This window comes from Microbacterium sp. SL75 (assembly GCF_026625865.1).
Lineage (GTDB): Bacteria > Actinomycetota > Actinomycetes > Actinomycetales > Microbacteriaceae > Microbacterium.
Genome location: NZ_CP113067.1, coordinates 228401 through 285546, shown reverse-complemented (window position 1 = coordinate 285546; position 57146 = coordinate 228401). Strand labels below are relative to the sequence as shown.

Genomic DNA, 57146 nt, shown 5'->3' with positions numbered 1-57146 from the left:
CAGCGCCAGGATGCCGACCACGGGGTGCCCGCCGATCCCGGTGAGCGTCTCGCGAGACATCGCGACCTGAATGATCCCCGCGATCGCCGCGCCGAAGAAGAGCGCCGGCAGCATCGCCGAGACCTCGTCGCGGAACATCCCGGCCGCTCGCGCAAGAGAGGCCCGTCGGCGGGCGGAGGGCGTGGCGGCGCAGGTCGCCGCCCACGCGGGGGCGAGAAGGCGCTCCGGTTCCGGGTGCAGGCTCACCACCCACCCGACGAGGTTCGCAATGATGAACCCGCCCAGCAGCCGCGACACCAGGATGCCGTCGTCCCATCCGAACGCCTGATAGGTCGTGATGAGGGTCACCGGGTTCACGATCGGAGCGGCCAGCAGGAACGTCACCGAGTCGGCGACCGAGAACCCCCGCAGCATCAGCCCGCGCGCCAGGGGCACGTTGCCGCACTCGCAGACGGGGAGCACCAGTCCCAGCAGCGACAGCACGGCGCGGCGGGCTACACCCCGGCGGGGGATCACGGCATCCATGATTCTCGTCGGCACCCACAGCTGCACCGCGATCGAGATCACCACGCCCAGGAAGACGAACGGCAGGGACTCGATCACGACGCTCGCGGCGAGGGTGATTCCATCCGACAGCGCGCTGGGCAGGGGAGTGTCGGCGCCGATGGTGACGAGTCGCACGGCCGCGGCGGCGACCACCACCGCCGCGATGACGAGCAGGGGGCGTCCGAAGGGCCTCCGCCCCGGCTCGGCCGGGGCGGAGACAGCCGGGGACGTGCGGTTGCTCAGCTGCCCCGAGGGGGCTCTGCTCATGACAGCCGTCGGCGGCGCAGCGCCCGCACCGCGACCCCGGCCAGAAGTGCTCCCGCGCCCAGCAGACCCGCCGCGAGCGCCACGTCGGCGCCGGTCTTCGCAAGCGACCCGGCGGCGACGACCTCGACGCCGAGGCGACTGAAGACGCCTCCGTCGGCGCGTGCGATCTCGAGGGTGTGTGCGCCCGTGGCGAAGTCGGCGGGGACGACGACGCGGAAGGCCACGCGACCGGAGGCATCGGCCACCGGAATGCCGGCGATCGGCAGCGGAGTGCTGCGCAGGACGGCGGAGATCTGCTCGCCGGGGTTCAGCCCCGTCACGGTCACGTCGAACGACTGGCCCTGCGCGACGCGCGTCGCGCTCGCGGTGGCGACCGGGCCGGAAGCGCCGGGGGAGGGCTGTGCGGTGGGCTCCGGGGAGGGCGAGGGGCCGCCCGCGGGCACGACCGTGACGGTCATCGTCACCGTGCGCAGGGCCGGCAGCACCTGCTCGTCCTTGCTCATGTCGAGCACGGGTCGATCACCGGCGGCCCAGTGGACGCGTCCGATGCGGGTGTCGCGGCCGTTGCCGGCCACGCCGTCACCCCAGGTGTGGAAGACGTAGAGCTCGTTCCCGTCGTCGTCGGTGGTGACCGCTCCGTGGCCGGGGCCCTGGGGGTAGGTGAGGTAGTCCCACACCCCCTCGGGCATCGGCACGCTCTTCATCAACGGGGTGTTGTACTTGTGCCAGCTGTCGATGTCCATGAGATCGCTGTCGAGATCGGCCCAGACGCCGCCGACGACGTAGCGAGGGCTCACGCCGTCGCTGGAGTAGATCAGGTAGATCCTGCCGTCGCGTTCCATCGCGAACGACCCCTCGGCCAGGCGCAGCTCCCACGAGAGCGACGGCGAGATCACGGGCTTCGCCTCGCCGACGATCCGGGTGGGGTCGGCGGGGTCGACCTTCGCGATCCACGTGAGCGGGTCGCCGAAGCCGGGGGAGGTGAAACGCTGCGACCACGTGTAGTACGCCTGCCCGTTCGCCTCGAAGTAGGTCATGTCGAGGCTGATGTTGCTGTAACCCTCGCGGCCCAGGGCCGTCCCGTCGGCTTCCAGGACCGCGGCAGGCTTCGACCAGTCCGCGGGGTCGGCGGGGTCGCCGCCGTCGCGGAGCTGCATGATGTGCGACTGCACGGTGCGCCAGTCGGCGCCATCGTTGGCCTGCGCGTCGCCCGAGTTGAAGCACGGCGAGAACAGGATCGACAGCTTCCCGCCGATCTCGTGGATCTCGGGTGCCCAGTAGCACCCGGCGATCGTTCGACCGTCGGTGGTGGTGTCGCGCCGTGTCCAACGGTTCAACAGGTCGACCTCGCGCTGGGCTCCGCCGGCGGCATCGGAGAGTCCGTCGAAGGTGTCGGAGACGCGGATGGGCAGGTGGGCCGAGGCGATGTTGTTGTTGTTCGTGTCGTCGGTCGCGATGAACAGATACTGCGTCTTGCCCGCGCGCTCGTAACGGTAGATGGTCGGGTCGGCGCGGTTGGCCGCGAAGGGAACGCTGTAGTCCTTCTGCCGGACGGTGCCCGTGACGGTGACGGTGCCCGAGGTGGCCGCCCGGGCCGCCGCGACCTCGTCCGTGTTCCAGTCGACGGGGAGGGTCGCGGTCGACCCGTCGCTGTACGAGAGGTCGGCGCGCGTGCGGTCGAGGTCTTCGCCGGCGCCCGCCGCGATCGTGGCGGGGGCGACCGTCACCGCCGTGTTGACGACGCGGTCGTAGCGTTCGGCGAGAGCGGTCGCGATCGTCCCGCTGACGGGCAGGATGCCGCCGGGCTCCGCGTTGGCGACGCGTTCGGCGAACGAGCCCCAGCCGGGGTCCGCGACGCCGATGGGGGAGCCGACGACGACGTCGCCGCGGTTTCCGGCGGAGACGACGCGGCTGCGTGTGCCGTCGTCCTCGGGGTTGAAGGGGTCGGCAACCTGCTCAGTCCGGGCGAGGTCGGTCACGGTCGTGTATCGGGCGGTGCCCGAGGCGTCGGTCCACGACACGAGGTAGCGCTGCTGGGCCGAGTCCCACACGGCGCGCGGAGAGACGACCCCGTCGGTCGTTCCGAGGTCGATGGTGCCGAGCTCGGCGAACTGCGAACCCCGATCATCCTCGGCGCGGAACACGAGCGCTCCGCTCTGGGCCGTGGCATCCCGTGCTCCCGACATCTCGACGCGGGTGGCGAGGAAGCCGAGTCGGCCGTCGGCGAAGAAGAATGGCGAGGGGGAGCCGATGCCGCGTTGCTCGACGTTGTCGAGACCGACGTGCTCGCCGCGCGCGAAGACCACACCGTAGTTGTTCTGCAGGGGCTGCGCGGTGTCGGCCGACGTGCCGACCGCGAGGTGGATGCTTCGCGCGACGGTGTCCTGATTCGCGTCGTGGTCATTGGTGGGTGTGCGCGTGTACGCGACGAGGCTCTGCGCCGTGGCGGGATCGAGCACGGTCACCGTGAAGGTCTTCGAGAAGGTGGTCGTGCCCCAGGTCGCGGCCGCGGTGACTTGCGAGGTTCGGTCGCCGGAGCCCGGGTTCACGAGCGCCCCGTTCGAGACGGCCGCGCCGCTCCAGCGCAGGTCCACGCCCGCGACGCTCGGGAGGGAGGTCCCGGATGCCACGACCGGCGGCACGACGAGCGAGGCGCTCAACCGCGCCGAGAGGTCGGCTGCGGAATCCGCTCGCACGGTCGCCTGCACGGGTGCGCCGATCGCTGTCGCCCCGGCGAAGGCGGCGGTCGGCGTCAGCGTGACGGTAGCGTCCGGCAAACCCGGCGCGGGCCGCGTCACCCGGCCGTCGGGTGAGACGACGTCGGGGTCGCTCGACGCCCAGGACAGGGTCGAACCACCGCTGCCGACGCGGGGAAGCGCGAGATCCGAGACGACGTCGGAGGTGTCGCCGAGCTCGACGGCGGTTGCGTCGGCTCGCGCGATCGCTTCTGCCGCGGGGGCCGCGATCTCGCGGATCTGTTCGGTGCCGAGCGCTCGGCGATCCACGCGGACGTCGTCGATCGCCCCCGCGAAGAAAGGGTCTCCGGGGTAGAGCGACTTGCCGATTAGCCCCGAGAACAGCGACGATCCCACGGTCGCGGCACCGGTCGCCGTCGTCGCGGTGGAGGCCACGGCTTCGCCGTCGACGTAGGTGGTGACGCGCTGTCCCGACTGCAGGGAGACCGCGATGTGGCTCCACCGGCTCGATGCGGCGGGGCCGTTACCGGTCGCCCGCTGCTCGGTGCCGGACTTGACGGCTCCGATCAGGTTTCCTCCGCAGCGCGGGGTGGCGAACAGGTATCGCTCGTTCGAGCTGCCGAGGCTGTAGGCCCACGAGCACTCCTGCCCGCCCGACCACCGCATCCACGCTGAGATCGTGACGTCGCCCGTCGTCGTATCCGTCAGGCCTGGAGCGATCTCCACGAAAGCCGCCCCGGACGTCGACGAACCGCCCGGCAGCGCCAGCGCACGGTCGGAGCCGCCACGCGGGCCGGTGACGATGTTCGCGCCGGCACCGCGCACCGTTCCGGCGTGGGCACCCGCGGCATCCGGGATCTGCGCTCCCGCGGCGATGGGCCCGGTGGGAAGGGCGTCGAAGTCGTAGGCGAGCGCGGCGGCGGGAGCCTCCGCCTGGGCCGGAGCGATGCCGGTGACCAGTCCGGTCCCGACCAGGGCGACGGCGAGGGCGAGGGCGGCAGGACGACGTGAACGCATGCGGGGGAGCCTTTCGGGCGTACGGCGAAGCGTCTCGTCCGGGTCGCCGGCGAGGCGACCGGACCGCACGTCGTCGTGGCGGTCCCGGGCCGGTAATGCGGTTTCCGGCCTGGGTCGCGACCGACATTAAACAATGAGCGCGGGCTAGCGCAAGGCACATGTGAACCTTCACGTCGTGACCGCATCGATGCTTGACCGCCGCACGAGCGCCTTGTACGGTGCTTCTGAGTGTGAGCGCTAACACAGCGCCGACTCGAAAAGTCAGCAGAGCTGCTGTCCTTTCGTATTCGGTGAACGGCGCCGCATCGCCAGCCCGTCCCCGCATCCGAACGGAGCGTCCTGCCCATGCGCGTCCCCCGTCTCCTCGCCGCCACCGCCGTCGCCGCAGTCGCCGCGTCGACGTTCGTCACGGTCCCCGCTGCTTCGGCCGCGGCCGTGCCCGAGCCCGGCCTGCACTACACCTTCGACACCCTGAGCGGCACCCTCGGTGCCGGGGCGGCGATCCCCGACACCGGCACGCGGTCGCCACGAGCCGACGGCGTGGTTCAGAACGGCGGCATCACGATCGTTCCGGGCGTCACGGGCGCTGCGAACGACAAGGCCATCCGCCTCTCGGGCGGTCGCAACGACGCCGATGCGGTCGCCCCGTACGTGACGCTGCCGAACGACGTCGTCGCCTCCACCGATACGGCCCTGACCGTGAGCCTCTGGACGAAGTGGGAGGGCGCGGGCAACGGCTCGTGCCAGCTCGCTTTCGGTCTCGGCCGTTCGACGACGAAGAACGTCCTGGCCTCGACGAGCTGCAACGGTACCTACGGGGCGGTGTCGGACGGTTCCGGCGAGCGTCGCGTCGGCAACGGCGGATCGGCCCTGCCGGTGGGGCAGTGGGCGAACGTCACCCTCGTCTTCCAGCCCGGGCAGCGGCTCACCTACTACGTCAACGGGCAGCTCGACGGCGCGGATGCCGACCTCACCGGCATCACGCAGACGATCGACGCCGCACTCGGTCAGAACGGCGTGGGCGGTTATCTCGGGCGCTCGTTCTGGGACGACCCCTACTACGTCGGGGCGATCGACGACGTCCGCATCTGGAACAGCGCGCTGTCGGCCGACGATATCCGCTCCGTCGGAGCAGACGGATACCGCGCCGTGCTGGCATCCGACTCCGTGTCGCTCGGCGACACCTCGAGCGTCGATCGGAATCTGCAGCTGCCGGCCAGCACCGAGGCTGGCTCTTCGGTCTCGTGGGCGACGAGCGACGCGGCCGTGGTGGCCGCCGACGGCACCGTCACGCGTCCTTCCGCGAGCGTCGGCGACACGACCGTGCAGCTCACCCCCACCCTCACCCTCGGCGGTCAGACGCGCGTCGCCTCCCCCATCGCGGTGACGGTGCGCGCGCTGTCGGCTACGGAGCAGGACGAGGCCGTCCGTCAGGTCGCCGACGCCCTGCCCTCGCAGGCGGGGCTCTCCGGTGACGTGCGCGGATCGATCACCCTCCCCGACACGGGCACAGATCTGAAGCGCACGTTCTCGTCGGCGCAGGCCGGCGAGGTGGAGATCTCGTGGTCGTCCTCGAACACCGCGGTCGTCACCGACACCGACTCGGGCGTCTCGCCTGACGTCGTGGAGAAGGGCCGCGTCACTCGTGGTGACAGCGACACGGCGGTGACACTCACCGCGACTCTGCGCCTGGGTGAGGCGACCAGGACCGTGCAGCTCCCGATCACCGTTCTCGCCGCGTCCGAGCACACACGCGAAGACGACGAGGCGTACATGTTCGTGTACTTCCGCGACAACACGATCGACGGTGAGAAGATCCGCTTCGCCGTCTCCGAGGGCAACGACGCGCTCAACTGGCGCACCCTCAACAACGCGAACCCGGTGCTCGAGTCCACCAAGGGCGACATGGGTCTGCGTGACCCGTTCGTGCTGCGCTCGAAGGAGGGCGACCGCTTCTTCCTCATCGCGACCGACCTCTCGGCCGCGCGGAAGGGCTTCCCGACCGACAACGGCAGCCGCTACCTGGAGATCTGGGAGTCGACTGACCTCGTCAACTGGGGCGAGCAGCGTCACATCGAGGTCTCACCGCCGAGCGCCGGCATGACGTGGGCGCCCGAGGCCCACTACGACCCGACCATCGACGCCTACGTCGTGTACTGGTCGTCGCGCCTGTTCCTCGACGACGCGCACACGCAGGAAGACGGCAACGGTCCGCAGATCCTCATGGCCACCACGCGCGACTTCGTCACGTTCACCCCCGCTGTGCCCTACATCAAGTCGGGCGACATCGAGGGCCTGCGCAAGACCAACGCGGGTCTGATCGACACCACGATCCTCGAACGCGACGGCACGTACTACCGCTTCACCAAGGGCACCGAGCAGACCGCGTGCCGCCCCGACATCGTGGCGGAGAAGGGCACCGATCTGCGCGCTCCATCGACCTCGGGGGAGTGGACGAAGTTCGACACCTGCCTCTCGGCGAACGCCGGCCTGCCCGAGACCGAGGGCCCCTCGGCCTTCCGCTCGAACCCCGGTGACATCAACGGCGACCGCAACTACGTGCTCGTCGACTGGTACGGCGGCGGCGGATACATCCCGCTCTACACCGAGTCGCTCGAAGAGGGGAAGGTCGACTGGAAGGTTCCCGCGAAGTACTCGCTGCCGCCCTCCCCGCGCCACGGCGTCGCCTTCGGTATCACCCGTGAAGAGCGCGACCGCCTCATCGCGACCTACAACCCCGAGCAGCTCGTGACCTCGGTCGAGCCGCTGTCGTACGACGTGGCTCCGGGCACCGCCTCGGTAGCCCTGCCCGCAACGGTGAAGGCCGCACGGGGCGCCGGTGCGATCGACGTCGGTGTCACCTGGGAGCAGCAGGATCTCTCCGCGCTGAAGGCCCCGGGCGACAGCGTGCAGATCCGCGGGGCGCTCGACGACGGTTCGGTGACTCCCGCGATCGCCACCGTGACCGCGGTGGGCGGCTCCGTGGCATCCACCTCTCTGTCGATCGGCTACGACTCGCGCGCTCTCGCCGTCGGGGCGACCACCTCGCTGTCGGCGTCGGTGGCGCCCGCGAACGCCGACCAGAAGGTGACCTGGACCTCCAGCACCCCCTCGGTGGCGACGGTCGACGGCTCGGGTCAGGTGGCCGCAGTCTCGGCGGGCACCTCGACGATCACCGCCACGACGACCGACGGTCGCACGGCGACGCTGACGATCACGGTGGTGAAGGCCGAGGCCGATCTGCTGCTGCGCTACAGCTTCGACGGAATGGATGCCACGACAGAAGGCTCCCGCGTCACCGACGTCTCCGGGCACGGGCACGACGCGACGATCCGCGGCACGGGTGCGACCATCGCGACCGGCGCGCGGGCGGTGGACGGCGACTCCGCTCTGTCGTTCCCGGGCGGTCGGGCCGGCTCGAGCGCGGCCTTCGCGACGATCGCGGGAGACGTGGTGCCCGACGGCACGCGTGACCTCACCGTGTCGACGTGGATGAAGTGGGACGGCGCCGCCCCCTGCGAGTGGCCCCTGTCGCTCGGTTCGAGCACGTCGAACTACCTGTTCACCAGTGCCGACTGCGGAGGCGTCGCCGCCGCGATCAAGTCGGGCTTCACCGAGAACAAGTCGGGCGCGGCGGCCCTCCCCGCCGGCACCTGGGCGCAGGTCACCCTCGTCCTCACCGGTCAGAAGACGCTGGTCACCTACGTCAACGGGGCGAAGGTCGCCGAGATCGCCACGATCTTCGACGCCTCCGACCTCGAGGCCTCGGGCGGCATCGGAGGCATGCTGGCCAAGTCGCAGTACGGACCCGACAGTCTCTACGGCGGCGACCTCGACGAGGTGCGGGTGTACGACAGGGCGCTGGATGCCGAGGAGGTCGGCACCCTGTTCGCGAAGGGGACTCTGGTGACCGAGGTCACGCCCTCGCCCGAGCCGTCCCCTGAGCCGTCGGCTTCTCCCGATCCGACGGTCTCTCCCTCGCCGAGCGCGCCCGTTCCAGGTCAGCCTTCCGCGTCGCAGAGCCCGTCCGCGGGCACGACGGCCACGGCGAGGCTCGTCACGGGTCGAACAGGGCGGGTCGTTCACCGTCTCGGTGACGGGTGTGGCGGCGGGTGAGCAGATCAGCGCCGTGCTGAACAGTCAGCCGCTCACGATCACGGGCATCCCCGCGGCCGATGCCCGCGGTGCGGTCACGTTCCGCGTGACGGTTCCCGCCGATTTCGCCACCGGTGCGCACACCCTCGTGATCACTCGTGCCGACGGGTCGACTCTCGCGCGCCTGGGCGTGCAGGTGGTGCCGGCCGGAAGTCTCGCGCGCACCGGTGCGGAAATGTCCTGGGCCCTGGGCCTCGGCGCCTTCGGGCTGATCGCCGCGGGCGCGGGCCTGGTGGCGCTGCGGCGTCGCTCGCGCTCGGTCTGACGTAGGCGCTGTGGGCCCCGTCCTGTCGGGCGGGGCCCACAGCATGCATGAGGCAGCTGTTCTCGTCTCGACGGCTGCACATCTTCACCGCTGGCGTCGTCTCTGTTTTCGGATTTCGCGAACTCCACGGGTGTTATCGACAGCGCAACGCAGAATGACAGGGGTGTCACCCCGGGTGGAAAGTGGGTTTTCGCCTCAGGCGCAGTGATCCTCGATTTCGCTCACTCGATCACATTGCGCCGCTTCGCGCAATAGCTCTTCGGACGGCGTGGTCATTCGAGTCCGCTCGAAGAGCGCGAGGCGAGAGTTTTCGGCTTTCCAGGAATGTAAAGCTCGCGGACGACTGCCCTCGCTCAGCGTTCACTGAGCAAAATGTCCATGATTGACTTTCTTTGCAGCGCCTGAATAGTCTGACGCCGACTGGTCACATTGACCTGTCGATCTGAATAGGGGGGCAAAAATGAAGAAGAAGATTGGCATGCTGGGGGCAGTGGCTTTCGTCGCGGGAGCACTCGTTCTGGGGTCTTCGGCGGCGGCTACGGCCGACGCCAGCGCCTCGTACTCCAACGGTGGATACCAGCGCGCGACGGCGTATTGGAACGCGGGAGCCGACCGGCTCTCGGCCTCCGACGTCCGGAACGACGGGTGGGGAGCACGCACGAAGTGGGAGACGAAGGCCGGCGGCATCGGGACCTTCGACAACACCGACGGCGCCGGCACGACGAAGAACAAGACCATCACCGGTGTCGGTCAGATCCGTATCCGCGCCTGCTCCATCAACAACGGCAACGACATCGGCTGCTCCGGTTTCTCGGCGTACTCAGCCGGCTAAGCCCTCCGATCGGGGCCGGTCCCGCACGCCGGGGCCGGCCCCTTCCTTTCCGCGAACGGTCAATCGGAATGAGCTCACACCGGTGAAATCGAGGTATCTCCTGGCGGCGTCAGCCGCTGTCTGCCTGGTGCTGTCAGGGTGCGCATCGAGCTCCGGGGATGCGTGGGAGACTCCTCGCGTCCCTGATCCCGTGCCGAGCTTCGCTGAGACACAGGCGCTGCCGTTCGATGCGTATGCGCTGAGCCCAGCGATTCGAGAGCAACTCCAGCTCGAGCATGCGCGGCTGCTGTCGGGCTGTCTCGCCGAATACGGCATGACCGCCGTTTTCGCCGGCGACTACATCCAACAGGTGAGCGATGACCCGGAGAATCCCTACTGGTTCCAGTGGGGCGGCAGGCCGGGTTTCCGGCCGATGGACCAGGTGCAGACGTACGCGTACGCACAGGCGCCCGGAACTCCGTGGGTGAACGGGAGCGGCTTCTACATCTCCTCGCCCGTGAACATCTTCCCCGTGCAGACGGGCGACCCCATCAGCGATGCAAAGATCGCCGGAGTCCTCTTCGGCCCGGAAAACGCATCGATACCCGGTTCTACCGGGCCCGCAGAACGACTTCCCGCCGATGAGGTTCCCCGGGATTCCCGAGGCGCGCTCCCCGACGAGGGCGGTTGCTATGCGGCCATCGAGAAGAAGATCGATATTCCCTATATCGATCTACGGCCCCTGGAATCCGAGGTTCTGGGCCTCGCTTTGCACCACGACGCGGTGTCGGCGGTCAACGCGCAGTGGGTCGCGTGCATGGAGTCGAAGGGGTATCAGTACGCGCGATTCGACGAGCCCATGAACGACGCTCAGGGAATGCCGACGCGAGAGAAGATCGACGCTGCGACGGCTGATGCGAAATGCACAGAAGAAAGTGGATGGCCCGACGTTTTCTACGACGTTCTCGGCGCCTACCAGCGGCAGGCGATCGACAGACAACCAGACCTCTTCCCCTCAGCCCTGTCCGCCGAGACCGAGCGGCTTGAAAGAATGCAAGAACTGATCGACGCGGGCTGAACGGCCCCCTCTCCCACGCGACGGCGCAGGCGTAGGCGTCGCCGTGAGAGAGGGCCACGAACCGTCCGACGCTCACACGATGACCGCATCCCGTTCCGTGTTCCGCGAACAGCCGCGGTCCGAAGATCCTCCGGTAGCTCGGTGTTCTCGCCCTCGTCTTCCGTGAGTCCAAGGACCACGACGTCGCCGATGAGACGTGTGTCGCGGGCGTGCGGGACGTGGAATCGCCGAAGAATGTGGCGCGCCGGTCGAACGGCAAGTCGCGGATGAGCCCTTCCTCGTTGACGTACATCGTGACGCCGAGGTCGGGGATGTCGACCGCTTCGATACGGCCGCCGACGGTCCGCCGGTAGTCCTCGAGCGAATCCAACGTGCTGGTCCTGAGGGTTGTGGTGTTGTCTGCCGGGATGGTGATGCTCTGCACCATGGGGGTGTTCCTCCTTCCTGCGTGCGACCGGGAACCGGGATGGTTTTCGTGAAATCGCAGAGCACAAACGAGCTGGCGGACTTGAAGTGGGCGAGTGGTCGGGGCGGCCGGCGAGCTGCGTCCGTGGATGGGCGTGCTCAAGCCGGCCGCCCGGGGTGAGGTGGAGCCGTCAGGTTGCCCGGGGCTTCGACGGCGTGCGCGGGGTCTTCGGTGCCGGTGCGGCGTGGAAAATGGCGGCGGTGGCGTGGCGTTTGCCCACTGCCTCGCGTTCGATCTCGTGGCGGACATCTTTCGTGCGGCGTTGAGTAGCTGGGTCGGCTTTGGTTTTGTCGATCCAGGCGTCGATGGCGAGGCGGACTTCGTCGGTGACGGTCCGGTCGTTGAGCTGGGCGATGATGTCCAGCTAGGGCGTGTCTCCTAAATGGCGGGTCCAGGCGATGACGGCGTTGAGGGCGGCTGCTGAGCGGTAGACGGTGGCGAGTTTGTCGTAGCGGGTGGCGAGGCCTCGCCATTGTTTGAGGGTGGCGAAGCGGCGTTCGATGACGTTGCGGTTTCGGTAGTCGTCGCGGTCGTAAGTGATGGGTCGTCCGCCGTGTGAGCCGCGTCGGACGCGGTGGCCGATCTGATCCGATGGCTGCGGGATGACGGCCTGGATGCTGCGGTCACGCAGGTGCTGTCGGATTGCCCGGGGCGAGTACGCCTTGTCGCCTCGGAGCCGGTCGGGTCGGGTGCGGGGGCGACCGATCGGGCGGGCGACGCGCAACTGCTGCAGCAACGGGATCAGCATGGGCGAGTCCCCGGACTGGCCCGGCGTGACCGCGATCACCAGTGGCAGGCCGCGACCGTCGACCAGGTGGTGGAGCTTGGTGGAGAGTCCGCCTCGGGAGCGGCCGAACCCGTGATCAGGCGGCTCGATCAGCGGATTGTTGTAGTTCGACGAAGCCCCCCGTGACCCGGGTGATGTTCGTCGCGTGCTGATGGGCGCGAGCGATCGTGGAGTCCACCGACACGGACCAATCGAGCTTGCCGGTCGCGTCGGCGCGAGCCAGCAGCGCCGCGTGGACACGATCCCAGGTTCCATCGCCGGCCATCCGACGGTGCCACTTCCACACCGTCTGCCACGGGCCGAACACCTCCGGCAGATCCCGCCACGCGATCCCTGTCCGATAGCGATACGCGATCGCCTCGACCATCGTTCGCGCGTCCGAGAAGGGGCGGCCCTTACGGCCGGTCGGACCGGGCAAGAACCCGCTGATCAGATCCCATTGAGTATCCGAAAGCAACTGGAACCGCGACACGTCTCTAGCATCACCGACTCACCCCACCCATTTGGGAGACACGCCCTAGGTGTGGGAGGCAGGTCACGCCTGGTCTGGCGCCGCCGGTCTCGGCCCGCCACGTGTGTGAGGTGGTGCGTTTCACCGGGATAGCCGGCGAGACGCACAAGGCGGCCTCTTCTGGTCAGGGGTTCCGTCCACGGGCGTACGGCGCCTCGATCGCTGGCGGGTACGGGTGCTGACCTCCCATACGCCGAAGGAACTAAGGACCAAAATGATCCGCTAAGTAGCGTTGAGGGTGCGTAATGTGCATAATGATCACAAACACCTCGTTCGTACCGTAGCAATCCGCTTCATACCCTTTTGACCCGAGGAGCCTCAATTGGCGTGCACCGCTCCGGTCGCCCCGTCAGCGAACATCACGCCGACTACAGGCCTCAACCTCGGCGTGCTTGCGTTCGCCGGGCCAGCCCCGCCCACGCGGCACATGAGGCGACGTTCCAGTCTTCGGAGGTTCGGGATGTAATCATCGACGCGAATAGAAGTGCGTCGGATGATCTGCTGATTTTGCCGGGGACTGCCCCGGTCAGCTTCAGCGCTCGCGTAAAAAGCGGCTCCGGTTCGAATGTCCGTCTGTTCGCCAGGGGTAGCTGCGGACTTGTCTCAGCCAGTGGCGCAAGAGGTGCGCTGGCAGATTGACTTCTGCGATCAGACAGCCCCGGTGCATGCAGACCCCTGACCGCTTCTCTTCACCACGCTGGCGCCTCGCGAAGACGCGGTTTCTGTCTCTCAGCTGTCGCTTCCGGCGTCGCTCGATAACGAATTCCGAGGGCAGCGAGTAACCACAGGTGCTCTTCCTGCAGCCGGTCCAAGGGGTCTGGGTGCAACGAGCCGCCTGCCCCCTTTGCGGGTAGCGGAGGGGCATCTCGCGGCGCCGTCATCAATTCGGGATCGTGACGAACCAAATTCTCCCCCCCTACAGACCCCGGCTACGTACTTAGTTGCAACAGCGGCCGGCCCTGGCGTCAAGATCCTTCGCGCCCGCGCTGATTCTGACGCTGCCCTGCAATCCCTCTCAATGGAAAGAAAGTCGACAACCATGAACCTCAAGCCCTCCACCTGGAACAAGAAAAAGACGCTGATCGCGTCGATGGTGTTGCTCAGTGTCGGCCTCGGCGGCACGGTAGCCACCGGCGCGTACTTCACGGATACCAAGCAGATCGCGGCCAACTCGATTACCGCAGGCACTGTCATCCTCGGCAACCCGTCGGATGGTGGAACCGCGGCCGCGCCGCAGGCGGTGACGTTCGCAAACGTCCTGCCGATCGCAGACGCAGATGTGGCCACGAAGGCGCAGACCTTCAACCTGAACGTGCGTAACAACGGCACAGCTGCGATCAACTGGAAGGCGTTCATTAACCGAACGTCGCCCTCGACCGCCCAGGAGAACGCTCTCGCGAAGCAGCTCATGCTGCAGTACTCCACGGACGGCGGGTTCAGCTGGTCGACGCCTGGCGCGCTGGACAACCAGGCAGGCAAAGCGATCAGCAGCTCCTCGGTGCTGGCATCCAACGCGACCCAGGTCATCAAGTTCCGCGCCTGGCTGCCCGCCACCACCGACAACACGTTCCAGGGCCTCAGCCTGCCCTTCGAACTGATGATCAGCGCCATCCAGGCCGGCGGCGTGTAATCCGCCAGGGCTCCCGCTGGCAAAACACCAGCGGGAGCCCTCCTCGGTGACAGCACACCGCAGGCCTGACTTGTCATAGGCCCCGAAATCACCAGCCATGACGTGGGGCGTGAAGAACGAACTGGTGACAGGTTCGGTTTAGGCCGCGAGTGTGAGCGGCTCGGTTAGCTTCGCTTCGAACTCGATCGGCGTCAAGCCGCCGAGGGTGTCCTGGGTTCGTTGGCGGTGGTACTTCCGCTCGATCCAGACCACGATGGCCAGTCGCAGCTCCTGACGCGTCGTCCACCGCTGCTGGTTGAGCACGTTCGTTCGAAGAAGCGACCAGAACGACTCCATGGCCGCGTTGTCCCCGGCCGCGCCGACTCGGCCCATGGATCCGACCATGTCGTGACGGCGCAGCTCGCGGGCCATGGCTCGGCTGCGAAATTGGCTACCCCTGTCGGCGTGCAGGATGCACCCGGCGACCTCACCGCGGCGGGCGACGGCGTTACGGAGCGCGTCGACGGCGAGCTTCGCGGTCATCCGATCCGAGATCGAGTACCCGACGATCCGGTTGGAGAACACGTCCTTGATCGCGCAGCAGTACAGCTTGCCCTCGGTGGTGGTGCGGTGCTCGGTGATGTCGGTCAGCCAGACCCGGTTCGGTGCGTCGGCGCGGAACACGCGCTGCACGTGATCATCGAACACCGGCGGACCGGCCTTCTTGCCCTTCCCGCGCCGGCGGCGTTGCGCCGACGAGAGGATCCCGGCCTGCGAACACAGCTTCCACGCCGTCCGGCGGCTCATCCGCCAACCCGCTCGGCGGGCCTCGTCGGCGAGGTATCGGTAGCCGAACGTCGGGTCGTCGTGGTGAGCGTTGTGCAGGGCGTTGATCCGATACGCGCGGACGATGTCGGCGTCACGGATCGGGTCGCCTTTCCACCGGTAGTAGGGCTGGCGGGCGAGCTTGAGAACCCGGCACGACACCGTCACGGGGATCCCCGCATCGGCGAGCTCAGCAACGAGCGGGTACGTCATTTTGGGGAGCCACCGAGGCGCAGGTTCGCCTGCGACAGATACGCCGCCGCACGGCGGAGGACCTCGTTCTCCTGCTCGAGGAGCCGGATCCGCTTCTTCAGCTCCCGCGCCTCAGCGGCATCGGCGGCGGTTTGTCCGGGCCGGTTGCCCTCTTCGACATCGGCCTGGCGGAGCCAGTTCTGCAGCGTTGCTTCGCTGATCCCGAAGCCCGTCGCAACCTGCTTGATAGTGACGCCGCTCTCGCGGCTACGAGCGACCGCGACAACGTCCTCGCGGAACTCTCTGGGATAAGGACCGGGCATGATGACATCCTCCCCGCCAGCGCCTCCCGGCACTAACGATCAGTTGTCACCGATCCGTTCCTCACGCCCCTGTTCACGTGTTGGCTTGGCTCGTGCCGAGTCGACAAGACGATGGACGTCCGTGTTATCTCCAACAACACCCGACTTAGCGACGGCGCACCCCGCGGCATCATCACCGCATACTGCGTCGGCCCTACCGTTTGCCCCGCATGGGTGCGCCAGGTAGCCGGATGAGCAAAATCGATTTCCTCGGTCCGCTTCACGACGAGTTCGAAAGCGGGTACCTCAAGGAACTCACCCTGCGATACCTGCGCCCGCTCGAGCGCGGCGTAGAGATCGAGTTCTCCAGCTCTTCACCCTTTCCGGGTGTCTTTCGCATTCTCGTTCCTCTGCCCGAACTAGTGGGGGACGAAACGTGGAACGCTTTCGACGACACGACGACCAGCGTCCGCGAATGGACACGCTGGGGCATTGCCGTTCCCGTGCAAGAGGCCTACGACACTCAGGCCCAATCCGGGTTAGTGGACGATCGAGGAATAACTACATTGCACATGCCATAACGGTCTCCGCTTACCACCGGCGAGAAGTGCCAACTTTCCCGCTGTCTCCTGACGCCGGCCTGATTGCCTCGGATGGGTTCTTACGGGGCGCGGTCGGACGGACTTCTGGCCGGGGCGCGGGAGAAGGCCTGTCAGCAGAGGCGCGCCGATAGGTCGCCGGATGCGCCAACGGAAACGGCCGAAGGGGGCCTAAGCTGTTCTCGCGCTACATCGACAGCAGGCGTCGTGACGGGGATGCCATCGGGTTCGGCCAGGCGCTCGCGCACTACCTCTGCCGCGTGACCCGGGCGGGTGACGTCCCTGCATGCTCTGGGTGCCGTCGCCGTCGGCCGCGTTGTGTTTCACGATGGTCTGGATGGGAAGAAGGCGAGCTGCAGCGCCTCCTACGGCGGAATCGATCTGTTGCACGATGGATCGCTTACAAATCACACGCGCTATGCCAAGACCATGCGATCTCAATGTCACGCGATCGTTGCCCGCGCCCGCGAGGCGAAGGGCCGGGCCGCATAGTGGATCAAGAGCCAAGACCAGGAAGTGGAGGAATGGGTGTCGGAACGCCGAGGTCCCGCCGCTCATAGCGTGACGTGCCGATCCTGGACCGGAAGCTGCTGGCCGACCTGAAGTCGGCGAAGATCCAACACCTGCGCTCCGGCGGCGGCGACGCGATGTTCTGGCCGGGACGGACGCCAGGGTCGCACCGTGTGGACTACGACCGTGTCTGGGACGTCGCGACCTTCCGTCACAACTACTTCGCGCCCGCCCTGGTCCGCGCGCAGCTATCCGCGATCCGCGTACACGATCTCCGCCACACCGCCGCCAGTTTATAGCTCGAGGCGGGCTTCCCGCCGTACCAGGTGAGCCGGTGACTGGGCCACGCAAGCGGCGTCACAACGGACACGATCTACTCTCACACTTGTACCCATCCGACTACTCGCAACAGGTTGCGAAGTTCGAGGCGTTTGTCCCACACCGCTAGCTCTCGACCTCTCCCGCGCGCCACCGGTCATCTGCCTCGAACAGCGTGATGGTCCGAACGTCTTCAACCTCATCTTCATAGGCCTCTTCGAATGGGTCGCCCTTGCTGACCACGCTTTCAGAAGGCGAAATCTTCCTCGGTGCGTTTCTATCGATCGTCAGTTTCTCAACGGTCTCGACGTACTTTGGAGGGTTAAACATTGAACTCACACCGGCCAGTGTCGACGCGGCGGTGCTAGATCCGCCGACGTTCAACGTCTTAGTGCGAAAGGTCCTTGCGAGTGTGAGCTTCGCAGCGACCTCCACTGCCACCACGACCACCTTGACGACGCGGATGCCGCCGAGGTCCTCGCCGGTTTCTGGATCGGTGATGCCGATGGTGTCTGGGTTTAATATCGCGAAGTACTGGCCCTCTTGCACGCCGTGGTTGGAGCCACGGTTGAGGATGACTTCGCGGTCACTTACGAGCTCTGCGACCTGGCCTCGCAAGCGCGGAACTTCTGCCGAGTTCGAATCACTCACTGTCATTTGCCTCCGTCATTCTGCGAAGTAGATCGCTACCCTTCTTGCGATCTTCTTCGAAATTCGTCAACGATCCGGGGGCGACCCCGTCCCATTGCACCATCGACATTTGGAGTTCGACGCTGATCTGAGTCAGGCTCGTTTGCACGCTTGCCAATGCCATTGATGTGCGCGCTTCCTTCGTGGTGGTGGCGACTTGACCCACGACCACGTTGGTGTCATTCGTCAGTTGCGCGATGATGCCGAGTCCTCGGATTGCGCCCTCCGCACGAGGGCTCTGGTCGAGCGGGACGGGCTGAAACTGCAATGCGACGCCGACGAGCGTGCCGACGACCGTTGAGACGGACGCGAGGACGCCGCCGTATGGGTTCTCTTTGGTGCTCGAACTGAAACCGATCCAGATGATAACCCCGGCCCCGACGAACGCAAGCCAGAACTTCCAGTCGAGGGTGATCTGTCCGTTGCCGATACGCAGGGTGCGACGCTTCTTGGCCACGCCCTCTGTCATGCGCACACCCTATCGACTTCCGAACGCGGTTGGGGTCGACGCCAAGGTTCCGCCGGAGACGCTAGCCAGCGGAGAGGGTCGGTCACTGTGGCTGCCCCTCGCCGTGACCGTTGATCGCGTCGAACAGAAGAGCGTCCAGGCCCGCGGGGCTCCAGGGCGGCGTTGCGAGTAAGTGAGCCTGGAGGAGCGATCGGAGCAGAAAGACCGCGGTGGGTGCCACTTGATACTTCGCGTCTGCAATCGTGATTGTTGCGTTCTTTGGCTCCGTGCCGTGAACGATCTTCGAGCGGTGTCCGTATACCTTCTTCAGCACGTCATACGCAGCGTTCGCGTTCCAGCCAACTTTCGAGAGGGCGACAGAGGCACGCAACCCCATTCGGTGGACTAGCTCGTCGTGTTCCTCGCCCACCAACGCTTCGATGCCGATGCATGCGTCGATCACGATGTCATCGTGGTGCTCGCGCATTGACGACTGACGCAACCTTCGCGCCGCTAGCTTCGCTCGCGGCGTTGTCGCCTGTAAGCCTGCGAGCAAGGCAGGGAGCGTTCCTAACGCTGCGGCGTCGACCGATACGCCGTCGCCGTTCCAGCCGCCATTGAACGCTCGCGGGTACGCAACCAGCGAACTAACAAGCTCGAGCGGTGGGAGATCTAGTCGCCAACCCGTCGCCCAGCCGTGGGGGCGGAGGCACACTTGGGCGTATCCGCTCTCGTGTCCGCTCGCGACTGTCAGAGCCTGAAAGAACAGATCTGCCGCCTCGCGCCCCGGCGCCTGTACATCGAATTTGAGTCGCCGCGCGAGCGGGCCGTCTGAGTTGTCGAAGCGCTGATCGTGCAGCACCAGCGCGTGGGTTGCAGCGGAAGCAAGGAACGGGTTCACCTCGCTGTGCCCTATCGACAGCGCTCGCACTCTGTGGAGTTCTTCGGGAATGCGTTCGATTGAGACTCCGGGCCCGACTTCCACCCGGTCATCTATATCGAAGTGCGTAAGAAGGATTGGATAAAGGAGGTCGCCGATGATCTCCTTCTCAAAATGTCCTCGCTCCCACTGCCCGTAGATCGTGCGTAACGATGCCTCCGATACATCCCCCAACGCCTCCGCGCGCATCAATAGTCTTGCGGCTTCGGTAACCGCGCCCCCTCCTAGCCAACGTCTCCGCTTCGCCTCGTCGCGTCGGCCCACTCCGAGCGGGTCGAACGCTCGGTCAAGAGTCTCGTCAGCGATAGCCTCGTCTACCAACGGTGCGAGCGCAGGGACGTCCCGGACGTCGAACTTCAGCGTCTCATTCTTCTCAGCCCCAAAGACGCTTGTCCATTCCACGAAATCGGACTTGCCGCCGAATGGGTAGAACGAGCGAGTAACGGAGGGCCAGCCGTGCTCATTCTCTCTGTACGGAACCTCTTCGACGCGAGGGAAGTAGCCACCCTTTGCGAGTTGCGAATGGCCGAACTCATGCATGCTCAGCGCTGCCTGAATTATGAGATCCGCGAGGTCTGGGCGACTGAACTCTCCCGTCGTCACGATTCTCCTCAGCGCCGGGATTCTCAACTGCGCGTGTGGGCCGGAGCCGCGCGATCTTATCGCCTCAATGGTGGGCCCCGTGGGGCTCGAACCCACGACCCGCGGATTAAAAGTCCGATGCTCTACCGACTGAGCTAGAGGCCCTCGACGACCAGCCTACCGGCCTCGCGGGGGCGCTCGTGTTCACCTCCGTCGGCGCGACACGATCCAGAAGAGGTACGCGCCGCCGACGACGGCGGTCAGCAGCCCCACCGGGATCTGCAGCGGAGCCAGCGCTCGCTGGGCGATCACGTCGGCGACCAGCAGCACGGCCGCGCCGGTGACCGCGGAGCCGACGAGGGGGATGCCGCTCGTTCCCATCGTGCGTCGGGCGAGTTGGGGTGTCGCGAGGGCGATGAAGCCGATGGGGCCGGCGACAGCCGTCGCGGTGCCCGTCAACAGCGCGGCGACCACGATCAGCAGCAGGCGCACGCGACCGGTGCGTACGCCGAGCGCGACCGCGGTGTCATCGCTCAGTTCGAGAGCGCGGAAATCCCGGTACATGACCACCAGAACGAGCGACAGGATGCCGATCGTCACGAGCAACAGCCCCACATCGTCGTACGAGGTGGCCGCGAGGCTCCCGTGCAGCCACTGCGTCGCATTCCGTGCGATTTCGAGGGGAGCCCGGGTGAGCAGGTAGTCGTTGACGGCCGAGAGCAGGGTCGACAGGGCGATTCCCGCGAGGATCGTCCTCTCTCGTGAGACGCCGACGCTGCGGGCGATGGCCATGACGATCACGATGGTGAGCAGCCCGCCCATCCACGCTCCGGCCGCTGGAGACGCCGACGGAGCGATGAGTGTGAGACCGACGAGCGCACCCGTGGCGGATCCGGCGCTGAACCCGATGATGTCGGGACTCGCGAGCGGATTGCGGGCGAGGGTCTGGAACACCGCGCCGGCGAGCCCGAGGGCAGCGCCGATCGCGAGGGCGGCGAGCACTCGCGGCACCCGCAGCCCCACCACCACGACGGTGGTGCGTCCGTCGCCCTCTCCGGTGAGGGCGGATGCCACTTGCTCCAGCGACGCGTGGAAGGAGCCCGTCGTGAGGCCCACGACGGCGGCGATCGAAGGCACGACCAGGGTCGTCACGAGGACCAGGGCGTACCGGCGACGCCTCCGGGATCGAGCGGACGTGCGCAGGGGCGTTCCCAGGCTCACGGTGTCTTCGTCTTTCGCAGGATGAGCCACAACAACAGCGGGGCGCCGAGGACGGCGGCAACGATTCCGGCCTCGACCTCACCCGGAAGCGCGATCACGCGTCCCAGTACGTCGCTCGCCAGGGTCAGGGCGGCGCCCGTGACGGCCGCGAGGAGGAGTGAGACGCGCACGGATCCGCCGACCGCCCCGCGCACGGCGTGCGCCACGAGCAGCCCGATGAAGGCGAGGGGGCCGGCAGCCGAGGTCGCGGCGGCGCAGAGCAGGGTGATCGCGGCGCCGGCGCCGAGCATGATGAGCGCCGGAGAGACACCGAGTGAGCGGGCCAGGTCGCTTCCGAGCTGCAGCTGATCGAGGCCGCGTGAGACGAGAAGGGCCAGAACGACGCCCGCCACCGCGAACGGGAGGAGTTGCGCGGCCACGTCGGGATCGCGCCGCTCGAACGAGCCGACCGCCCAGAAACGGAACGACTCGAAGGTGTCATCGTCGACCAAGGTGATGATCCGGACGACGGCGCCGAGACAGGCGCTGAGCGCGACGCCCGCGAGAACGAGGCCGATCGCGTCGTCACGGCGGTCCCCACGGGCCGCCAGGTGGACGAGCAAGGACGCTCCCGCCGCACCGGCGAACGCGAACCAGACGTACCCGCTCGCCGTCGCGACGCCGAAGAACCCGATGGCGACGACCACTCCCAGAGCGGCCCCCGCGTTCACACCGAGCAGGCCCGGGTCGGCGAGGGGGTTTCGTGTGGCGGCCCGCATGAGCACTCCCGCGACGCCGAGGCAGGCCCCGGCGAAGATCGCGGTGAGCGTGCGGGGCAGGCGCAGCTCGTAGACGATGACGCCCACGGCATCCCGTCGATCCGTGAGAAGGGCGGACCACACCTCGGAGGGCGCGAGAGCACGCGACCCCACCGCGAAGCTCGCGAGGATCAGAAGACACAGGATGCCACCGACGGCGAGGGTGATCGAGAGAGCTCGAGCACGCGAGGAGCGTCGTCGGCGTCCCGGGAGAACCACGCCCGGGGTGACGGACGGGTGGACGTCGAGCATGCGGGTAAGGATAACCTAACCCCGTGACTCTCTTTCGTTTCTCGTCCCACCGTGCCCGTTTTCGTCCCCGACATCTGCTCGCCACCGGGGTCGTCGCGACCGCCCTGGCCCTGGCCGGGTGCGCCGGCCCCGCGACGGGGCCCTCGACCGTGGATGCCGAGGCGGGCTCCACCGGGCAGTGGATCGTCTCGCGAGACCTCGAACCCGGGATGGGCTCGCCCGAGGCGGATGGCGTCTTCCCCCGTGAGGTGACCCACTTCGCGGGAACGACGAAGATCGCGGCCGAACCCCAGCGCATCGCGGTCGTCTCCACGGGGCAGCTCGACGCGCTGCTCTCCCTCGGGCAGGTGCCCGTCGCCGCGACCCGCGCCGAGAACAGCGGCCTCGTGCCGCAATACCTCCGTGAGGCGCTTCCCGACAAGGCGGCGGCGCTCGATGCCATGGCCGATATCGGCGAACGCACCGAGCCCGACCTCGAGGCGATCGCACAGGCCGCCCCCGACCTCATCCTGATCAACTCGACCCGGGGCGCGCAGCTCTACGACGCCCTCTCCGCCATCGCACCGACCGTCGTGACCAAGGGCAACGGCGTCAATTGGAAGAGCGACTTCCTCCTCATCGCCGACGCCCTCGGGGACGAGGGGACCGCGCGCGGAGTGCTGGACGACCTGCAGGGCGAGAGCGCTGCCTTCGCCCAGACGCATCCCGCCGGCGAGCCCACGGTGTCGTTCCTGCAATCGACCGGTGACCGCACCCGCATCATGGGACTGCCGTCGTTCGCGGGAGGTATCGCCCAGGATCTCGACCTGGGGCGCCCGGCGTCGCAGCAGTTCGACGAGACGTCGCAGGAGATCAGCGCCGAGCAGATCGACCTGGCCGATGCGGACCGCGTCTACTACGGCGGAACCGGGCAGGGGCGGACCTTCATCGAGAGTGCCCCGCTCTGGCCGACCCTCGGCGCGGTGGCGGACAAGCGAACGGTCACCGTCGACTTCGACCCGTGGTTCATGAACGCCGGGCCGATCGCCGCGCGTCTCGTCCAGGAGGAGATCATCCGGACCGTCGGGGACTGACGAACCCCGCAGACACGAAAGCGAGCGCCGGACCCCCTCGCCTGGGGTCCGGCGCTCGCCGTCAGGGTCGGTCGATCATCGACCGCTCGGAAGCGCGGATGAACGCGCGTCCGGGAATTACATGGTGGGGGGCATCAGCACCGAGTCGATGAGGTACACGGTGGCGTTGGCCGTCTGGACGCCACCGCAGATGACGTTGGTCGAGCCGTTGACGGTGATGGCGTCACCCGAGCCGGCGACGGTGACGTCCTGGCCCTCGACCGTGGCGTGCGTGCCATCGATCTCGCTGGGGGTGAGCTGGCCGGGGATCACGTGGTACGTGAGGATCTTGGTCAGCGTGGCGGAGTCGGTCTTGAGCCCGTCGATGGTCGCGGCCGGGATCTTGGCGAACGCGTCGTCGACCGGGGCGAAGACGGTGAACTCCGAGCCGTTCAGCGTGTCGACGAGGTTCACGTCGGGGTTCAGCTGGCCGCTGACGGCCGCGGTAAGCGTCTTCAGCAGCGGGTTGTTCGAGGCGGCGGTGGCCACCGGGTCAGCGGCCATACCGGCAACCGAGCCCGAGCCCGAGGGAACGGCGGCGGCGTAGTCGGCGCAACCGGGGCCGACCAGGTTCGCGGCGGGGTCCATGGCGCTGGACGACATCGACGGCGATGCCGACATCGAGGGCATCGAGCTCTCTTCGGTGGTCGAGCCACCCGAGGTGGTGCCGCCCGAACATGCGGTGAGAGCGAAGGCCGAACCCAGAACGAGGGCGAGACCAGCGACAACGGGCTTCTTGTTGGTGAGCATGACATTCCTCCGAAATCATCCGGATCGCGTCTGCGACCCGTCAGGGACACCCCGGTGCGAGGGGCGGTTCGCCGTGGAGCGGCTTACACAGGGTCTTCGGGACCCCCTCGCGATCGGATTGCGAAATGTTGCGAATTCGGCCGCGCGCAGGTGTTGTCAGGCATAAAAAAGCCTGATGAGAAGCTCGTAAATATTCTTGAGAATGTTTTTGAACCGCACCGCCGGATGCTGCTTCGCCTCGGGGTGGCCGGGTAACGGTTTGCCCATATCTGTTCCGCCACGCGCGTGCGCTCGCGTGGGCGCGCGCGAGAGGTAGGCAATGATGGATGCCATGGTGATCGACGGTTTCGACCTTCCCGACGACGGGGTGGAGAACGCCGACCACGTCGGGAGTCTCCTGCTGCGCGTGGCCGATGGCGATCGGGCGGCCTTCGCGGAGCTCTACGACTCACTGTCCGCTCGCGCCTTCGGCCTGATCCTGCGCGTGCTCGTCGACCGCTCGCAGAGCGAGGAAGTGCTTCAAGAAGTCTTCTTGGAGATCTGGCAATCCGCCGGGCGCTTCACTCCGAACAAGGGACAGGGAAGATCGTGGGTTCTCACGATCGCTCACCGTCGAGCGGTGGACCGCGTGCGGTCATCGCAGTCGAGTGTCGATCGAGACGTGCGCGCGGGCTTCCGGGATATGGACGTCGCTTACGACGCCGTCTCCGAGAAAGTCGAACTGAAGATGGAAGGGCGGCGCGTCGTCGATGCACTGGCGGCGCTCCCGGACGCTCAGAAGGAAGCACTCACGCTCGCTTATTTCGGCGGGTACAGCCAAAGTGAGATCGCGACCCTGGTCGGGGCGCCGCTCGGTACGGTCAAGACACGAATGCGTGACGGATTGTCGCGGTTGAGAATCGAGATGGGGGTGGACAAGTGAACGAGAGGGATTTCGCCGACCTCGCCGTCGGACACGCGCTCAATGCGCTCTCCGAGGCAGATGAACGCGCGTACCAGGAGGCTTTGGCGGGCAACCCGCATTGGGACCACCACGTCCGCGATGCAGCCGACGCCGTCGCCGCCATCAGCGCCTCCGTCGAACCCGTCGAGCCCCCGCCCTCCGTGCGGGCCTCGCTGTTCGCGCGTATCTCCGAACTGCCGCAGGAGTCGGTCGGCGTGGCGACCCTTCCTGCCTCATCATCCGCCGACGAAGACTACGCCGCCGCTGGTGTGACGCCGATCGAGCCGGAGCGCGAGACGGCGTCGACCGGTGTGTCCGCGGCATCCGGCTGGGGACCCCGCCGGTGGTTCACCCTCGCGGCTTCGTTCGCGGCCGTCCTCGTTCTGGGCTTCGGGGCCGTCACGGTCAGCCAACTGGTCTCACCGCCGGCCTCCGTCGTCGCTCTGAGGTCGATCGAGCAGGCCCCCGACGCCCAGTCGGCGTCGACCACCCTCCCCGACGGAACGGTGGCGACCGCGCACTGGTCGCCGTCGACCGGGCAGAGCGTGCTCGTCACCGACGGGATGCCGGCCCTCGCCGCCGACAAGACCTACGAGCTGTGGTTCGTCCGCGGCGACACCCCGATCGCGGCCGGGACTTTCGAGCCCGACGAAGCGGGGAAGGCTACGGCGGTCCTCCAGGGAGAGATGCACGCGGGAGACGTCATCGCGGTGACGATCGAGCCCGCCGGCGGATCGCCCGACGGGACGCCCAGCACCGCCCCCGTCGTGGTCGTCGCCACGGCTTGATTCCTCGTGCCTCCTCGGCCGCTCGCGGGGACAGGCGAGCGGCCCGGGGGAGCAGATCGACGCTCTAGCCTGGATGGATGAGCGATTCCCCCCGCGAGTTCCACAAGCCGGTTCGGCGTCCCGCCGAGCTGTTCGATCGTCTCTTCTCCGCGGAGGATCCGGCCGAGGTATCGCGGGTTGCGCACAGCACGGCGCAGGCCCTGCTGTCGCGAGTGCGGGCCGATCCGAGCGTCGACGTGGTCGAGCGTCTCATCGCCTTCACCGACGACCACGGCATCGACGACATCGCCGAGCTGTGGTCGCGCTCGCCCGCCCGATCGCTGCCCGGGGCGCTCTGGCGGCTCTACCTGCTGCAGCTGATGATCCACGATGACGCGGCGACGGCAGCTCTGCTGTACGAACGCGGACGTGTGGAGATCACGACGGTGGATGCCGTGGTCGCCGGCGCCCCCGCCCCCGCGGGCCCCGAAGAACTCGTGCGGTTGATCGACACGATTCTGCGTGGGCTCTTCGAAGGGGACTTCGCCGTCGCCCTCGACCGCGCAGCGGCGTTCTGCCGTGTGCAGGCCGCGGGCTCGACACACCTGGCCGACGACTACGAGAACACCGAATCGGAACGGGCCTCGGCCTTGACGACGCGGGCCCTGCGCCTCGCCACCTACGCGGAAGACCTCTCGGCATCCGCCGCTCTCTGGCGCCGTGACGCGCTGACCTGAGCGGAAAAGATAAGTGCCGGACCGCAGAACGCCTCTCGGCGCATGGCCGCTCATAGCGGCAGAAGATGGAGCCCGGGGTTACTGCGGCCCGGCTATAGGAGTGTAACAAGACCCGCCTGCGGACATTCCCTTCCGCGGCCCCGTTGACAAGGCTCGGGCGTGTCGGTCGTGCGGCGTAGGCTCGCCCCATGGCTTGGCGCTTCGCTCTCGTGATCGACCCCGTGGCATCCGACGTGCAGCGCAACGACTACTCCGACACCCTGCGGGAGATCGACCCCGACGGCCCCGCTCTCGGTGTGGGCGAGCTGAGCGCACAGCGCGGTGACGGGATCTTCGAGAGCCTCGGCGTCGTCGACGGGCACGTTCAGGAGGTCGAACCCCACCTCGCGCGTCTGGTGCACTCGGCCGCGCTCTGTGACCTCCCCGTGCCGAACCTCGCGCAATGGCGCGTCGCGATCCAGCGCGCCGCGCGCGCCGCGGGCGAGGGCGAGAACGTCATGAAACTGCTCCTCAGCCGCGGTGTCGAGCACGGGCCCGCCCCGACCGCCTGGGTGACGCTCGCCGACGCCCCCGACAACGACCGCGCACGCTCCGAGGGAGTCCGCGTCGCGACGCTCGACCGCGGCTACGCCCTCGACGTGCCCGCTCGCGCTCCCTGGCTCCTGCTCGGGGCGAAGACGCTGTCGTACGCGGTCAACATGGCCGCGATCCGCGAGGCGAAGCGACGCGGTGCCGACGACGCCGTGTTCGTCACGAGCGACGGTCATGTGCTCGAGGCGCCCACGGCATCCGTCGTCCTGCGCTTCGGGGATCGTTTCGTCACGCCGGAACCTCAGGCCGGCATCCTGCACGGGACGACGCAGCTCAGCCTGTTCGCCTTCCTCGAGGGCCGCGGCTTCGCCACGACGTACGAGACGGTGCCGGCCGAAGATCTGACGAGAGCGGATGCCGCGTGGCTCCTCTCAAGCGTCCGGCTCGCGGCCCCGATCCGTTCCGTCGACGGCATCGAGGTGGCGCTCGACCGCGCGTTCACCGACGAGCTCAACGCCTACCTGCTCAGCCCGCGCGACTGAGGGCTCGAGAGAACGACGAAGGCCCCGCCGGAGCGGGGCCTTCGCATGAGAGCTGGTTATCCGAACCGGCCGGAGACGTAGTCCTCGGTCGCCTGGACACTCGGTGCCGTGAAGATCGACGCGGTGTCGTTGTACTCGATGAGCTTGCCGGGCTTGCCGGTGCCCGCGATGTTGAAGAAGGCCGTCTTGTCGCTGACGCGCGAGGCCTGCTGCATGTTGTGCGTCACGATGACGATCGTGTACTCGCTCTTGAGTTCGCCGATGAGCTCCTCGATCGCGAAGGTCGAGATCGGGTCGAGCGCCGAGCAGGGTTCGTCCATCAGCAGCACGTCGGGTGAGACGGCGATCGCGCGCGCGATGCACAGACGCTGCTGCTGACCGCCCGAGAGGCCGCCGCCGGGCTTGTCGAGGCGGTCCTTGACCTCGTTCCACAGGTTCGCGCCCCGCAGCGACTTCTCGACGAGGGCGTCGGCGTCGCTCTTGGCCATGCGCTTGTCGTTGAGCTTGGCACCGGCCAACACGTTCTCTCGGATCGACATGGTCGGGAACGGGTTCGGGCGCTGGAACACCATTCCCACGTGGCGGCGCACGAGCACGGGGTCCACGCCGGGGCCGTAGAGGTCGTCGCCGTCGATGAGAACGCGTCCCTCGACGCGCCCGCCGGGAATGACCTCGTGCATGCGGTTGAGGGTGCGCAGGAACGTGGACTTGCCACAGCCCGACGGCCCGATGAACGCGGTGACCGAGCGCGGCTCGATGTCGATCGAGACGCCCTCGACCGCGAGGAAGTCGCTGTAGTAGACGTTGAGGTCCTGGACCTCGATGCTCTTGGACACGAGTGTGTGCCTTTCTGGGCTCAGCGCGCCTTGGGCGCGAACACCGCCGCCACGATACGGGCGATCAGGTTGAAGATGACGACGAGGACGACGAGAAGGAAGGCCGCACCCCAGGCGTTCGCCTGCGAAGCGTCGATGTCCTGCCCCGGGAAGCTGTACGCGGTGTACGCCATGACGGGCAGGGTCTGCATGGGGCCCTCGAACGGGTTGGCGTTGAAGTTGTCGGTGAAGCTCGCGGCGATGAAGATCGGTGCGGTTTCCCCGACCACGCGGGCGACGGCCAGGACGACACCGGTGATGATCCCCGATGCCGCGGTGCGCAGCACGACCTTGATGATCGTCGCCGATCGGGGCACGCCGAGAGCGAGCGAGGCTTCGCGCAGGTCGGCGGGGACCAGACGCAGCATCTCTTCCGTGGAGCGGATGACGATCGGGATCATGAGCACGCACAGGGCGATGGATGCCGAGAACCCGCTGAACGCCTTCGGTCCGACGACCAGGCTGAACAGAGAGAACGCGAACAGACCCGCGACGATCGAGGGGATACCGGTCATCACGTCGACGAGGAAGGTGATCGCGCGGCGAAGCGGGTTGTTCGGCTGCGCGTACTCGACGAGGTAGACCGCCGCGAGGACGCCGATCGGCACCGAGATGAGGGCTGCGATCCCCGTGATGATGAGCGTGCCCGTGATGGCCTGCCAGGCACCGGCAGTGGCGACGACCTCGAGCGTGTCGGGGTTGAACGCGGTGCCGCCGACCTGCGTGACGAAGTTCCAGTTGACGACCGCCAGGCCCTTGGACACCACGGTCCACAGGGTCGAGACGAGCGGGGCGACCGCGAGCAGGAACGCGACGGTCACGAGTCCGCGCACGACCCGGTCCACGGCCTTGCGGCGGTTCTCGACGATCGAGGAGCCGACTCCGATGGCGATCAGGTAGAGCACCGCGGACAGGACGAGCCACGCCGCGAGGTTGAATCCCCCGAGCAGGAACTGGACTCCGGCCACGACGATCGCGACCCCGAGCAGCAGCGCGGGCTCGATGAAGCGGGGGAGCTGGCCGCTGGTCAGTGCCAGGGGAGAGGAGGACGAGGGGGCCGTGACGGTCATGAGCGCTTGCCCTTCTTGCGACCCTTCGCACCGGGACCGGTGGCTCCGATGATGTATCGAGCGAGCATGTTCACCGCGAGCGAGACGACGAACAGCATGAGACCGGTGCCGATGAGCGCCGAGCGCTGCAGGTCGGTGGCGATCGGGAAGTTCAGCGCGATGTTGGCCGCGATGGTCTGCGAGTTGTAGCCGTCGGTGAGCAGCAGCACCGAGTAGATGAGGCTGGGCGAGACGATGAGCGCGATGGCCATGGTCTCGCCGAGCGCGCGGCCGAGGCCCAGGAGGGTGGCCGAGACCATACCGCTGCGTGCGTAGGGGAACACCGCGAGACGGATCATCTCCCAGCGTGTCGCGCCGAGGGCGAGGGCAGCCTCTTCGTGCAGGCGCGGGGTCTGAAGGAAGATCTCGCGGGTGATGGAGGTGACGATTGGGAGGATCATCACGGCGAGCACGACGCCACCGGTGAACATCGTCGAGCCGGTGGTGGACACGGGGCCCTGGAAGAGCGGGATCCAGCCGAGGTACTGGTTGAGGAATTCCCCGACCGGTACGAGCAGGGGGCGCATGACGATGATGCCCCACAGGCCGAAGACGATCGAGGGGACCGCGGCCAGCAGATCGACGATGTAGCCGAGGAAGCCGGCGATGCGACGGGGCGCGTAGTGCGAGATGAACAGCGCGATCCCGATGGCGACCGGGGTGCCGATGACCATGGCGATGAGGGCGGCCCAGATGCTGCCGAAGAGCAGCGGACCGACGTACTCCCAGAAGTTCGTCCAGCTGCCGTTCTGGTACCCGGCGAGATCGCCCTCGGTCCAGTTGCCGGTGATGGCGGGGATTCCGCGGATGATCAGGAAGATCGCGACCCCGGCGAGGATGATCATGATCGACACGGCGGCCGTGGTCGACAGCCCCAGGAAGACGGAGTCTCCGACGCGGCGCTTGCCGACGATCGACGTCCGCGGCGGGGGAGGGGAAGACGGGGCGGTCTCTGTGTCTGCGACGGTGTCAGTCACGGGGGATCTCACGCTCGGCACGGGTCATGGGTTCTCCTCGGTCGGGTGTTCTCTGAGGATGTCGGCTCAGCGGAGCATTCGACGGTGTCGACCGCTCCGATCAGCCCGGCCCGACCCGCACGCGAGGTGCGGGCCGGGCCGAGTCCGAAGAGATGTTTACTTGATCGACGCGAGGGTCTCGGCAGCAGCCGAGAGCACCGAGTCGGGCAGCGGCGCGGAGCCGGCGTTCTTGGCAGCGACCTGCTGGCCGAGCGTGCTGGTGACGAAGCCGAGGTACGACTTGACGAGCTCGGACTGCTTCGCGTCCTTGAACGTGGTGCAGGCGATCGCGTACGACACGAGCGGGATCGGGTAGGTCTCAGCCGTGAGCTTCGAGTAGTCGAACTTCTTCGACAGGTCGCCCGCGACGCCGTTGCTGGCGTCGACCGCGGCAGCGGCGAAGGTCGCCGTGACGGCCTCGGGGCTGTAAGCGATGGCGGTGCCGTCCTGGATGATCGACGCGGCGTTCAGGCTGCCGATGGCGGAGTGGTCGGCGTAGCCGATGGTGCCGGTGCCGGCCTTGACGGCCTCGACGACGCCCGAGCCGCCCTTCTGCTTCGACACGTTGCCCTCGATCGGCCAGTCCTTGCCCGCGGGCTTGGTCCAGACCGACGACTGCGTCGCGGCGAGGTAGTTGGTGAAGTTCTGCGTCGTGCCCGAGCCGTCCGAACGGGCGACGGTGGTGATGGCGCCGGCGGCGAGGGCCGTTCCGTTGTCCTTCGTGATGGCCGGGTCCGACCAGTCGGTGATCTGCAGGGCGAAGATCTTCGCGATCGTCTCACCCGAGAGCTTCAGGCTGGTCACGCCGGGGATGTTGAAGATGATCGCGACACCGTCGAGGTAGACGGGGATGTTGACGCCGCCGTCGGTGCAGAGGGCCTTGGACTGGGCCGTCTGGTCGGCGTTCAGCGGCGAGTCGGAGCCGGCGAAGTCGTACGCGCCGCTCAGGAAGTTGGTGACGCCACCGCCGGAGCCCTGCGACTTGTCGTAGTTGATCGTGACGCCCTTGGCCTGAGCGTTGTAGGCGCTCGTCCATGCGGCCTGCGCGTTCGCCTGGGCGCTCGAGCCACCGGCCGTGATCGTGCCCGAGAGGTTCGGGTCGACGGTGAACGCGACGTCGGACGAGGTCGACGTGGGGGTCGAGCCCGCGGCGTCGCCGGAGCCCGAGGTGCCGGCGCAGCCGGCGAGTGTCAGAGAGGCCACGGCGGCCACGGTGCCCAGCTGGGCGAGTCGGGAGAGCTTCACGGTGTGAATCCTTCGCATGTCGGGAACAGGAACCCGGTGCAGGGTTCGTCGTGAACGGTAAACAGCGACGGAGAACAGACTGCGTTGCACGGGTGAACGGGAGGTGAACCGGGGCGGCCGTCCCGGGGTGTTTTCCTGGGGGTTGTACTGTTCACCTCCGTGACGACCTCCGCTTTCGAAGCTCAGGCCCCGCTGGACCGGACGGGGGCTGCGCCGCCCGCGCGCACTCTCATCGACATCCTGACCGACGTCGCCGCTCGGTATCCCGAAGCCTCCGCGATCGACGACGGGTCGGGTGCCCTCAGCTACCGCGAGCTGCTGGCGCGTGTGTGGCGGACGGCAGCGGCTCTGCATGACGCTGGAGTGCGACGGGGTGACCGGGTGGGCGTGCGCATGCCGTCCGGTTCCAAGGAGCTGTACGTGTCGATACTCGCGGTCATGGCGGCGGGCGCCGCCTACGTGCCGGTGGATGCCGACGATCCCGACGAGCGCGCCCGCCTGGTGTTCGGTGAGGCCGGGGTGCGCGGCATCGTCGCGGGGGAGGGCGAGTTCGTGGCGACCGAGGGCGACCTCGTTCGTCTGTACGACGGAGACGCTCCGCATCCGGGCACGAACGCCGTGCCGATCGTCGCCCCGCCCACGGCCGACGACGACGCGTGGATCATCTTCACCTCGGGTTCGACCGGCGTCCCCAAGGGCGTCGCGGTCTCGCACCGCTCGGCGGCTGCCTTCGTCGAAGCGGAGGGGCGCGTCTTCCTGCAGAGCGAACCGCTCGGACCGGGGGACCGTGTGCTGGCCGGGCTCTCGGTGGCCTTCGACGCCTCGTGCGAGGAGATGTGGCTCGCCTGGGGCCACGGTGCGTGTCTCGTGCCGGCTCCCCGTTCTCTCGTGCGGTCGGGCGAAGACCTCGCGCCCTGGCTGCTCCGCCAGGGGATCACGGTCGTATCGACCGTGCCGACGCTCGCGGCGATGTGGCCGGCGGACTCGATCGAGAACGTGCGCCTGCTGATCTTCGGCGGAGAGGCGTGCCCGCCCGAGCTCGCCGCGCGCCTGGTGGCCGAGGGACGCGAGGTCTGGAACACGTACGGACCGACCGAGGCGACGGTCGTGGCGTGCGCGGCTCCGCTCGACGGCTCGCTGCCCGTGCGCATCGGTCTGCCCCTCGACGGCTGGTCTCTCGCGGTGGTGGATGCCGAGGGACTCCCCGTGGCGGAGGGAGAGGTGGGCGAACTGATCATCGGCGGCGTCGGTCTCGCCCGCTATCTCGACCCGGCGAAGGACGCCGAGAAGTACGCGTCCATGCCGACTCTCGGGTGGGAGCGGGCCTATCGCTCGGGCGATCTCGTGCGCTTCGAGCCCGAGGGTCTGGTGTTCCAGGGGCGCGCGGACGACCAGGTGAAGGTCGGCGGCAGGCGCATCGAGCTCGGTGAGGTGGAGTCGGCCCTGCAGGACCTTCGCGGTGTCAGCGCCGCCACGGTCGCCGTCCGCACCACCGAGGCGGGCGTCCCGGTGCTGGTCGGCTACCTCGTGATGGAGGAGGGCGTCGAACTCGACCGCGCCGCCGCTCGCGCCGCTCTCGCAGAGCGCCTCCCCGCCGCGACCATCCCGCTTCTGGGCGTGGTCGACGCTCTTCCCGTGCGCACCTCGGGCAAGGTGGACCGGGCGGCTCTGCCGTGGCCGCTCCCCGGTGTCGAGGCTCCCGCCCCCACCGACTTCTCCCTCGATGAAACCTGGCTGGCCGAGCAGTGGCAGGCCGTCCTGGGCCTGCCGGTCACCGAGCGCAAGGCGGACTTCTTCGATCTGGGCGGCGGGTCGCTCGCGGCGGCCCAGCTCGTCTCGCGCATCCGTGCACGCGTGCCCGAGTTCTCGGTCGCCGACATCTACGACGTGCCCCGACTGGGGGCGATGGCCAAGGCGCTCGGACCGCAGCTCGCCGACGAGACCCCCGCCGAGTTCCACCGCGCCGAACCGACGCCGCGCACGACCCAGTGGGCGCAGACGCTGCTCGGTGTGCCGCTCTTCGTCCTCTCGGGGGTGCGGTGGCTGCTCTACCTGCTGACCGCCTCGGCGATCCTGCGGCTCGTCCCCGGCTTCGACGTCCTGCCGACGGTGCCGTGGCCGGTTCTCGTGGCCGGCCTCGTCGTCTTTGCGACGCCGTTCGGGCGCATGGCGATCGCCGTGGCATCCGCTCGCCTCCTGCTCGCGGGCCTCCGCCCGGGCGACTATCCGCGCGGAGGGTGGGTGCACATCCGCCTGTGGCTCGCCGAGCAGATCGCCGACCAGGTGGATGCCGTGGGTCTCGCGGGCGCCCCCTGGGTGTCGTACTACGCCCGCGCTCTCGGCGCGCGAATCGGTCGCAACGTCGACCTGCACGCGCTGCCGCCGGTCACGGGAATGCTCGTCGTCGGCGACGGAGCCTCGATCGAACCCGAGGTGGATCTGACCGGGTACTGGATCGACGGTGACCTCGTGCGCATCGGCGAGGTGCGCATCGGGGCGGAAGCCACCGTGGGCGCCCGTTCGACCCTCGCTCCCGGAACGCGCATCGGTCGTCGCGCCGAGATCGCGCCGGGATCCGCGGTCTTCGGCCGCGTCAAGGCCGACCAGTCGTGGGCCGGGTCTCCGGCTGTGCGCGTGGGCGGCACGGCGAAGGGCTGGCCGACCGAGCGCCCGGCGTCGCCCACCCGCTGGCTCTGGGCGTACGCCGCGTCGGCGGTCGTCCTGGCGCTGCTGCCGCTCGCGTCGTTCACCGTCGGTGGGCTCGTCGTCGCGCAGGGCATGCGCGGCGCGAGCGATCTCGCCCAGGCAGCCGCGGGGGCTTTCGCCTGGCTCGTTCCCGGCGTCGCGGTCACGGGCCTGGTGTTCGCGGCATCCGTGGTCCTACTCGTGCGCGTCATGTCGATCGCGCTCATCGAGGGGACGCACCCCGTGCGCAGTCGCGTCGCCTGGCAGGCGTGGACGATCGAAAGACTCCTGGATGCCGCCCGCACGGTGCTCTTCCCGTTGTACTCGTCACTGTTCACCCCCGTATGGCTGCGCCTGCTCGGTGCGCGCGTGGGCCGCGACGTCGAGGCGTCGACGGTGCTGCTCATCCCGTCGATGACGCGGATCGAGGACGGGGCGTTTCTCGCCGACGACACCATGGTGGCCTCATACGAGCTGCGAGCCGGCTGGCTGCGGATCGGGCCGGTGCGCATCGGCAAGCGCGCGTTCCTCGGCAACTCCGGCATGGCCGCTCCCGGACATCGCGTTCCGCGCGATGGGCTGGTCGCCGTGCTCTCGGCCGCGCCGCTCAAGGCCAAGGCGGGCTCATCGTGGCTCGGCTCACCCGCGGTGCGCCTGCGCCGGAGGTCGGCGGAGGGCGACGAGTCGCGCACCTACCGGCCGACGTCGGCGCTGCGTCTCGCGCGAACCCTCTGGGAGCTGTGCCGCTTCGTGCCGGTGGTCGTGACGTGTGCGCTCGGTCTCGGCGTGATCTTCGCACTCGCTGCACTGTGGCAAGGCCTGGGCCCGGTGTGGACGCTGTTGCTCTCGGGCATCGTGCTGCTCGCGGCGGGCGCCGTGGCGGCCGGCGTATCGACGGCGGCGAAGTGGGCGATCGTCGGCGTCATCCGCGCGGGGGAGCAGCCGCTTTGGTCGAGCTTCGTGTGGCGCACGGAGGTGTCGGACACCTTCACCGAGATGGTCGCCGCCCCGTGGTTCGCGCGCGCGGCGGCGGGCACGCCGGCGCTCGCCGTGTGGCTGCGCACTCTCGGCGCGAAGATCGGGCGCGGGGTGTGGTGCGACAGCTACTGGCTGCCCGAGCCCGACCTGGTCACTCTGGGGGACGCGTCAACCGTCAACCGCGGATGCGTCGTTCAGACGCATCTGTTCCATGATCGAATCATGAGTATGGATACCGTCGAGCTGGAGCCGGGGTCGACCCTCGGTCCGCACAGCGTCGTCCTTCCCGCCTCGACGCTCGGCGCGCATGCGACCGTGGGCCCCGCGTCGCTCGTGATGCGCGGGGAGACGGTACCGGTCGGCTCGCGGTGGAGCGGCAATCCCATCGGTCCGTGGCGTGCGGTGAAGGTGCGCGCCTACCAGTCGACGACGTGAGCGTGGTCGACCGGTACGCCCCGCAGAGCGGCGACCTGTCGTACGACGTCGAGTCGTACGACCTCGTGATCGGTTACCGCGTGCGCACCAATCGCCTCGAAGGCGTCGCGACGATCGTCGCGGTCGCCCGCGAGGCGGTCTCGTCTTTCGCCCTCGACCTCGTCGGCCTCCGCACCTCGCGCGTGCGCGTCGACGGTGCGAGCGCCCGGTTCTCGGCCGGTCCCCGCGTCCTCCGCGTCACCCTGCCGCGCGCGCTCGCCGCGGGTGATCGTTTCGAGGTCGAGGTGGCCTACGCGGGGGCCCCGGCTCCTCGCCGTTCCCGGTGGGGAACCCTCGGGTGGGAGGAACTGACCGATGGTGCCCTCGTCGCCGGCCAGCCGACCGGCGCGCCGACCTGGTTCCCCTGCAACGACCGCCCGGACAACCGCGCGCGTATGCGGCTCGAGATCACGGTCGACGAGGGATACGTGGCGGCGGCCACGGGGGTCGCCGGTCCGAGCGTGCGGCGGGGCGGTCGGGTGACGACCACTTTCGTCTCCGACGTCCCCACGGCCACGTATCTCGCGGCCGTGCACGTGGGGCGCTATCGCACACGCCAGCTCGAGGGCACCGGTGATTCGCTCGTGCCCGCGGTCACGGTCACGGCCCCTCCGGGACTCAGCGCGGCCGTCGATCGGGCGTTCGCGACGGTGCCCGGCATGCTGCGGGCCTTCGATCGGTTCTTCGGGCCCTACCCCCAGCAGGCGTGCACGCTCGTGGTGACCGCCGACGAGCTGGAGATCCCGCTCGAGGCCCAGGGGTTGGCGGTCTTCGGCATGAACCATCTGGTTCCCGCGGCGCAGCGCCTCGTGGCGCACGAGCTGGCGCACCAGTGGTTCGGCAACAGCGTCGGCATCGCCCGGTGGAGCGACATCTGGCTCAACGAGGGCTTCGCCTGCTACGCCGAGTGGTTGTGGTCGGAGACTTCGGGCGGCGCGTCCGTCGAGTCGTGCGTCGCAGACTTCTACGCCCGTCTCGCCGCCAAACCCCGCGATCTTCTTCTCGTCGATCCGGGCCCCGACGACATGTTCGACGACCGCGTCTACAAGCGCGGCGCCCTGACCCTGCACGCTCTTCGGCGCACGCTCGGCGACGACGCGTTCTTCGAGCTCCTGCGATCGTGGACGGCGGAGCATCGGCACGCTCTCGTGACCACCGACGATTTCCGCGCCGCGGTCGAACACGCCGGGGGAGCGGATGCCGCGGCGGTGCTGTCACGGTGGATCGACGACGAGGCTCTGCCGGCGCGACCCTGACGGTCGAACCGCAGCGCCATCGCGACTCGCGGGACCGGACCGATGGCCTCGGCCGGCGGAGCCACCGGGCAGAGCATCGGGCGGTTTCGGCGCACCCCCCCCACGGCGCCTCACACCGAGACGTCGTCCGCGCGCGCCTCCACGGCCACCGCGAGCACGACGCCGTCGGGACCGTCGAGGTCCCATCCGCGCCAACGCCGTTCGCGCGCACCCGCCTCGCCGTCGTCGCCCGCCTCAGCCCTGTCGGACGAGGGTGACCGCACCCGAGCCGACCACCGCGCACCGTTCAGGGTCACCTCCACGCACCGCGGATCCACGCCGAGCCCCCGGCCGTCCGCCTTGAGGACGGCCTCCACCCGCGCCCACGCCCGGGCCTGCTCGCCCCCGGTCGCACGGTGCTCCGCCTCCGCCCGCGTAGCGCTCGTCTCGAGGCCGGCCGGCCGGTCGGACACCACGGGGGGAAGGACCCGCTCCAAGCCGGCTGCATGCCCGGGCACCGCATCCACACCGACGCTCTCGTGCCCCGACGCCGTGGCCACGACGGCCCAACCCCCGGCGTACGACACCGAGGCCGCGGCATCCGCCCCCTCCACGCGCACGCGACCGTGGTCCGCACCGCACACGGGGCAGCGCGACGTGAACCACGCCCCCGGCAGCAGCTCGGCGAGCAGTGCACGCGAGACGTCCCGGCGCTTCGAGCCCGCGGGAACCTCGCGCCACGCGACACGGATGCCGGCGGGAAGCGTCACACCTTCGGCTCGTGCGTCTCGATGGCCACGATGCCGGCACCGGGATGCTCGACCGGAATGTGCACGACCGAGAACGCGGCGGGCTCGAGCGCCGAAGCACTGCCCAGGTAGGAACCGCCCATGGTCCCGGTCGCGAGCGCGAGCTCGTGCAGGATGTCGGGGAGCACCGGCCGATGGCTCGACACGACCACCGGTTTGCGGGCGCGCACCCGCTCGCCGATGAGGGTGCGCGAGTCGGCGCGTCCCTCTTCCCACGCGTCCTGACTGACCGCGTCGGTCAGGTGGATGCGCTGGCCCAGGGCCTGGGCGAGGGGTGTCGCCGTACGAATGCATCGCTCCGCCGGGCTGGAGTACACCCGCCGCACGCCGAACGCGAGCAGGGGTCCGACGATCGCCTCGGCTTGGCGGCGACCGCGCGGGGTCAGCGGCCGCACGCTGTCGGAGCCGTCCCATTCCTCCCGCGCGCGTGCTCTCGCGTGGCGCAGCACGACGATCGGGAAGGTCGGCAGGGCCCCTTCGTCGACGATCCGCGTGAACTCGTCGAGGATCTCGATGTCGACGGGATAGGAGAGGTTCTTGCGCGCCTTCTTCAGGCTCACCCACTCGATCGCCGCGACCTCTTTGTTGGGGACGAACGTCGAGCTGCGCACGGCGGCGTCCGTCGCCTCCGCCGCCCAATAGTGCACGATCTTGGTGCGTGAGCTCGGCATCCGGTATCTCGAGACGCCCACGGGCACCCCGAGCGAGACCCGGATGCCGGTCTCCTCGCGGATCTCGCGCACGGCGGTCTCGGCGAGCGTTTCGCCGGGGTCGACCTTCCCCTTCGGGAGGGTGAGGTCCCGGTACTTCGTACGGTGGATGAGCAGAACGCGGAGCTTGCCCTCCACGAAGCGCCACACGACGCCGCCGGCCGCGTAGACGGCCGTCTCGGGTTCGGCCTTCGTCACCGCGCCGTCCGGGCCCGGCGCTTGCGCTGCACGAGCGCCATGGTGTGCTCCTGCAGATCGATGAGAGGCGCACCGGACTCGTCGACGCTGTGCCGCGTCCACTCTCCCTCCGAGCCGAGGTGCCACGAGCTCGTGCCGTCGTCCATCGCGAGGGTGAACAGCGTCGTGAGCTCTTGCACCTGAGCCGGGTCGACCACGCGCACGAGCGCCTCGACGCGGCGGTCGAGGTTGCGGTGCATCATGTCGGCGCTTCCGATGAAGACCTGCGGGTCGCCGTCGTTCTCGAAGGTGAAGATGCGCGAATGCTCGAGGTAGCGACCGAGGATCGATCGCACCGTGATGTTCTCGCTCATTCCGGGGACGCCCGGCTTGATCGAACAGATTCCGCGCACCCATACCTCGACGGGAACACCGGCCTGGCTCGCGCGGTACAGCGCGTCGATGATCTCCTCGTCGACCATCGAGTTGACCTTGATCCGCACGCCGGAGGGCTTGCCCTCGAGCGCGTTGCGACGCTCCTTGTCGATGTGACGCAGCAGCCCCTTGCGCAGGTGCAGGGGAGCCACGAGAAGACGCTTGAACTTCTTCTCGATCGCGTAGCCGCTGAGCTCGTTGAACAGGCGCGTGAGATCGCGGCCCACCTGGTCGTCGACGGTGAACAGCCCGAAGTCCTCGTAGATGCGGCTCGTCTTGGGGTTGTAGTTGCCCGTGCCGACATGGCTGTAGTGGCGCAGGCGACCCTCTTCTTCGCGGATGACGAGCGCGAGCTTGCAGTGGGTCTTGAGCCCCACCAGACCGTAGACGACGTGGACGCCGGCCTTCTCGAGCTTGCGGGCCCAGACGATGTTGTTGGCCTCGTCGAAGCGCGCCTTGACCTCGACGAGCGCGAGGACCTGTTTGCCGGCCTCGGCGGCGTCGATGAGCGCCTGCACGATAGGGCTGTCGCCCGACGTGCGGTACAGCGTCTGCTTGATGGCGAGCACGTGCGGGTCGCGGGCGGCCTGCTCGAGGAACGCCTGCACGCTCGTCGCGAACGACTCGTACGGGTGGTGCACCAGCACGTCGCCCTTGCGGATCGCACCGAACAGGTCGGCGCGTCCGTTCTGCTCGGGCGGCTGGAAGGCCAGCGCCGTCTTGGGCACGTGCGGCGGGTAACGCAGGTCGGGGCGGTCGATGCGCGACAGGTCGAACAGACCGCGCAGGTCGAGGGAGCCCGGCAGCCGGTAGACCTCCTGCTCGGTGATGTCGAGTTCGCTCAGCAGCAGCGAACGCGTGACGTCGTCCATGTCCTCGGTGATCTCGAGGCGGATGGGGGGACCGAAACGACGACGCAGGAGCTCGGCCTCGAGCGCCTGGATGAGGTTCTCGGTCTCGTCCTCCTCGATCGTCATGTCCTCGTTGCGCGTCAGACGGAACGCGTGGTGGTCGAGGACCTCCATCCCCGGGAACAGATCCCCCAGGTGGTTCGAGATGAGTTCCTCGAGCGGCAGGTAGCGCACGCCGGGTCCGTCCCCGCCGATCTCGACGAAGCGCGGGAGCATCGGTGGCACTTTGAGACGCGCGAACTCCTGGCGGCCGGTGCGAGCGTTGCGGATGCGGATCGCGAGGTTGAGCGAGAGCCCCGAGATGTAGGGGAACGGGTGCGCCGGGTCGACGGCGAGCGGCATGAGCACCGGGAAGACGTTCCGCTGGAAGTACTCGGTCAGGCGCGCGGCGGTGTCCTCGTCGAGCGACCCCCACGACACGACCTCGATGCCGGCTTCGGCGAGGGCGGGACGCACCTTCTCGGTCCACGCGGCGGCGTGACGCAGTTGCAGGCGGTGGGCCTCGGCCGAGATGTCGGCGAGCACGTCGAGCGGGGCGCGGCCCACGTTGGTGGGAACGGCGAGCCCCGTGACGATGCGGCGCTTCAGGCCCGCCACCCGCACCATGAAGAACTCGTCGAGGTTGCTGGCGAAGATGGCGAGGAAGTTCGCCCGCTCCAGGACCGGGACCGTGGGGTCCTCGGCGAGCTCGAGCACACGCTGATTGAACGACAGCCAGCTGATCTCACGGTCGAGGTAGCGGTGGTCGGGCAACTGGTCGTCTTCGGCCTCTACGGCCTCGTCGAAGTCGTCGTCGTCGGCGTCGCCGAGGCCGGCATCGAGCGAGTCGTGTTCCATCATTCCCACATCATTGCAGGGGTCGGTGACACGGGGGTGAACACGCGGTGCGTGCGACCTTATGCGGAGGGGGATGCCGCGGCGGGGGCGTCGTCTTCGTAGACGTTGAACCGGTAGCCGACGTTGCGCACGGTGCCGATGAGCTGCTCGAGATCGCCGAGCTTGGCGCGGAGGCGTCGAACGTGCACGTCGACCGTGCGCGTGCCGCCGAAGTAGTCGTAGCCCCAGACCTCGCTGAGCAACTGCTCGCGGGTGAACACGCGCGACGGGTGCGTGGCGAAGAAGTGCAGGAGCTGGAACTCCTTGTAGGTGAGGTCGAGGGGCTTACCGTGCACCTTGGCCGAGTACGACGACTCGTCGATCGTGATGCCGGAGGTCTGGATACGCGTCGACACCTGGTCAGCGGCCCGTCGCCCCATGGCGAGGCGGATGCGCGCGTCGATCTCGGCGGGACCGGCGCCGACGAGGACGACGTCGTCGATGCCCCAGTCCGTGGAGACGGCGGTGAGACCGCCCTCGGTCACGATGAGCACCAGGGGCGCCTCGACGCCGGTGGTCGTGAGGATCTTGCTGAGCGACTTGGCCCCGACCAGGTCGAAGCGGGCGTCGACGAAGATGACGTCGGCACTGGGGGCGTTCACCAGCTGCGCGGCCTCGGCGGGTATTTGCCGCACCCGGTGGCTCAGCAGTTCGAGCGCAGGCAGAGCAGCCCCGCCGCCCGGGGCGGAGCTGAGTACAAGAAGCTGAGCCAAGAGGACCTCCCGTGCGGCGTGCCGCGCACCCGATCATCTTAGGGTGACGCGCGGAGCCGCTCGACACCGGCGCTGCGCGTGCGCGCCGAGGGGGTCGTGAGTGATGATGGGGTCATGTCCACGCCTGACCTCGCGCCGCGTCGCACATTCGGCGGCATCGTCGCCGTGTGGGTGCTGGCCGCGGTGGCCGGAGTGCTCATCGGCCTGTTCGCTCCGGAGCACTGGCGCGCCCAGTGGATCACCGTCGCTCTGGGGGGCTGCATCATCGTGGCGTTCGCCGTGCAGCTCTGGTACGGCCGCTCGCAGGCGTTCATCCAGCGCATGGCGTTGAGCAGCCTCGGGGCGATGGTGGTGCTGGGCATCATCACGGCCGGGTTCGGACTCGCGGCGCTGGTGTCGGGCTAGGATTGGGCTATGGACCTTTTCGCGCTCGAAGCGTTCTTCGTGGGACTTCTCGGCCTCGCCTCGCTGGCGATCGCCTTCGTGTCCGGAACGGTCATCTGGAACCTCTACCGCGGCCAGCGCTGAGCGCGTCGTGATCGAGATCCCGACCGATCTTCCGGCCGACCTCGTCCCGCTCTCGTGGCTGGTGGGCGTCTGGGAGGGCACCGGCGTCATCGACTACGAGGTCGATGACCGATCCTTCTCGGGCGAGTTCGCCCATCGCGTCAGCTTCAGCCATGACGGCGGGGGATTCCTCAACTACTCCGCCGATGCGTGGCTGATCGAGGGCGACGGGCGGCGCCCCCTCGTCTCCGAGATCGGCTACTGGCGTCTCGCACGACCCGTCGGCGACGCCGACGCCGGCCCCGGGCTCCTCCCCGCGACGGCCGAGCCCGTCACCCGTACGGCCGACGACGTCGAAGCCCTGCGCAACGCCCAGGGCGGCTTCGACATCGAGGTGAGCCTGGCGCACGCCGATGGCATCCTGGAGCTCTATGTCGGGCAGGTGAAGGGGCCGCGCATCGATCTCGCGACCGATGCCGTCGTCCGTACCGCCGGTGCGAAGACCTACACGGCGGCTACCCGCCTGTACGGGCTCGTCGACAACCACCTTCTCTGGGCGTGGGACATCGCGGCCCTCGGTCGAGAGCTGGGCTCGCACGCCTCGGCTCGACTGGCCCGGGCAGAGTGACCATGTCATCCCTCTCCGCCGTCCCCGGTGCGGTGATCGACGATCGCGGGCTGCGCCACGTCGGCTCTCCCGTGGCGGAGCAGCGCCGCTTGGCATCCGGATCCGCTCTCGCGCCCCTCGGCGACCGCCGCGTCATCACGGTCTCGGGTGAGGACCGCCTCAGCTGGCTCGACTCGCTGTCGTCGCAGGCCCTCACGCACCTCGCGCCCGGCGTCTCGACCGAGTTCCTCATCCTCGACCCCCAGGGGCGCGTCGAGCACGCCGCCTCGGTGGTCGACGACGGCGAGACCGCGTGGCTTCTCGTCGACGCGTCGGATGCCGCGGCCCTCGCCGCGTGGCTGACGCGTATGCGCTTCCGCCTGCGCGTGGTGGTCGCCGACCGCTCCGACGACCTTTTCGTGCTCGGCGGAACGCACGAGGCAGTGGGGGTCCTCTCGTCCGTCGCTCCGGTGTGGGTCGACCCGTGGCCGGACGTCTCGCCGGGTGGGTGGGCCTACGCCCGCGTCGACCCGCACCCGGGTGCCGACCGCGACTGGGCCGAGGCGATCGTGGATGCCGCGGAGTTCGAGCGAGTGATCGCGTCGGCCGTGAGCGGAGAGACGGCCTTGGCCGGTCTCGACGCGGTCGAAGCCCTGCGTATCGCGGCGTGGCGCCCTCGCGTGGCCGTCGACGCCGATGAGCGACTGCTCCCGCACGAGATGGACTGGCTCCGCACGGCGGTGCACCTGTCGAAGGGCTGCTACCGCGGCCAGGAGACGGTGGCGAAGGTCCACAACCTCGGTCATCCTCCGCGCCGCGTCGTGGCCCTCCAGCTCGACGGCAGCGACAACGTCCTCCCCGTCCGCGGAGACGCCGTACGCGCGGGCGACACCGTGATCGGCGCCATCACCTCGGTGGCCGTCCACCACGAAGAGGGGCCGATCGCCCTCGCCCTCGTCAAACGCACCGCTCCCGAGGGCGAGCCGCTCATCGTCGACACCGCCGACGGACCGCTGGCCGCGGCGGCCGAGACCGTCGTTCCCGCCGACGCGGGCGCCACTGCCGCTGTTCCCCGTCTGCCGCGCCTCGGGCGGCGCCGCGCCGCGGAATGACCCCCGACGACTCCTCGACGACCGTCGGGGTCGTCGTCGCCGGTCCGCGCTGGCGCTCCACCGTCGGGCGCCGGGTCAACCGCGTGCGCGAGTCGCTGCCGGCGATCGCGCAGATCGTCGTCGCCGCGACCGCGGCGTACGCTTTCGCGCACTTCGTGCTGGGGCACTCGGTCCCTCTGCTCGCGGCGACGGTCACGGTGTCGAGCCTCGGGCTGGTGCGCGACGCGCGCCCGTGGCGGGTCGCCGAGACGGTCATGGGCATGCTCGTCGGCATCCTCATCGCCGAGGTCGTCCTGCTCGTCGCCGGGGCCGGATGGTGGCAGATCGCGCTCGCGATGACGGTGACCCTCGTCGTGGCCCGGTTCCTGTCGCCCCAGCCGGGCTTCGCGCTCGCGGCGGTCGTCCAGTCGCTCATCGCCCTGGTGCTGGTGTCGGGTGTGCCGTTCCTGCGCCTCGTGGACGGGGCGATCGGCGGCGTCGCCGCGCTCATCGTGACCGCGCTGATCCCGCGCACCCTCCGCCGCACCGAGCTGCGCGACGCCGACGAGCTGTTCGACGCGCTGGATGCCGCCATGGACACCATCGTGCGGGCGCTGCGCAGGGGCGATCGCGCACGCGCCGAGCGCGGTCTGGAACGCGCGCGTTCGCTGCAGACCTACGTCGACGCGTGGAGCGGGTCGCTCGAGTCGGGCCGCGAGGTCGCGCGCATCTCGCCGTTCCTGCGCCGCCAGCGCACCGAGCTCGATCGCCACGAACGCGTCCGCGGTGCCCTCGACCTCACCACGCGCAACCTTCGCGTGGTCGCCCGGCGCGCCGCCTACCTCTGTGCGGACGGTGAGAGCCGACCCGTCCCCGCCGATCTGCTGGCCGAGCTTGCCCGGGGCGCGGGCCTCGTCCGCGACAGCCTCGACGACATCTCGCTCGAGCCCGTCGCCCGAGAAGCCGTCGGAGCAGTCGCGCGACGACTCGATCCCGCGGTTCTGCTGCCCGAGGGGCGCGTGGGCGAGCTCAATCTCGTCGCGGCCCTGCGTCCGCTGGCGGTCGACCTGCTCGTCGCGGCCGGGATGCCCTCCGCCGACGCCCGGGCGCTCCTTCCGCGCGTCTGACGCTCAGCTCGGAGCGACTGCCTCCCACGCCACGCCCACTTCGCCGAGCCGCCACCTCTCGCGGCGCAGCAGGGGCCACCCCGCGTCGGCCAGGGCGAGCATCGCCGTGCGCCACCGGTGGACCGGCCCGAACGGGGCGACCGCCGCGGCTCGGGCCCATTCGCGATCGAGCGAGGTCACGAACTCATGCACGCGTTCTCCCTCGACGTTGCGGTGGATCAGGGCCTTCGGCAGGCGCTCGGCGGCGATCGCGGGGGAATCGAGCTCGGCGAGGCGCAGCGAGATGGTGAGACTGCGGGCTACGGCATCCGCTCCCACCTCCGTCCAGGTCGCGACGCGGCCGATCTCGTCGCAGGTTCCCTCGACCAGGATGCCGTCGGGCTGCAGCCGCGCGCACATGCGACCCCAGGCGTCGGCGACGTCGCCCTCGTCATACTGGCGGAGCACGTTCATGGCTCGGATGATCGCGGGGCGACGAGACGCCGGCAGGGGGACTTCGAAGCCCCCGCGTGCGAAAGACACGCCCTCGACCCCGGCGGACTGTTCGCGGGCCCGAGCGACGCGGTCGGGGTCGATCTCGAGGCCGAGGACCTCGGCGTCCGGTCTCTGGCTGCGAAGCCGGGCGAGGAGCTCGAGGGGAGTCACCGCACTCGCTCCGAAGCCGAGGTCGACCACGAGCGGGTCGTCGGCACGACGGAGGACCGGGTGCCGAGCGATCCAGCGGTCGATACGACGAAGGCGATTGACCCCGGTCGTGCCGCGGGTGGGACGGCCGACGGGGGAGGGGGTCACTCGAACATCTTGTCAGGCCGTCCAGCCCCGGCCCGCGGCCCTCACCTCGATAGCATGGAGTCATGCCTCACACGCTGATCCTCCTCCGCCACGGGCAGAGCGAGTGGAACAAGACCAACCAGTTCACCGGCTGGGTCGACGTGCGACTCACCGACCAGGGCAAGGCCGAGGCGAAGCGCGGCGGTGAGCTGCTCGCCGAGTCCGGTGTCCTTCCCGACGTGCTGCACACCTCGGTGCTCAGCCGCGCGATCCAGACGGCCAACATCGCCCTCGATGCCGCCGATCGCCTCTGGATCCCGGTCAAGCGGTCGTGGCGCCTCAATGAGCGTCATTACGGCGCTCTGCAGGGCAAGGACAAGGCGCAGACCCTCGAGGAGTTCGGTAACGAGCAGTTCATGCTCTGGCGTCGTTCGTTCGACGTTCCGCCGCCGGCCCTGCCCGCCGACGACCAGTACAGCCAGGTCGGCGACCCCCGTTACGACGGGATCGACGGCGAGGTGCCCGACACCGAGTCCCTGAAGATCGTCATCGACCGCATGCTGCCCTACTGGCACAGCGACATCGTCCCCGACCTGCAGGCCGGCAAGACCGTGCTCGTCACGGCGCACGGCAACTCGCTGCGCGGTCTCGTGAAGCATCTCGAGGGCATCAGCGACGCCGACATCGCCGAGCTGAACATCCCGACCGGCATCCCGCTGGTCTACCGCCTCGACGACGACCTCAAGCCCCTCGGTCCGGGCGAGTACCTCGACCCCGAGGCCGCGGCCGCCGGCGCCGCCGCCGTCGCCGCCCAGGGCAACAAGCACTGACGCCGAACAGAAGAGGGGGCGGATGCCGGTCGGCATCCACCCCCTCTTCTCGCGTTCCGCGGTCAGATGACCGGGCTCGGTTCGTGGGTGGATTCGTCGTCGGCGCCGGCCCAGTCACCGGTCGCGAGGTAGATGACCTTCTTGGCGACGGACACCGCGTGGTCGGCGAAGCGCTCGTGGTAACGGCTGGCCAGGGTCGCGTCGACCGTCGCCGTCGCCTCACCCTTCCAGGAGTCGCCGAGCACCTTCTCGAAGACGCTGACGTGCAGTTCGTCGATGTCGTCGTCGGCGTCGCGGATGGCTTCGGCGAGCCGAAGGTCCTGCGTGCGCAGCAGCTCGGCGAGCTTGCGCGATACCTCGACGTCGAGCTCGCCCATGCGGGTGAAGGTGCTCTTCAAGCCCTTGGGGATCGCGCGCTCGGGGAAGCGCGAGCGCGCGAGCTGTGCGATGTGCTCGGCCATGTCGCCCATGCGCTCGAGTGAGGCGCTCACCCGGAGCGCGGTGACGACGATACGCAGGTCGCGCGCCACGGGCTGCTGGCGGGCGAGGATCTCGATCGCGAGCTCGTCGAGTTCGAAGGCCTTCTCGTCGATGATGGCATCGGCTTCGATGACCTCTTCGGCGAGGGAGACATCGCTGGTGCCGAACGCGCGGGTGGCGCGGTCGATCGCAACGGTCACGAGGTCGGCGATCTCGACCAGTCGGCTCTGAACGTCCTCGAGGGACTGGTGGAATACTTCGCGCATGGGCGGGTACCTTCCTCGTCGGCGGCACGGCACATAGGTGTCCCGCAACCCTGGGGGATTCTTCCCAGCGAAGGTTAACGAGTGGTGCTGTGACAGTGAATAGTAGCCTCTACGGCGGCTCTCACGGGGGTGAACGGCCGGTGACGCTCAAGGGGCGCCTCTACTGTGGAGGCATGCAACAACCGCAGCTCGTGCTGCTCGCGCTCCTGGCTGGACTCCTCGTCGGAGCGGCGGTCGTCGGCCTCGTGGTCGCGGCACTGCGTGCCCGTGACCGCTCTCTCGCGCAGACCTCCGCCGAGGTGCCCGAGGGCGTGGAGGCCATGCTGGGGGCGATGGACGACCCCGCTTTCGTGTGCGACACCTCGTCGACGGTGCTGGCGCTCTCGCCGGCCGCCGAGGTCTTCGGCGTCCAGGCCGGAGAGGTGATCGCGAGCGAAGAACTCAAGCGTGTGGCTCGCGTGGCGCGCGACACCGGCTCGGGCATCGCCGAGAACCTGCGCTTGCGGCGCGGCGCCGCTCCCGCCGAGCCGCGGCTGGTCGCCGTGCGCGCCACCCCCATCTCGGGTCGTCTGACCCTCGTCGTACTGCGCGACATCACCGAGCACGAGCGCGTGGAGGAGATGCGTCGCGATTTCGTGGCGAACACGAGCCATGAGCTCAAGACACCCGTGGGTGCGGTGAGTCTGCTCGCCGAGGCGATCGAGTCGGCGGCCGACGATCCCGCTCAGGTGCGGCACTTCGCGTCGCGGCTCCAGGCCGAGGTCACGCGATTGGCGGCCCTGGTCAATCGCATCCTGAGCCTTTCGCGTCTGCAGGCCTCAGACGAGTTGCGCGACGTGCGCGACGTATCGATCGACGAGGTCGTCACCGCCGCGGTCGAGGGGTACGCCATCCAGGCGGATGCCGCCCAGGTCACGGTCGTCCGCGGAGGCACCAAGGGGTTGTGGGTGCGCGGCGAGCCGCAGATCCTCACCGAGGCCGTGGGTAACCTCGTGGCCAATGCCATCGCGTACTCCCCGCAGGGCTCGAAGGTCGGAATCGGCGTGAAGCTCGACGACACCGTGGTCGAGATCGCGGTGACCGACCGCGGTATCGGCATCCCCGAGAGCGATCAGCACCGCGTCTTCGAGAGGTTCTACCGCGCCGACCAGGCTCGCTCGCGTCGAACCGGCGGAACCGGGCTCGGCCTCTCGATCGTCAAGCATGCCGTCCAGCGCCATGGGGGCGAGGTGCGGCTCTGGTCGCGTCCCGACCGCGGCTCGACATTCACCATCCGACTTCCGATGTCGGAGGCTCCCGATCTGGAGAGCGTCCGCCCCAAACCCCGCCGCAAGGGCCGCAAGGGCTCCGCGACGACCCCCGTACCCGCGAAGGGAGACACCGCATGACCCGCGTTCTGATCGTCGAGGACGAACCCGATCTGGCCGACCCGCTGGCCTACCTGCTGCGACGGGAGGGCTACGAGGTCGAGATCGCCGAGGACGGCGCCCTCGCCCTGGTCGCTTTCCGCGATCGCGGTGCCGACATCGTCCTGCTGGATCTCATGCTTCCCGGGATGCCCGGGACCGAGGTCTGCCGCCAGGTGCGACTGAGCTCGCAGGTTCCGATCATCATGCTCACGGCCAAGGACTCCGAAGTCGATATCGTCGTCGGTCTCGAACTCGGCGCGGACGATTACGTCACCAAGCCGTACTCGACCCGCGAGCTGTTGGCGCGGATGCGGGCTGTGCTGCGCCGCCGCGCGCCGGAGGAGGCCGACCTCGACGACCGCATCCTCTCCGGCGGGCGCGTGGTGCTCGACATCGACCGGCATACTGTCGCCGTCGACGGGGGAGAGATCAACATCCCCCTCAAAGAGTTCGAACTCCTCGAGGTGCTGATGCGCAACGCCGGTCGCGTGCTCACCCGCGGACAGCTCATCGATCGCGTCTGGGGAACGGACTATTTCGGCGACACCAAGACGCTCGACGTGCACATCAAGCGCATCCGCTCGCGCATCGAGCAGAACCCGAGCGAGCCGAGCATGCTCGTCACCGTGCGAGGCCTGGGCTACCGGTTCGAAGCCTGACGGTCGCGGGAACGACGAAGGCGCCGACGGAGAACCGTCGGCGCCTTCGTCGTGTGTTCAGGACGCGGGAGTCGCGCTGGGCGTCGGCGACGGCGTGGCCGGGAACGAGGTCGACGCCTCGGGGCTCGGCGCGAGAGGGGCGAGGTACTCGAGCGCCCCGTCGAGGACGGGCACCTGGATGAGAGCACCCTGTCCGTCGCCGGACTGGAAGTACACGGGAACCGTCGAGCCGGGGGCCGCGTCGATGTCGTCGAGGCGGAGCGGCTCGACACCATTGGCCAGATCGCCGAGGCTGAGGGTTCGGTTGGCCGGCACCGTCACCGAGGCGGGGACGGCGGTCGCGCCCTCGCCGACCTCGAGCTTCAGTGTGAGCACGTCGGTGGTGTCGTTGACGATGGCGGCGACGAAGTTGCCGGTCGTGCCGTCTTCGTCGGCGACGATCATCGCATTGCGGATGTGCAGCGGACCGGAGTCGGCGGGCACGTTCACACCGTCGGACGCGGAGTAATCGATGGTGGTCGCCTGCGGGGCGAGGATGTTGCATCCCGTCGTACCGAGTACGACAGCTGCACCCACGGCGATGGACGCGATCAGGCGCGTTTTCACGGATCCTCCAAGATCGACAGACGGCATCCAGATCATCCTACGGGGTCGGCGGTACCGGGCCGCTCGCACGCGCACGAGGGGAGGAGTCTGCGGGGAGGGCGGAACCTTAGCGCATGCGGGCCTGTGGTATCCTGGATGTTGCCGAAAGGACATAACTCCATGCTTTTTGAGGTTGGCGAGACCGTCGTTTACCCGCACCATGGCGCGGCCACGATCATCGAGGTCAAGGAACGCGTTATCAAGGGCGAGACGAAGAAATACCTGAAGCTCAACGTCACCCAGGGAGACCTCGTCATCGAGGTCCCGGCTGACAACGTCGACCTTGTCGGCGTTCGTGACGTGATCGGCAAAGAGGGTCTCGACCGTGTCTTCGAGGTGCTCCGCGCACCCTTCACCGAGGAGCCGACCAACTGGTCGCGTCGCTACAAGGCGAACCTCGAGAAGCTCGCTTCGGGCGATGTGATCAAGGTCAGCGAGGTCGTTCGCGACCTCTGGCGCCGCGATCAGGACCGCGGCCTGTCCGCCGGCGAGAAGCGCATGCTGGCGAAGGCGCGCCAGATCCTGGTGTCCGAGCTCGCTCTCGCCGAGAAGACCGACGAAGACCGCGCGAGCGTCGTGCTCGACGAGGTCCTCGCGTCCTGATCCCGCTCGGTGCGTCGCCCGTTCGTGGCGGCGCGCTAGCGTGAACGGGTGACTCTCACCCCCGTCCCGCGTCTCGCGGTCATCGTCGTCGCCGCCGGCTCCGGTACCCGTTTGCAGGGTGGTGCGCCGAAGGCGTTCGTCGGCATCGACGAGAGGTCGATTCTGCATCACGCTCTGCGCGGGGTGTTCGCCGCGACGTCTGCGCAGGTCGTCATCGTCGTGCCGCGGGGGTACGAGGGCGAGGCGCTGGCCGATGCGCGGGATGCCGCGGGAGACCGCGCCGACCTCGTCACCGTCGTGGTGGGCGGGGCGACTCGGCAGGAGTCGGTTGCCGCGGGGCTCAGCGCGCTCTGGGGCGACGTAGAGATCGTGCTCGTGCACGACGCCGCGCGTGCGCTGACGCCGCCCGCCGTCTTCGATCGCGTGGTCCAGGCCGTCGAGGCCGGAGCCGCTGCCGTCATCCCGGTCCTCCCCGTCGTCGACACCATCAAGCGCGTCGACGCGGAAGGTCGCGTGATCGGCCCCGTCGATCGCACGGAGCTCGCGGCGGCTCAGACACCGCAGGGATTCGCTCGATCGGTTCTCGAGGCGGCTCTGGCCGAGGTCGACTCCGATCACACCGACGACGCGGCCGCGGTCGCGGCAGCGGGGCACCCCGTCGTCACGGTCGAGGGAGACGCGGTGGCGTTCAAGATCACGACCGGCCCCGATCTCGACCGCGCTCGTGCACTTCTCGAGACGGGCCCCGCGGCATCCGTCGTCCCCCCGTCGACCCACTCGGCGCCGCGCGTGGGCATCGGCACCGACGTGCACGGCTTCGGGGGAGAGGGCACGCTGTGGCTCGCGGGTCTAGAGTGGCCGGGCGAAAAGGCGCTGTCGGGACACTCCGACGGTGACGCCGTGGCGCACGCGATCGTCGACGCGCTTCTGGCCGCGGCCGGTCTCGGCGACATCGGCACGCACTTCGGCACCGACCGGCCCGAGTTCGCCGGTGCTCACGCGTCGGCGTTCCTCGCCCACACGGCCGGACTCCTGTCGGCGGCCGGGTGGCGCATCGGGAACGTCTCCGTGCAGGTGCAGGCGAACCGCCCGCGTTTCGCGTCCCGTCGCGTCGAGGCGGAGCGGGCGCTGTCGGCGGCCCTCGGCGGTGCGGCGGTGTCGGTGAGCGCCACGACGACCGACGGACTCGGCTTCACGGGGCGCTCCGAGGGGGTCGCCGCTTTCGCGACGGCCCTCCTCGTGCCGGCTTAGAGCTCGCGGGTCATGAAGGTCGACAGCGGGTCGGGCTTGTACGGCGCGAACGCGGGGCACTCCACGAAGCCCTCGCTCGCGTAGAGACGACGAGCGGGCAGGAAGTCGTCGGTACTCCCCGTCTCGAGCCAGAGACTCCGGATGCCGCGCTCGCGCGCATCGTCCATGATGTGCCGCAGGACCGCGCGGCCGATGCCCTGGCCGAGGAAGTCCTCGGCGACCCGCATGGACTTCAGCTCGGCGCGATCGAGGTCCAGGTCTTTGCACGCACCGATGCCGGCGAGCTCGTCGTCGACCCAGGCGGACCAGACCGTGACGCCGTCCGCGGTGAGCCGGTCCACGTCGAGGGCGTGCACGCTCTCGACGGGTGTGTTCTCGAGCATGCCGGCGAGGTGTGCGGCGACGAGAGCGCGCGTGGCGTCTCCGGACAGGTCATCGGGGCGAATCACAAGGGGCACCCCCGCACATTAGCGGCGCTATGTTTCGCTCAGGGGTCGTGAGGGGGCGGCCGGTAGGCTGGGCCGGTGACTGTTCGGCTGTACGACACGAAGGCGCAGGGACTGCGCGACTTCGTCCCCCTCGACCCCTCGAACGTCACGGTCTACGTCTGCGGGCCCACCGTGCAGTCGGGCCCGCACATCGGCCACGTGCGTGCGGCCCTGGCCTTCGACCTGCTTCGCCGGTGGCTCGAACGCCGCTACGGCCGAGTCACGTTCGTGCGCAACGTCACCGACATCGACGACAAGGTCCTCGCCAACGCGACCGAAACCGAGCCGTGGTGGGCTCTCGCCTACCGCATGGAGCTGGAGTTCTCGCGGGCGTACGAGGCCGTCGGCATCCTTCCCCCCACCTACGAACCCCGCGCGACGGCATCGGTGACGCAGATGCAAGAGCTCATCGCCGAGCTCATCGAGCGCGGCCACGCCTACGCTGCCGCCGGCGACGTCTACTTCGATGTGCGCTCGTGGCCCGCGTACGGCGAGCTCACCCGTCAGAGCCTGGATGCCATGGAGCCGGCGTCCGACGCCGATCCCCGGGGCAAGCGCGACCCTCGCGATTTCGCCCTGTGGAAGAGCGCGAAGTCCGATGAGCCGGCATCCGCGACCTGGAACTCTCCCTGGGGCGCGGGACGGCCCGGCTGGCACATCGAGTGCTCGGCGATGTCGCGCCGCTACCTTGGACCCGAGTTCGACATCCACGGCGGCGGTCTCGACCTGCGCTTCCCGCACCACGAGAACGAGATCGCGCAGTCGACGGCAGCCGGGGACTCCTTCGCGCGCTACTGGGTGCACAACGGCCTCGTCACCGTCGACGGGCAGAAGATGTCCAAGTCGCTCGGCAACTTCACCCTGGCCGCCGACGTGCTCGCCGCTCACGACCCGCTCGTGGTGCGCTACGCCCTCGCCGCGGCGCACTATCGTTCGAACCTCGACCTGAGCGAGGCGTCATGGACCGAGGCCGAGACGGCCCTCGGCCGGATCCGGACCTTCCTCGACCGGGCAGAGCGTCTCGTGCAACCGGGGTGGTCCGAGGCGACCGATGCACTGCCGGCGGAGTTCGTCGAGGCCATGGACGACGATCTGTCCGTACCCCGGGCGCTGGCCGCGATCCACACGAGCATCCGATCGGGAAATGCGCTGCTCGACGCCGGCAAGTACGATGAGGCGAAGCAGGACGTCATGGATGTCATGCAGATGACGCTCGTCCTGGGGATCAACCCCCACTCTTCTCAGTGGGGTGACACCGGCGGGGGAGCGCAGACCGCCGCTCTGGACGCCCTCGTCCAGACGATGATCACGCAGCGCGCGCAAGCGCGCGCGGACAAGGATTGGGCGGCCGCGGATCGCATTCGAGACGCGATCGCCGCCGCAGGAATCACGCTGGAGGACACTCCGGCCGGAACGCATTGGAGTATCGATGGCTAAGCCTGGACGCCCGGGAGCACGCAACCCCGGCAAGAAGAAGGGGCCCCTCAAGGGCACCGGCGGCCACGTCCGCAAGGCACTCGAAGGGCGCGGACCCACCCCGAAGGCCGAAGACCGCGCCTGGCACCCCGCGGGCAAGCGCAAAGCCGCCCAGGAGCGCTACGCCGCCGCCGGTGGCAAGGCGAAGCCGGGCGTGCGCGCGGTGGGGAGCAACCCGAATCGCAAGAGCCCGAAGGCGGCCGACGACACCGAGACGGTCACCGGTCGCAACTCCGTCCTCGAGGCGCTGCGGGCCAAGATTCCCGCCACGGCGATGTACGTCGCCCAGCGCATCGAGATGGACGACCGCGTCAAAGAGATGCTGTCGATGGCGACGAACCGCGGCATCCCGGTGCTCGAGGTCACGCGTCCCGAACTCGACCGTATGGCCGGCTTCGACGGCGTGCACCAGGGCGTCGCGCTCAAGGTGCCCCCGTATGCCTACGCCCACCCCCAGGACCTGCTCGAGCAGATCGTCGACCGCGGTCAGGTTCCACTGCTCGTCGCGCTCGACGGTGTCACCGACCCTCGCAACCTCGGAGCGATCATCCGTTCCACCGGCGCGTTCGGCGGCCAGGGCCTGATCATCCCGCAGCGTCGATCGGCGAGCGTCAACTCCGCCGCCTGGAAGACCAGCGCCGGGGCCGCCGCGCGCATCCCCGTCGCCCTCGCGGCCAACCTCACGGCCACGCTCAAGGAGTTCAAGAAGCAGGGCGTGTTCGTGCTCGGCCTCGACGGCGACGGTGACGTGTCACTCCCCGCCCTCGAGCTCGCCGATCGTCCCGTCGTGATCGTCGTCGGTTCCGAGGGCAAGGGCCTGTCGCGCCTGGTCACCGAGACGTGCGATCAGGTCGTGTCGATCCCCATCTCCGCCGCAACCGAGTCGCTGAACGCCGGCATCGCGGCATCCGTCGCCCTGTACCAGGTGTCGACGCTCCGCGGCACCGTCTGACCCTTCGAGAGGAACGCTCATGCCCCGCATCGCCGTCATCGGAGGCACCGGTTACGCCGGTAGCCACATCGTGACCGAGGCCGTCCGCCGCGGCCACACGGTCGTCTCGATCGCCCGCTCGGTTCCCACCGAGCGCATCGAGGGTGCGACCTACCTCGAGGGCACCGTCCTCGACGTCCCCGGTCTCGTCGCCCAGCTCGAGGGCGTCGACGTCGTGGTGTCGGCCGCCGCTCCCCGCGGTGACATGGAGGGCAAGCTCCGCCCCGCGATCGCCGAGCTCGTCACCGCGCTCCCCGAGAACGTCCGCGTGGGCGTCATCGGCGGCGCCGGCGGTTCGCTCGTCGTCGAGGGCGGCCCGCGCCTGATCGACACCGACGGCTTCGCCGAGGAGTACAAGCCCGAGGCGCGCGAAGCGATCGGCATCCTCGAGGATCTCCAGGCCGACGACACCGGGCGCGACTGGTTCTACGTGCACCCGGCCGGCGGCTTCGGCTCGTGGGCGCCGGGCGAGCGCACCGGCTCGTACCGCGACGGCGGCGACGTGCTGGTGGTCGACGGCGAGGGCAACTCGTTCATCGGCGGCGCCGACTTCGCCATCGCCGTCCTCGACGAGATCGAGAACCCGAAGCACACGCGCGGGCGCTTCACCGTGGGGTACTGAGCCCACGACGCACCGAGGCCGTGGCATCCTGGATCGATTCCGGATGCCACGGCCTCGTCGTTTCGTGGGGTGCGGTGCTCGCGCCGCTGCGCTCGTCCGCGCGTCCTCTCCGCCGCGAGGACACGCGATCTGGACGAAAAGACACGATTTCGCGTGTGATCTCGGCGAGATCGCGTGACTTCGCGATCGTGCCGCGAACACGGGACTGGTGCGGACGGAGGGCTCGGCGGCGACGTCAGACCAGGTCTCGCCAGTCGACCGAGTCGGTGTCGGTCGTGGGCACCTCGCCGGTTGCGGGGGCATCGGCGTCGGAGATCGTCGGCAGCGACATCGTGTCGGTGGGCGGGCCCATGACCGTCGCCTCGTCGCGGCGGTGGCGCAGGACGTCGTCGATGTAGGAGCTCACGACCTCGGCGAGCGGGACGGAGCGACCGCGCGCCTGCGACATGTACCAGCGGTGCTCGAGAACCTGGTGGAACACCTCGGCGGGCTCGAGCTTGGCTCGCAGATCCCACGGGATCGCCATGACGATGGGTTCGAACACACGGGTCAGCCACTCGTGCGCGACCATCTCTTCGTCAGCGCCGAGACGTGAGACGCGCGCGCGGAACTCGTCGAGGTCGTTGAGCAGACGGCGGGCCTGGTTCTCTTCGACGTCGAGCCCGGTCAGGCGCAGCAGACGGCGCTGGTGGTGACCCGCATCGACGACCTTGGGCTGGATCGACACCTTCGTGCCGTCGCTCGCCGTGCGGATCGACATCTCACCGATGTCGAAGCCGAGGGCGTTGAGACGGTGCACGCGCTCGGTGATGCGCCACGACTCGTCGACGGCGAAGGACTCCCTGTCGGTGAGGGCGCCCCACAGCGAGTGGTACGACGACACCAGGCCGTCTGCGATGGCCACGGCATCCACTCCGCCCTCGAGGCGACCGCCGGCCTCGAGGTCCATGATCTCGCCAGCGATGTTGATGCGGGCGATATCGAGGTCGTGCGCGCGCTGACCGGGCGTCAGGCGGTTGCCGTGCAGTTCGCCCGTCTCGGCGTCGACGAGATACGCCGCGAACTCGCCGGCGTCGCGGCGGAACAGCGTGTTCGACAGCGATACGTCACCCCAGTAGAAGCCGACGTTGTGCAGGCGTACGAGCAGCACCGCGAGAGCGTCCACGAGACGCGTCGCGGTGTGCGGGCGCAGCACCTGCGTGAACAGCGCGCGGTAGGGGAGCGAGAAGCGCAGGTGCGAGGTGACGAGGGCCGCGGGAAGAGGGCGACCCGAGGCGTCGGTGCGCCCGGCGATCACGGCGACACGGTCGACGCAGGGGGCATCGAGGCGGTCGAGATTGCCGAGCATGTCGTACTCGCGCCGGGCCATCTCTTCGGTGGTCTCTTTGATGGCGACGACGCGACCGGAGAGGTTTGCGAAGCGCACGAGGTGCCGCGAGATGCCCTTGGGAAGTGCCACGATGTGGCTGCTGGGCCAGTCGGCGAGAGCGGTCGACCAGGGCAGCTGCAACAGGCCCGGGTCGACGGTGCTCGCCGTGATGCTGAGGGATTCGGACACGGGAACCTCCGGGAAAACAGTGCGGCGCGCCCCCGACCCGACGGATCGGGATCGGGGACGCGCCGCGTCGGTGCGTGGATCAGGCCGAAGCGATGGCCCGGTCGGTGAGGCGGTCGCCGGTCTCCACGTCGAAGACGTGCACGTGGCCGGGAACCGGCGCGAGCACGACCGTCTCGCCCGCGTTGGGGTGACGGCGACCGTCGACGCGAGCGACGAGGTCGGTGCGCTTGCCGTTGATGTCGGTGTGGCCG

51 protein-coding genes, 1 tRNA gene and 2 pseudogenes (2 of these 54 running past the window's edge) are annotated in these 57146 nt (G+C 68.8%); 27 read left to right on the top strand and 27 right to left on the bottom strand.

Going from position 1 to position 57146, the window contains the following annotated elements:
• Both OVA17_RS01295 and OVA17_RS01290 read right to left on the bottom strand, forming a co-directional pair.
• On the bottom strand, positions 1-813 hold the 5' portion of the coding sequence (locus tag OVA17_RS01295; protein ID WP_267787657.1) for a permease. Its footprint begins 240 nt before the window's first position; only the first 813 of its 1053 coding nucleotides appear in the window; its start codon is at positions 811-813; the stop codon falls past the left edge of the window.
• Positions 810-4526, bottom strand: coding sequence for a family 43 glycosylhydrolase (locus OVA17_RS01290; protein ID WP_267787656.1), 3717 nt, complete (start codon positions 4524-4526; stop codon positions 810-812). The genes OVA17_RS01295 and OVA17_RS01290 overlap by 4 nt, the downstream gene beginning before the upstream one ends.
• 345 nt (positions 4527-4871) lie before the next feature.
• Here OVA17_RS01290 and OVA17_RS01285 point away from each other — a divergent pair, with 345 nt between their 5' ends.
• From OVA17_RS01285 to OVA17_RS01270, 4 genes are all read left to right on the top strand, one after another.
• Positions 4872-8642, top strand: coding sequence for a LamG-like jellyroll fold domain-containing protein (locus OVA17_RS01285; RefSeq protein WP_267787655.1), 3771 nt, complete (start codon positions 4872-4874; stop codon positions 8640-8642).
• Between the two features lie 13 nt (positions 8643-8655).
• Positions 8656-8946 carry an LPXTG cell wall anchor domain-containing protein gene (locus OVA17_RS01280; protein WP_267787654.1) on the top strand — a complete coding sequence of 97 codons (291 nt, stop codon included), beginning with the start codon at positions 8656-8658 and terminating at the stop codon, positions 8944-8946.
• Positions 8947-9406: 460 nt separating this feature from the next.
• Positions 9407-9778 (top strand): hypothetical protein, encoded by a 372-nt coding sequence (locus OVA17_RS01275; RefSeq protein ID WP_267787653.1) that lies wholly within the window; start codon positions 9407-9409, stop codon positions 9776-9778.
• 190 nt (positions 9779-9968) lie between these two features.
• Positions 9969-10835 (top strand): hypothetical protein, encoded by an 867-nt coding sequence (locus OVA17_RS01270; RefSeq protein ID WP_267787652.1) that lies wholly within the window; start codon positions 9969-9971, stop codon positions 10833-10835.
• 250 nt (positions 10836-11085) lie between these two features.
• Here OVA17_RS01270 and OVA17_RS16400 read toward each other — a convergent pair.
• Positions 11086-11262 (bottom strand): annotated as a pseudogene (locus OVA17_RS16400) (DUF3846 domain-containing protein); the annotation flags it as partial.
• A gap of 223 nt (positions 11263-11485) precedes the next feature.
• On the opposite strand from OVA17_RS16400, the gene OVA17_RS01265 reads away from it, so the two are divergent.
• Positions 11486-11683, top strand: a complete 198-nt coding sequence (locus OVA17_RS01265) for a hypothetical protein (protein WP_267787651.1) — start codon at positions 11486-11488, stop codon at positions 11681-11683.
• On the opposite strand, the gene OVA17_RS01260 is transcribed toward OVA17_RS01265, so the two are convergent.
• Positions 11666-12560, bottom strand: a protein-coding gene (locus OVA17_RS01260; RefSeq protein WP_267787650.1) for an IS5 family transposase whose coding sequence is annotated in 2 segments (ribosomal slippage) — positions 11666-12208 and positions 12210-12560 — 894 coding nt in all. Because the reading frame shifts where the segments join, the coding sequence is not laid out codon by codon here. The genes OVA17_RS01265 and OVA17_RS01260 overlap by 18 nt on opposite strands.
• 1078 nt (positions 12561-13638) lie before the next feature.
• Here OVA17_RS01260 and OVA17_RS01255 point away from each other — a divergent pair.
• Complete coding sequence (locus OVA17_RS01255; protein ID WP_267787649.1) at positions 13639-14229, top strand: SipW-dependent-type signal peptide-containing protein; 591 nt, start codon at positions 13639-13641, stop codon at positions 14227-14229.
• Between the two features lie 138 nt (positions 14230-14367).
• Here the strand turns inward: OVA17_RS01255 and OVA17_RS01250 are convergent.
• A pseudogene (locus tag OVA17_RS01250) lies at positions 14368-15548 on the bottom strand (IS3 family transposase).
• Between the two features lie 230 nt (positions 15549-15778).
• Between OVA17_RS01250 and OVA17_RS01245 the strand changes: the two are divergent.
• A complete protein-coding gene (locus OVA17_RS01245) occupies positions 15779-16108 on the top strand; it encodes a hypothetical protein (RefSeq protein ID WP_267787648.1) in 330 nt (109 codons plus the stop codon).
• 584 nt (positions 16109-16692) lie between these two features.
• The gene (locus tag OVA17_RS01240) at positions 16693-16935 is read left to right on the top strand and encodes a hypothetical protein (protein WP_267787647.1); all 243 of its coding nucleotides are present in this window, start codon (positions 16693-16695) and stop codon (positions 16933-16935) included.
• A gap of 145 nt (positions 16936-17080) precedes the next feature.
• On the opposite strand, the gene OVA17_RS01235 is transcribed toward OVA17_RS01240, so the two are convergent.
• The 6 genes from OVA17_RS01235 to OVA17_RS01210 all read right to left on the bottom strand — a co-directional run bounded on the left by OVA17_RS01235 (position 17081) and on the right by OVA17_RS01210 (position 21884).
• Positions 17081-17605, bottom strand: coding sequence for a hypothetical protein (locus OVA17_RS01235; RefSeq protein ID WP_267787646.1), 525 nt, complete (start codon positions 17603-17605; stop codon positions 17081-17083).
• A complete protein-coding gene (locus OVA17_RS01230) occupies positions 17598-18113 on the bottom strand; it encodes a hypothetical protein (RefSeq protein ID WP_267787645.1) in 516 nt (171 codons plus the stop codon). The genes OVA17_RS01235 and OVA17_RS01230 overlap by 8 nt, the downstream gene beginning before the upstream one ends.
• 82 nt (positions 18114-18195) lie before the next feature.
• Positions 18196-19731 carry a HEPN domain-containing protein gene (locus OVA17_RS01225; protein WP_267787644.1) on the bottom strand — a complete coding sequence of 512 codons (1536 nt, stop codon included), beginning with the start codon at positions 19729-19731 and terminating at the stop codon, positions 18196-18198.
• A tRNA-Lys gene (locus OVA17_RS01220) sits at positions 19704-19779 on the bottom strand. The genes OVA17_RS01225 and OVA17_RS01220 overlap by 28 nt, the downstream gene beginning before the upstream one ends.
• A 39-nt stretch (positions 19780-19818) precedes the next feature.
• Complete coding sequence (locus OVA17_RS01215; RefSeq protein ID WP_267787643.1) at positions 19819-20835, bottom strand: FecCD family ABC transporter permease; 1017 nt, start codon at positions 20833-20835, stop codon at positions 19819-19821.
• The gene (locus OVA17_RS01210; protein ID WP_267787642.1) at positions 20832-21884 is read right to left on the bottom strand and encodes a FecCD family ABC transporter permease; all 1053 of its coding nucleotides are present in this window, start codon (positions 21882-21884) and stop codon (positions 20832-20834) included. Before OVA17_RS01210 ends, OVA17_RS01215 begins: the two co-directional genes overlap by 4 nt.
• Before the next feature lie 23 nt (positions 21885-21907).
• On the opposite strand from OVA17_RS01210, the gene OVA17_RS01205 reads away from it, so the two are divergent.
• Positions 21908-22957 carry an iron-siderophore ABC transporter substrate-binding protein gene (locus OVA17_RS01205; RefSeq protein ID WP_267787641.1) on the top strand — a complete coding sequence of 350 codons (1050 nt, stop codon included), beginning with the start codon at positions 21908-21910 and terminating at the stop codon, positions 22955-22957.
• 117 nt (positions 22958-23074) lie between these two features.
• On the opposite strand, the gene OVA17_RS01200 is transcribed toward OVA17_RS01205, so the two are convergent.
• Both OVA17_RS01200 and OVA17_RS01195 read right to left on the bottom strand, forming a co-directional pair.
• A complete protein-coding gene (locus OVA17_RS01200) occupies positions 23075-23746 on the bottom strand; it encodes a fasciclin domain-containing protein (RefSeq protein WP_210073724.1) in 672 nt (223 codons plus the stop codon).
• A gap of 156 nt (positions 23747-23902) precedes the next feature.
• Positions 23903-24079, bottom strand: a complete 177-nt coding sequence (locus tag OVA17_RS01195) for a hypothetical protein (RefSeq protein WP_267787640.1) — start codon at positions 24077-24079, stop codon at positions 23903-23905.
• Here OVA17_RS01195 and sigK point away from each other — a divergent pair.
• The 4 genes from sigK (at position 24066) to OVA17_RS01175 (ending at position 27266) form a co-directional block, all read left to right on the top strand.
• Positions 24066-24668 (top strand): ECF RNA polymerase sigma factor SigK, encoded by a 603-nt coding sequence (sigK, locus tag OVA17_RS01190; RefSeq protein ID WP_210073725.1) that lies wholly within the window; start codon positions 24066-24068, stop codon positions 24666-24668. The genes OVA17_RS01195 and sigK overlap by 14 nt on opposite strands.
• Entirely contained in the window at positions 24665-25477 is an 813-nt protein-coding gene (locus OVA17_RS01185; RefSeq protein ID WP_267787639.1) for an anti-sigma factor, read from the top strand. The genes sigK and OVA17_RS01185 overlap by 4 nt, the downstream gene beginning before the upstream one ends.
• 77 nt (positions 25478-25554) lie before the next feature.
• Entirely contained in the window at positions 25555-26193 is a 639-nt protein-coding gene (locus OVA17_RS01180) for a DNA-directed RNA polymerase subunit beta (protein ID WP_267787638.1), read from the top strand.
• Positions 26194-26381: 188 nt separating this feature from the next.
• Positions 26382-27266, top strand: coding sequence for an aminodeoxychorismate lyase (locus OVA17_RS01175; RefSeq protein ID WP_267787637.1), 885 nt, complete (start codon positions 26382-26384; stop codon positions 27264-27266).
• A gap of 56 nt (positions 27267-27322) precedes the next feature.
• On the opposite strand, the gene pstB is transcribed toward OVA17_RS01175, so the two are convergent.
• The 4 genes from pstB to OVA17_RS01155 all read right to left on the bottom strand — a co-directional run bounded on the left by pstB (position 27323) and on the right by OVA17_RS01155 (position 31511).
• Positions 27323-28102, bottom strand: coding sequence for a phosphate ABC transporter ATP-binding protein PstB (gene pstB, locus OVA17_RS01170; RefSeq protein ID WP_103206156.1), 780 nt, complete (start codon positions 28100-28102; stop codon positions 27323-27325).
• Positions 28103-28122: 20 nt separating this feature from the next.
• Positions 28123-29211 (bottom strand): phosphate ABC transporter permease PstA, encoded by a 1089-nt coding sequence (gene pstA, locus OVA17_RS01165; RefSeq protein WP_210073729.1) that lies wholly within the window; start codon positions 29209-29211, stop codon positions 28123-28125.
• Positions 29208-30227, bottom strand: coding sequence for a phosphate ABC transporter permease subunit PstC (pstC, locus tag OVA17_RS01160; RefSeq protein ID WP_074696616.1), 1020 nt, complete (start codon positions 30225-30227; stop codon positions 29208-29210). Before pstC ends, pstA begins: the two co-directional genes overlap by 4 nt.
• A 156-nt stretch (positions 30228-30383) precedes the next feature.
• Entirely contained in the window at positions 30384-31511 is a 1128-nt protein-coding gene (locus OVA17_RS01155) for a phosphate ABC transporter substrate-binding protein PstS (RefSeq protein ID WP_210073730.1), read from the bottom strand.
• Positions 31512-31670: 159 nt separating this feature from the next.
• Between OVA17_RS01155 and OVA17_RS01150 the strand changes: the two genes are divergently transcribed.
• Both OVA17_RS01150 and OVA17_RS01145 read left to right on the top strand, forming a co-directional pair.
• Entirely contained in the window at positions 31671-35609 is a 3939-nt protein-coding gene (locus tag OVA17_RS01150; protein WP_267787636.1) for a Pls/PosA family non-ribosomal peptide synthetase, read from the top strand.
• Positions 35606-36904, top strand: coding sequence for a M1 family metallopeptidase (locus OVA17_RS01145; protein WP_267787635.1), 1299 nt, complete (start codon positions 35606-35608; stop codon positions 36902-36904). The genes OVA17_RS01150 and OVA17_RS01145 overlap by 4 nt, the downstream gene beginning before the upstream one ends.
• Before the next feature lie 110 nt (positions 36905-37014).
• Here the strand turns inward: OVA17_RS01145 and OVA17_RS01140 are convergent, their stop codons facing one another.
• Genes OVA17_RS01140 through OVA17_RS01125 form a run of 4 tightly spaced genes read right to left on the bottom strand, consistent with a single transcriptional unit; the run spans position 37015 to position 41514 of the window.
• Entirely contained in the window at positions 37015-37653 is a 639-nt protein-coding gene (locus tag OVA17_RS01140; protein ID WP_267787634.1) for a hypothetical protein, read from the bottom strand.
• Entirely contained in the window at positions 37650-38600 is a 951-nt protein-coding gene (locus OVA17_RS01135) for an NUDIX hydrolase (RefSeq protein ID WP_267787633.1), read from the bottom strand. Before OVA17_RS01135 ends, OVA17_RS01140 begins: the two co-directional genes overlap by 4 nt.
• Positions 38597-40765, bottom strand: coding sequence for an RNA degradosome polyphosphate kinase (locus OVA17_RS01130; protein ID WP_210073734.1), 2169 nt, complete (start codon positions 40763-40765; stop codon positions 38597-38599). Before OVA17_RS01130 ends, OVA17_RS01135 begins: the two co-directional genes overlap by 4 nt.
• A gap of 56 nt (positions 40766-40821) precedes the next feature.
• The gene (locus tag OVA17_RS01125; protein WP_056229289.1) at positions 40822-41514 is read right to left on the bottom strand and encodes a winged helix-turn-helix domain-containing protein; all 693 of its coding nucleotides are present in this window, start codon (positions 41512-41514) and stop codon (positions 40822-40824) included.
• A 114-nt stretch (positions 41515-41628) separates the two neighbouring features.
• On the opposite strand from OVA17_RS01125, the gene OVA17_RS01120 reads away from it, so the two are divergent.
• The 4 genes from OVA17_RS01120 (at position 41629) to OVA17_RS01105 (ending at position 44846) form a co-directional block, all read left to right on the top strand.
• The gene (locus OVA17_RS01120) at positions 41629-41919 is read left to right on the top strand and encodes a hypothetical protein (RefSeq protein ID WP_267787632.1); all 291 of its coding nucleotides are present in this window, start codon (positions 41629-41631) and stop codon (positions 41917-41919) included.
• Between the two features lie 130 nt (positions 41920-42049).
• Positions 42050-42649 carry an FABP family protein gene (locus OVA17_RS01115; protein ID WP_267787631.1) on the top strand — a complete coding sequence of 200 codons (600 nt, stop codon included), beginning with the start codon at positions 42050-42052 and terminating at the stop codon, positions 42647-42649.
• Between the two features lie 2 nt (positions 42650-42651).
• On the top strand, positions 42652-43740 hold the full coding sequence (locus OVA17_RS01110) for a YgfZ/GcvT domain-containing protein (RefSeq protein ID WP_267787630.1): 1089 nt from the start codon (positions 42652-42654) through the stop codon (positions 43738-43740).
• Entirely contained in the window at positions 43737-44846 is a 1110-nt protein-coding gene (locus OVA17_RS01105) for an FUSC family protein (protein ID WP_210073738.1), read from the top strand. The genes OVA17_RS01110 and OVA17_RS01105 overlap by 4 nt, the downstream gene beginning before the upstream one ends.
• A gap of 3 nt (positions 44847-44849) precedes the next feature.
• Here the strand turns inward: OVA17_RS01105 and OVA17_RS01100 are convergent, their stop codons facing one another.
• Positions 44850-45638, bottom strand: coding sequence for a class I SAM-dependent methyltransferase (locus OVA17_RS01100; protein WP_267787629.1), 789 nt, complete (start codon positions 45636-45638; stop codon positions 44850-44852).
• 62 nt (positions 45639-45700) lie between these two features.
• Between OVA17_RS01100 and OVA17_RS01095 the strand changes: the two genes are divergently transcribed.
• A complete protein-coding gene (locus OVA17_RS01095) occupies positions 45701-46447 on the top strand; it encodes a phosphoglyceromutase (RefSeq protein ID WP_210073741.1) in 747 nt (248 codons plus the stop codon).
• Between the two features lie 62 nt (positions 46448-46509).
• On the opposite strand, the gene phoU is transcribed toward OVA17_RS01095, so the two are convergent.
• On the bottom strand, positions 46510-47193 hold the full coding sequence (gene phoU, locus OVA17_RS01090; protein WP_210073743.1) for a phosphate signaling complex protein PhoU: 684 nt from the start codon (positions 47191-47193) through the stop codon (positions 46510-46512).
• A gap of 173 nt (positions 47194-47366) precedes the next feature.
• On the opposite strand from phoU, the gene OVA17_RS01085 reads away from it, so the two are divergent.
• Complete coding sequence (locus tag OVA17_RS01085; RefSeq protein ID WP_210073745.1) at positions 47367-48581, top strand: sensor histidine kinase; 1215 nt, start codon at positions 47367-47369, stop codon at positions 48579-48581.
• The gene (locus OVA17_RS01080) at positions 48578-49261 is read left to right on the top strand and encodes a response regulator transcription factor (protein WP_210073747.1); all 684 of its coding nucleotides are present in this window, start codon (positions 48578-48580) and stop codon (positions 49259-49261) included. The genes OVA17_RS01085 and OVA17_RS01080 overlap by 4 nt, the downstream gene beginning before the upstream one ends.
• A 57-nt stretch (positions 49262-49318) precedes the next feature.
• Here the strand turns inward: OVA17_RS01080 and OVA17_RS01075 are convergent, their stop codons facing one another.
• A complete protein-coding gene (locus OVA17_RS01075; protein WP_210073749.1) occupies positions 49319-49867 on the bottom strand; it encodes a DNA modification methylase in 549 nt (182 codons plus the stop codon).
• A 159-nt stretch (positions 49868-50026) separates the two neighbouring features.
• Between OVA17_RS01075 and OVA17_RS01070 the strand changes: the two genes are divergently transcribed.
• Positions 50027-50509 carry a CarD family transcriptional regulator gene (locus tag OVA17_RS01070; RefSeq protein ID WP_056229249.1) on the top strand — a complete coding sequence of 161 codons (483 nt, stop codon included), beginning with the start codon at positions 50027-50029 and terminating at the stop codon, positions 50507-50509.
• Between the two features lie 48 nt (positions 50510-50557).
• Positions 50558-51760, top strand: a complete 1203-nt coding sequence (gene ispD, locus OVA17_RS01065; RefSeq protein ID WP_267787628.1) for a 2-C-methyl-D-erythritol 4-phosphate cytidylyltransferase — start codon at positions 50558-50560, stop codon at positions 51758-51760.
• On the opposite strand, the gene OVA17_RS01060 is transcribed toward ispD, so the two are convergent.
• On the bottom strand, positions 51757-52218 hold the full coding sequence (locus OVA17_RS01060; protein ID WP_267787627.1) for a GNAT family N-acetyltransferase: 462 nt from the start codon (positions 52216-52218) through the stop codon (positions 51757-51759). The genes ispD and OVA17_RS01060 overlap by 4 nt on opposite strands.
• 66 nt (positions 52219-52284) lie before the next feature.
• Here OVA17_RS01060 and cysS point away from each other — a divergent pair, with 66 nt between their 5' ends.
• The 3 genes from cysS to OVA17_RS01045 are packed head-to-tail and all read left to right on the top strand — an operon-like array spanning position 52285 to position 55337.
• Positions 52285-53685, top strand: a complete 1401-nt coding sequence (gene cysS, locus OVA17_RS01055; protein WP_267787626.1) for a cysteine--tRNA ligase — start codon at positions 52285-52287, stop codon at positions 53683-53685.
• Complete coding sequence (gene rlmB / locus OVA17_RS01050) at positions 53678-54676, top strand: 23S rRNA (guanosine(2251)-2'-O)-methyltransferase RlmB (protein WP_267787625.1); 999 nt, start codon at positions 53678-53680, stop codon at positions 54674-54676. The genes cysS and rlmB overlap by 8 nt, the downstream gene beginning before the upstream one ends.
• 19 nt (positions 54677-54695) lie before the next feature.
• Entirely contained in the window at positions 54696-55337 is a 642-nt protein-coding gene (locus OVA17_RS01045) for an NAD(P)-dependent oxidoreductase (protein WP_267787624.1), read from the top strand.
• Between the two features lie 235 nt (positions 55338-55572).
• Here the strand turns inward: OVA17_RS01045 and OVA17_RS01040 are convergent, their stop codons facing one another.
• Both OVA17_RS01040 and OVA17_RS01035 read right to left on the bottom strand, forming a co-directional pair.
• Entirely contained in the window at positions 55573-56895 is a 1323-nt protein-coding gene (locus tag OVA17_RS01040) for a DUF4032 domain-containing protein (protein ID WP_210073757.1), read from the bottom strand.
• A gap of 79 nt (positions 56896-56974) precedes the next feature.
• Positions 56975-57146, bottom strand: the 3' end of a protein-coding gene (locus tag OVA17_RS01035; protein ID WP_103206182.1) for an ABC transporter ATP-binding protein. Its footprint extends 932 nt past the window's final position; only the last 172 of its 1104 coding nucleotides appear in the window; its start codon lies off the right edge, out of view; it ends in the stop codon at positions 56975-56977.

Excerpts from the sequence above, each read along its gene's own strand:
- OVA17_RS01085 (WP_210073745.1), top strand. The coding sequence starts at position 47,367 with ATGCAACAACCGCAGCTCGTGCTGCTCGCGCTCCTGGCTGGACTCCTC.
- OVA17_RS01275 (WP_267787653.1), top strand. The coding sequence starts at position 9,407 with ATGAAGAAGAAGATTGGCATGCTGGGGGCAGTGGCTTTCGTCGCGGGA.
- OVA17_RS01230 (WP_267787645.1), bottom strand. The coding sequence starts at position 18,113 with ATGACAGAGGGCGTGGCCAAGAAGCGTCGCACCCTGCGTATCGGCAAC.
- OVA17_RS01290 (WP_267787656.1), bottom strand. The coding sequence starts at position 4,526 with ATGCGTTCACGTCGTCCTGCCGCCCTCGCCCTCGCCGTCGCCCTGGTC.
- OVA17_RS01175 (WP_267787637.1), top strand. The coding sequence starts at position 26,382 with ATGGCTTGGCGCTTCGCTCTCGTGATCGACCCCGTGGCATCCGACGTG.
- pstA (WP_210073729.1), bottom strand. The coding sequence starts at position 29,211 with ATGACCGTCACGGCCCCCTCGTCCTCCTCTCCCCTGGCACTGACCAGC.
- OVA17_RS01095 (WP_210073741.1), top strand. The coding sequence starts at position 45,701 with ATGCCTCACACGCTGATCCTCCTCCGCCACGGGCAGAGCGAGTGGAAC.
- OVA17_RS01110 (WP_267787630.1), top strand. The coding sequence starts at position 42,652 with ATGTCATCCCTCTCCGCCGTCCCCGGTGCGGTGATCGACGATCGCGGG.
- OVA17_RS01285 (WP_267787655.1), top strand. The coding sequence starts at position 4,872 with ATGCGCGTCCCCCGTCTCCTCGCCGCCACCGCCGTCGCCGCAGTCGCC.
- OVA17_RS01105 (WP_210073738.1), top strand. The coding sequence starts at position 43,737 with ATGACCCCCGACGACTCCTCGACGACCGTCGGGGTCGTCGTCGCCGGT.
- OVA17_RS01210 (WP_267787642.1), bottom strand. The coding sequence starts at position 21,884 with ATGCTCGACGTCCACCCGTCCGTCACCCCGGGCGTGGTTCTCCCGGGA.
- OVA17_RS01120 (WP_267787632.1), top strand. The coding sequence starts at position 41,629 with ATGTCCACGCCTGACCTCGCGCCGCGTCGCACATTCGGCGGCATCGTC.
- phoU (WP_210073743.1), bottom strand. The coding sequence starts at position 47,193 with ATGCGCGAAGTATTCCACCAGTCCCTCGAGGACGTTCAGAGCCGACTG.
- OVA17_RS01080 (WP_210073747.1), top strand. The coding sequence starts at position 48,578 with ATGACCCGCGTTCTGATCGTCGAGGACGAACCCGATCTGGCCGACCCG.
- OVA17_RS01255 (WP_267787649.1), top strand. The coding sequence starts at position 13,639 with ATGAACCTCAAGCCCTCCACCTGGAACAAGAAAAAGACGCTGATCGCG.
- OVA17_RS01200 (WP_210073724.1), bottom strand. The coding sequence starts at position 23,746 with ATGCTCACCAACAAGAAGCCCGTTGTCGCTGGTCTCGCCCTCGTTCTG.
- OVA17_RS01070 (WP_056229249.1), top strand. The coding sequence starts at position 50,027 with ATGCTTTTTGAGGTTGGCGAGACCGTCGTTTACCCGCACCATGGCGCG.
- rlmB (WP_267787625.1), top strand. The coding sequence starts at position 53,678 with ATGGCTAAGCCTGGACGCCCGGGAGCACGCAACCCCGGCAAGAAGAAG.
- sigK (WP_210073725.1), top strand. The coding sequence starts at position 24,066 with ATGATGGATGCCATGGTGATCGACGGTTTCGACCTTCCCGACGACGGG.
- OVA17_RS01195 (WP_267787640.1), bottom strand. The coding sequence starts at position 24,079 with ATGGCATCCATCATTGCCTACCTCTCGCGCGCGCCCACGCGAGCGCAC.
- OVA17_RS01245 (WP_267787648.1), top strand. The coding sequence starts at position 15,779 with ATGAGCAAAATCGATTTCCTCGGTCCGCTTCACGACGAGTTCGAAAGC.
- OVA17_RS01045 (WP_267787624.1), top strand. The coding sequence starts at position 54,696 with ATGCCCCGCATCGCCGTCATCGGAGGCACCGGTTACGCCGGTAGCCAC.
- OVA17_RS01130 (WP_210073734.1), bottom strand. The coding sequence starts at position 40,765 with ATGATGGAACACGACTCGCTCGATGCCGGCCTCGGCGACGCCGACGAC.
- OVA17_RS01180 (WP_267787638.1), top strand. The coding sequence starts at position 25,555 with ATGAGCGATTCCCCCCGCGAGTTCCACAAGCCGGTTCGGCGTCCCGCC.